The organism is Pseudomonas sp. URIL14HWK12:I12, assembly GCF_003097135.1.
Classification (GTDB): Bacteria; Pseudomonadota; Gammaproteobacteria; order Pseudomonadales; family Pseudomonadaceae; genus Aquipseudomonas.
The window spans coordinates 563,407-621,077 of the sequence record NZ_QEQL01000002.1 but is presented as its reverse complement, the minus strand read 5'-3'; the positions used below and the strand labels follow the sequence as shown (position 1 = coordinate 621,077).

The 57,671-nt window shown below is 58.0% G+C and carries 44 protein-coding genes (2 of these 44 only partly in view); 12 read left to right on the top strand and 32 right to left on the bottom strand.

Annotated elements, in window-relative coordinates; genetic code table 11:
• From F474_RS09810 to F474_RS09745, 14 genes are all read right to left on the bottom strand, one after another.
• Nucleotides 1-125: the beginning of a formyltransferase family protein gene (locus F474_RS09810; RefSeq protein WP_097085335.1), read on the bottom strand. It extends 1,045 nt beyond the left edge of the window; only the first 125 of its 1,170 coding nucleotides appear in the window; it begins with the start codon at nucleotides 123-125; its stop codon lies beyond the left edge, outside the window.
• Nucleotides 126-206: 81 nt separating this feature from the next.
• Nucleotides 207-2,201, bottom strand: coding sequence for a nucleoside-diphosphate sugar epimerase/dehydratase (locus F474_RS09805; RefSeq protein WP_097085336.1), 1,995 nt, complete (start codon nucleotides 2,199-2,201; stop codon nucleotides 207-209).
• Between the two features lie 111 nt (nucleotides 2,202-2,312).
• Entirely contained in the window at nucleotides 2,313-3,449 is a 1,137-nt protein-coding gene (locus F474_RS09800) for a glycosyltransferase family 4 protein (RefSeq protein WP_097085337.1), read from the bottom strand.
• Entirely contained in the window at nucleotides 3,425-5,365 is a 1,941-nt protein-coding gene (gene asnB / locus F474_RS09795) for an asparagine synthase (glutamine-hydrolyzing) (protein ID WP_097085338.1), read from the bottom strand. The genes F474_RS09800 and asnB overlap by 25 nt, the downstream gene beginning before the upstream one ends.
• A gap of 2 nt (nucleotides 5,366-5,367) precedes the next feature.
• Nucleotides 5,368-6,519, bottom strand: a complete 1,152-nt coding sequence (locus F474_RS09790; RefSeq protein WP_097085339.1) for a glycosyltransferase — start codon at nucleotides 6,517-6,519, stop codon at nucleotides 5,368-5,370.
• On the bottom strand, nucleotides 6,519-7,580 hold the full coding sequence (locus F474_RS09785; protein WP_097085340.1) for a glycosyltransferase: 1,062 nt from the start codon (nucleotides 7,578-7,580) through the stop codon (nucleotides 6,519-6,521). Before F474_RS09785 ends, F474_RS09790 begins: the two co-directional genes overlap by 1 nt.
• Before the next feature lie 4 nt (nucleotides 7,581-7,584).
• Nucleotides 7,585-8,850, bottom strand: coding sequence for an O-antigen translocase (locus tag F474_RS09780; RefSeq protein WP_097085341.1), 1,266 nt, complete (start codon nucleotides 8,848-8,850; stop codon nucleotides 7,585-7,587).
• Nucleotides 8,851-8,926: 76 nt separating this feature from the next.
• Nucleotides 8,927-9,970: an NAD-dependent epimerase/dehydratase family protein gene (locus F474_RS09775; RefSeq protein WP_097085342.1), complete on the bottom strand. Its 1,044-nt coding sequence runs from the start codon at nucleotides 9,968-9,970 to the stop codon at nucleotides 8,927-8,929.
• An 11-nt stretch (nucleotides 9,971-9,981) separates the two neighbouring features.
• On the bottom strand, nucleotides 9,982-11,259 hold the full coding sequence (tviB, locus tag F474_RS09770; protein WP_097085343.1) for a Vi polysaccharide biosynthesis UDP-N-acetylglucosamine C-6 dehydrogenase TviB: 1,278 nt from the start codon (nucleotides 11,257-11,259) through the stop codon (nucleotides 9,982-9,984).
• Nucleotides 11,260-11,415: 156 nt separating this feature from the next.
• Nucleotides 11,416-12,426 carry a glycosyltransferase family 4 protein gene (locus F474_RS09765; RefSeq protein ID WP_097085600.1) on the bottom strand — a complete coding sequence of 337 codons (1,011 nt, stop codon included), beginning with the start codon at nucleotides 12,424-12,426 and terminating at the stop codon, nucleotides 11,416-11,418.
• 8 nt (nucleotides 12,427-12,434) lie between these two features.
• Complete coding sequence (locus tag F474_RS09760; protein WP_097085344.1) at nucleotides 12,435-13,391, bottom strand: SDR family oxidoreductase; 957 nt, start codon at nucleotides 13,389-13,391, stop codon at nucleotides 12,435-12,437.
• 38 nt (nucleotides 13,392-13,429) lie between these two features.
• Nucleotides 13,430-14,545, bottom strand: a complete 1,116-nt coding sequence (locus tag F474_RS09755) for a DegT/DnrJ/EryC1/StrS aminotransferase family protein (RefSeq protein ID WP_097085345.1) — start codon at nucleotides 14,543-14,545, stop codon at nucleotides 13,430-13,432.
• A gap of 369 nt (nucleotides 14,546-14,914) precedes the next feature.
• Nucleotides 14,915-17,320, bottom strand: a complete 2,406-nt coding sequence (locus F474_RS09750) for a lysylphosphatidylglycerol synthase transmembrane domain-containing protein (RefSeq protein ID WP_165830292.1) — start codon at nucleotides 17,318-17,320, stop codon at nucleotides 14,915-14,917.
• Between the two features lie 738 nt (nucleotides 17,321-18,058).
• Complete coding sequence (locus tag F474_RS09745) at nucleotides 18,059-19,453, bottom strand: MBL fold metallo-hydrolase RNA specificity domain-containing protein (RefSeq protein WP_097085347.1); 1,395 nt, start codon at nucleotides 19,451-19,453, stop codon at nucleotides 18,059-18,061.
• A gap of 180 nt (nucleotides 19,454-19,633) precedes the next feature.
• Here F474_RS09745 and F474_RS22925 point away from each other — a divergent pair, with 180 nt between their 5' ends.
• Entirely contained in the window at nucleotides 19,634-19,918 is a 285-nt protein-coding gene (locus F474_RS22925; protein ID WP_097085348.1) for a hypothetical protein, read from the top strand.
• A 4-nt stretch (nucleotides 19,919-19,922) separates the two neighbouring features.
• Here F474_RS22925 and F474_RS09735 read toward each other — a convergent pair whose 3' ends face one another.
• A complete protein-coding gene (locus F474_RS09735; protein ID WP_097085349.1) occupies nucleotides 19,923-20,249 on the bottom strand; it encodes a LapA family protein in 327 nt (108 codons plus the stop codon).
• Nucleotides 20,224-20,520: an integration host factor subunit beta gene (gene ihfB / locus F474_RS09730; RefSeq protein WP_097085350.1), complete on the bottom strand. Its 297-nt coding sequence runs from the start codon at nucleotides 20,518-20,520 to the stop codon at nucleotides 20,224-20,226. Before ihfB ends, F474_RS09735 begins: the two co-directional genes overlap by 26 nt.
• 255 nt (nucleotides 20,521-20,775) lie before the next feature.
• Here ihfB and F474_RS09725 point away from each other — a divergent pair, with 255 nt between their 5' ends.
• The 10 genes from F474_RS09725 to F474_RS09680 all read left to right on the top strand — a co-directional run bounded on the left by F474_RS09725 (nucleotide 20,776) and on the right by F474_RS09680 (nucleotide 30,508).
• Nucleotides 20,776-22,344 carry a glycosyltransferase family 61 protein gene (locus F474_RS09725; RefSeq protein WP_097085351.1) on the top strand — a complete coding sequence of 523 codons (1,569 nt, stop codon included), beginning with the start codon at nucleotides 20,776-20,778 and terminating at the stop codon, nucleotides 22,342-22,344.
• Between the two features lie 83 nt (nucleotides 22,345-22,427).
• Complete coding sequence (locus tag F474_RS09720; protein ID WP_097085352.1) at nucleotides 22,428-23,360, top strand: phytanoyl-CoA dioxygenase family protein; 933 nt, start codon at nucleotides 22,428-22,430, stop codon at nucleotides 23,358-23,360.
• Nucleotides 23,361-23,396: 36 nt separating this feature from the next.
• Nucleotides 23,397-23,819 carry an FdtA/QdtA family cupin domain-containing protein gene (locus F474_RS09715; protein ID WP_097085601.1) on the top strand — a complete coding sequence of 141 codons (423 nt, stop codon included), beginning with the start codon at nucleotides 23,397-23,399 and terminating at the stop codon, nucleotides 23,817-23,819.
• 46 nt (nucleotides 23,820-23,865) lie between these two features.
• Nucleotides 23,866-24,930, top strand: coding sequence for a CDP-glycerol glycerophosphotransferase family protein (locus F474_RS22920; RefSeq protein WP_097085353.1), 1,065 nt, complete (start codon nucleotides 23,866-23,868; stop codon nucleotides 24,928-24,930).
• Nucleotides 24,931-24,934: 4 nt separating this feature from the next.
• Nucleotides 24,935-25,462 carry an adenylyl-sulfate kinase gene (locus F474_RS09705; RefSeq protein WP_097085354.1) on the top strand — a complete coding sequence of 176 codons (528 nt, stop codon included), beginning with the start codon at nucleotides 24,935-24,937 and terminating at the stop codon, nucleotides 25,460-25,462.
• Nucleotides 25,453-26,016 (top strand): hypothetical protein, encoded by a 564-nt coding sequence (locus tag F474_RS09700; RefSeq protein WP_097085355.1) that lies wholly within the window; start codon nucleotides 25,453-25,455, stop codon nucleotides 26,014-26,016. The genes F474_RS09705 and F474_RS09700 overlap by 10 nt, the downstream gene beginning before the upstream one ends.
• Complete coding sequence (locus F474_RS09695; RefSeq protein WP_097085356.1) at nucleotides 26,013-26,750, top strand: formyltransferase family protein; 738 nt, start codon at nucleotides 26,013-26,015, stop codon at nucleotides 26,748-26,750. The genes F474_RS09700 and F474_RS09695 overlap by 4 nt, the downstream gene beginning before the upstream one ends.
• A complete protein-coding gene (locus tag F474_RS09690; protein WP_097085357.1) occupies nucleotides 26,743-29,112 on the top strand; it encodes a PEP-utilizing enzyme in 2,370 nt (789 codons plus the stop codon). Before F474_RS09695 ends, F474_RS09690 begins: the two co-directional genes overlap by 8 nt.
• Nucleotides 29,113-29,117: 5 nt before the next feature.
• Nucleotides 29,118-29,747 (top strand): gamma-glutamyl-gamma-aminobutyrate hydrolase family protein, encoded by a 630-nt coding sequence (locus F474_RS09685; RefSeq protein WP_097085358.1) that lies wholly within the window; start codon nucleotides 29,118-29,120, stop codon nucleotides 29,745-29,747.
• Nucleotides 29,748-29,752: 5 nt separating this feature from the next.
• Complete coding sequence (locus F474_RS09680; RefSeq protein ID WP_097085359.1) at nucleotides 29,753-30,508, top strand: phosphocholine cytidylyltransferase family protein; 756 nt, start codon at nucleotides 29,753-29,755, stop codon at nucleotides 30,506-30,508.
• Between the two features lie 63 nt (nucleotides 30,509-30,571).
• On the opposite strand, the gene rpsA is transcribed toward F474_RS09680, so the two are convergent.
• The 9 genes from rpsA to dnaX all read right to left on the bottom strand — a co-directional run bounded on the left by rpsA (nucleotide 30,572) and on the right by dnaX (nucleotide 43,561).
• On the bottom strand, nucleotides 30,572-32,254 hold the full coding sequence (gene rpsA / locus F474_RS09675; RefSeq protein WP_097085360.1) for a 30S ribosomal protein S1: 1,683 nt from the start codon (nucleotides 32,252-32,254) through the stop codon (nucleotides 30,572-30,574).
• Nucleotides 32,255-32,391: 137 nt separating this feature from the next.
• A complete protein-coding gene (gene cmk, locus F474_RS09670; protein WP_097085361.1) occupies nucleotides 32,392-33,078 on the bottom strand; it encodes a (d)CMP kinase in 687 nt (228 codons plus the stop codon).
• On the bottom strand, nucleotides 33,075-35,309 hold the full coding sequence (locus tag F474_RS09665) for a bifunctional prephenate dehydrogenase/3-phosphoshikimate 1-carboxyvinyltransferase (RefSeq protein ID WP_097085362.1): 2,235 nt from the start codon (nucleotides 35,307-35,309) through the stop codon (nucleotides 33,075-33,077). Before F474_RS09665 ends, cmk begins: the two co-directional genes overlap by 4 nt.
• Before the next feature lie 7 nt (nucleotides 35,310-35,316).
• Nucleotides 35,317-36,411: a prephenate dehydratase gene (gene pheA, locus F474_RS09660; RefSeq protein ID WP_097085363.1), complete on the bottom strand. Its 1,095-nt coding sequence runs from the start codon at nucleotides 36,409-36,411 to the stop codon at nucleotides 35,317-35,319.
• A complete protein-coding gene (gene serC / locus F474_RS09655) occupies nucleotides 36,411-37,493 on the bottom strand; it encodes a 3-phosphoserine/phosphohydroxythreonine transaminase (RefSeq protein ID WP_097085602.1) in 1,083 nt (360 codons plus the stop codon). The genes pheA and serC overlap by 1 nt, the downstream gene beginning before the upstream one ends.
• An 81-nt stretch (nucleotides 37,494-37,574) precedes the next feature.
• Nucleotides 37,575-40,223 carry a DNA gyrase subunit A gene (gene gyrA / locus F474_RS09650; protein ID WP_097085364.1) on the bottom strand — a complete coding sequence of 883 codons (2,649 nt, stop codon included), beginning with the start codon at nucleotides 40,221-40,223 and terminating at the stop codon, nucleotides 37,575-37,577.
• Nucleotides 40,224-40,475: 252 nt separating this feature from the next.
• Nucleotides 40,476-41,078: a recombination mediator RecR gene (gene recR / locus F474_RS09645; protein ID WP_097085365.1), complete on the bottom strand. Its 603-nt coding sequence runs from the start codon at nucleotides 41,076-41,078 to the stop codon at nucleotides 40,476-40,478.
• A gap of 86 nt (nucleotides 41,079-41,164) precedes the next feature.
• Nucleotides 41,165-41,491, bottom strand: a complete 327-nt coding sequence (locus tag F474_RS09640; protein WP_097085366.1) for a YbaB/EbfC family nucleoid-associated protein — start codon at nucleotides 41,489-41,491, stop codon at nucleotides 41,165-41,167.
• A 27-nt stretch (nucleotides 41,492-41,518) separates the two neighbouring features.
• Nucleotides 41,519-43,561 carry a DNA polymerase III subunit gamma/tau gene (dnaX, locus tag F474_RS09635; protein WP_097085367.1) on the bottom strand — a complete coding sequence of 681 codons (2,043 nt, stop codon included), beginning with the start codon at nucleotides 43,559-43,561 and terminating at the stop codon, nucleotides 41,519-41,521.
• 144 nt (nucleotides 43,562-43,705) lie between these two features.
• Here dnaX and F474_RS09630 point away from each other — a divergent pair, with 144 nt between their 5' ends.
• A complete protein-coding gene (locus F474_RS09630; protein WP_097085368.1) occupies nucleotides 43,706-44,188 on the top strand; it encodes an N-acetylmuramoyl-L-alanine amidase in 483 nt (160 codons plus the stop codon).
• A gap of 3 nt (nucleotides 44,189-44,191) precedes the next feature.
• Here F474_RS09630 and F474_RS09625 read toward each other — a convergent pair whose 3' ends face one another.
• From F474_RS09625 to F474_RS09595, 7 genes are all read right to left on the bottom strand, one after another.
• The gene (locus tag F474_RS09625; RefSeq protein WP_097085369.1) at nucleotides 44,192-44,488 is read right to left on the bottom strand and encodes a hypothetical protein; all 297 of its coding nucleotides are present in this window, start codon (nucleotides 44,486-44,488) and stop codon (nucleotides 44,192-44,194) included.
• 45 nt (nucleotides 44,489-44,533) lie between these two features.
• On the bottom strand, nucleotides 44,534-44,884 hold the full coding sequence (locus F474_RS09620; RefSeq protein WP_097085370.1) for a hypothetical protein: 351 nt from the start codon (nucleotides 44,882-44,884) through the stop codon (nucleotides 44,534-44,536).
• Between the two features lie 189 nt (nucleotides 44,885-45,073).
• Complete coding sequence (locus F474_RS09615) at nucleotides 45,074-46,441, bottom strand: hypothetical protein (protein WP_116923936.1); 1,368 nt, start codon at nucleotides 46,439-46,441, stop codon at nucleotides 45,074-45,076.
• Nucleotides 46,442-46,552: 111 nt separating this feature from the next.
• Complete coding sequence (locus tag F474_RS09610) at nucleotides 46,553-48,763, bottom strand: autotransporter outer membrane beta-barrel domain-containing protein (protein ID WP_097085372.1); 2,211 nt, start codon at nucleotides 48,761-48,763, stop codon at nucleotides 46,553-46,555.
• An 89-nt stretch (nucleotides 48,764-48,852) separates the two neighbouring features.
• Complete coding sequence (locus F474_RS09605; protein ID WP_097085373.1) at nucleotides 48,853-53,298, bottom strand: hypothetical protein; 4,446 nt, start codon at nucleotides 53,296-53,298, stop codon at nucleotides 48,853-48,855.
• Nucleotides 53,288-55,729, bottom strand: coding sequence for a hypothetical protein (locus tag F474_RS22645; RefSeq protein ID WP_165830291.1), 2,442 nt, complete (start codon nucleotides 55,727-55,729; stop codon nucleotides 53,288-53,290). Before F474_RS22645 ends, F474_RS09605 begins: the two co-directional genes overlap by 11 nt.
• A gap of 21 nt (nucleotides 55,730-55,750) precedes the next feature.
• Nucleotides 55,751-57,671: the end of an RHS repeat protein gene (locus F474_RS09595; RefSeq protein ID WP_116562235.1), read on the bottom strand. 5,195 nt of this gene lie beyond the right edge of the window; only the last 1,921 of its 7,116 coding nucleotides appear in the window; the start codon falls outside the window, past its right edge — the gene reads right to left on this strand; the stop codon is at nucleotides 55,751-55,753.

Sequence of the window (57,671 nt, the reverse complement as noted above, 5' to 3'; positions counted from 1 at the left end):
TGCCAACCGTCCTGGCCGTCGTCGGTTACGTTACAAACGACCGCGAGTGCCTGGGTACCTGGGAGGCGAGCCAGGGTGTTGAGGGCGTGAACGGCGATGTTGTTTTTGCCTGCGATGACGATCATTTGTTTACCTTACTCAAAACGCGTGCCCCGTCGCCGGGCATTGCCTGTACATCGCCGGATACTTAACCGACAAGCCTGCATTCAGTTCGCGCCTCGCTTATGGAGGAATTTCAGATCCACGATCCCCCCTTGCGGCGTGTAACCATTGACTACCTCAGTCAATAGTGTACGTATGCCATCCATATCGCCCTCCGCCAGCATCGCCTCTATGCGGCTCAGCACAACCTTGAGCACGTCCCAGCCAAGATGTGTTTCCAGGGCCGTCATGATCATCGGGTGGGAGGTTTGCTCAACGTCGTCACCGATGAGCAATTCTTCGTAGAGTTTCTCCCCCGGCCGCAGCCCGGAGTAGGCAATTTCGATATCGCCATCAGGATGCTCGGCGTCGCAGACTGTGAGACCCGCCAGATGTATCATCTTGCGGGCCAGCTCCACGATTCGCACTGGCTCTCCCATGTCGAGCACGAAGACATCGCCGCCCCTGCCCATTGACCCTGCCTGGATAACGAGCTGCGCTGCCTCCGGGATCGTCATGAAATAACGTGTGATCTCCGGATGCGTCACCGTTACGGGGCCGCCGGCCTTGATCTGCTGGGTGAACAGTGGAATGACCGAGCCAGAGGACCCCAACACATTGCCAAACCGCACCATGGTGAACTGAGTGCGATTGACCTGAGAAACATTCTCACCTTCACCGTACAGCACGGGGGCGGGCTCCTGGCTTAACGCCTGGAGCACCAGCTCAGCCAAGCGTTTGGTGCTGCCCATGACATTGGTTGGGCGCACCGCCTTGTCAGTGGAGATCAGCACAAAATGCTCGACGCCCGAACGCAGTGCCGCCTGGGCGGCGCGCAAGGTGCCGAAGACGTTGTTGTAAAACCCCTCACCGACATTGTGCTCGACAATCGGCACGTGCTTATAGGCTGCCGCGTGGTATACCGTTTGCACCTGCCAAGTGGTCATCAGCTCGCCCAGCAGCGCCGCATCGCGCACCGACCCCAGAATCGGGATGATCTCGCAGGCCTGCCTGAGGCAGACCGAGGCCGCCTCAAGCTCGGCATTCACTGAGTAGAGGTTGAACTCACTGTGCTCAAACAGAATCAACCGCGCAGGGCCGATGGCCAGGATCTGCCGGCAGAGTTCCGACCCGATTGAGCCACCCGCCCCTGTTACCATGACTGTCTTGCCCACCACGCAGCGGGCGAGTAGCTCCGGCTGTGCAGGTACGGCATCACGACCCAGCAGGTCCGCGATCTCTACCTCACGAATATCGTCCACATTGAACCGGCCATTGGCCAAATCCGAATAGGCCGGAATAGTGCGCACATGAACGGGGTGGGTTTCAAGCAGGCCAAGTATCTCGCGCCGGCGGCTGCGGGAAACCGACGGCAGTGCCAGCAGAATCTCCGTGGCGCCGGTCGTCTGGATCATCGAAGCAATCTTGCGCGGCGCGTAAACGGGCAAACCGGATATTACCCGGCTCGTGATCTGGGGATCGTCGTCGATGAAGGCTACCGGGCGGATGCAGCGGCTCATGCGCAGCGCGGCCACTAGTTGATTCCCTGCCGACCCCGCCCCATAGATTGCAACCCTGGGGGCTGAATCAGCCTTCGCACCAAAAGGCAGCAAGCCAGGCACGGCAAACCAACCACCCAGTAGATATTGGCGCATCGCAAGACGCAGCCCGCCAATCATTACAAGGCTCAACCACCAATAATTGAAGATAATCGAGCGGGGCACTACGTAGGCGCGGTTCCCGTACCAGAACAGGACGACGCCCAATATCAACGTAGCCAACGTAACCGCCTTGAAAATGGTCACCAGCGCATCGTTTCCGAAATAACGCAGAACCGCACGGTACATGCCCATCTTGACGAATACAGGGACCGATACCAATGGAGCTGCAAGAAACAGCGGCCAATGGGCGATCAAGGGGCCGAATAGGTCATCCACCCCAAGGCGAACCAAAAACGAAAGCCACAGCGCAGCGCTTAGCAATATTGAGTCCAGCACCACCTGAACCAGCCGTTTTTGCCTGCGTGGTAACGCCAGCAACCATGCCTTGAACGATTCCATCAGTTACGCCGAATCCTGGCGCCTCCTTTTTCAATAAACAGCATGCTCGCTGGCCGCGTTTGAATGAACGCCAGCATAACACCATAGCCACAAGTGCTGGCAGCCACGCCCTCAGCGCCCCTCGTAGAGGGCCATGTGCATTCTCGCCACTTCCCGCACATCGAACGCTTGTTCGGCCAATGCACGGCCGGCAGCGCCCATATGCACCACGGTAACTGGGTCATCTAGCAGCTTTCGTATACCCTGAGCCAATGCCCCAGCGTTGCGAACTTCCACGAGCAGCCCGCTTTGCCCTGGTTCGATCGCATCGCGACAACCTGGCACATCCGTGGTGACAACCGCTCGACCGCACGCGGCCGCCTCGATCAGGCATTTGGGGAGCCCTTCTCGATAGGAAGGCAGTACCACGATATGCGCCTGCGAGAACACCTCAGCCATATCGCTGCGCGCGCCCCACCAATCAATAACACCCGCCTCAGACCATTTCTGAAGCTGATCGGACGTGAGGCTGGTGGGATTACCCTCATCGACGCCCCCAACCAATACAAAGCGAGCGCCACGATAGCCCTGAAGCGCCCGGGCGGCTTCGACGTACTCAAGCACACCTTTGTCTTTGAGCATGCGCGCCGCCATCACGACCAGCGCCGGGCCTTCAGGTAGTGGGCTGGGCAGCCAGGCTGCCAGGTCGACACCCGACCCGCGGATACGAACGGCCTGACTTGGATGGATGCCCGCATGCTGCTCTAAAAGGGTTTGGTCGTCTTCGTTTTGAAAGATCACCTTCACGTTGCCACGCCGCAACGCCAGCCGATACAGCAGCGCGACCAAACAACGGCGCACCGCGGCTTTAGGCCCAGTGGCCATGAATACAAACCCCAGGCCTGATATCGCAGCGATGACCCTCTCTATTCCAGCCAAACGTGCTGCCAGACCACCAAGCAATACCGGCTTGATGGTTACCAAATGCACAGCTGTGGGTTTGAGCATGCGCATGAGCCTAAACATCGCCCAGCAAGACTTGAACGCTTGCAGAGGGCTGGCGCTACGCCGATCCAGCGCCAAGGGATGCACAACGATGCCGTGGCGCTCCAGTTCATTAAGCCTGTCAGTGACAGCACAGGCCAAATGAACCTCGAAGCCTGCCTGTTGGGCCGCAAGTGCCAACGGCAATCGATGAGAGATAAAAAACCAGTCGACGTTAACGATGAACAGTAATTTTTTCATCAGACGGGGTTCTTCTCCAGCCATGCCTGGAACATCAGAACGTCCCAAAGGTGGTAGGCCCAATTGCGAGTGCCGCTGAGATGTTCAGCCCATTTGCGGCGGATTTGTTGCGGGTGAAAATATCCTTCTTTCACAAGGCGTTGCTCGTCCAGAAGCGCTTCTGCCCAATCGCGCAACTCACCTCGAAGCCATGCTGCCAACGGAACCCCGAAACCCATCTTGGGTCGGTCCATCAGCGCCTTCGGTACGTGTTTGTAGAGAACCTGCCGCAGGACCCATTTGCCCTGCCCATCGCGCAACTTGTACTCCAGCGGTAACTTCCAAGCGAATTCCACCACACGGTGGTCAAGAAACGGTACACGGGTCTCCAACGAAACAGCCATTGCCGCTCTGTCTACTTTGGTAAGAATGTCATCCGGCAAGTAGCTAAGCATGTCAAGCGCCATCATCCGCTCAACCCCCTCAACAGATAATTTTCTCGCCGGATCAGTTAATACCGTAGGCGGCTCTGCAGCCCCTATGACCACTGATGCAGGATCATCCCAGTGCGAAACTAGCCGACGATATAAATCATCCTCATTGCTGCATCCCAGTACGTCCGCCCCTTTGTGGAGCTTGTCTCCAAATGCAGCCAGGCGGCCACCCATAAAACGCGAAAACGGTTGGGCCACCGCATCCCAACCAGCGGGTGGAACGGAACGTATCGCCCCAGCCAGCGCTTGGCGCGCGAATGTCGGCAACGTGCTGATTTTTCTCCACATGGACGAAGTCAAGGTATAACGGTTGTAGCCCGCAAATAGCTCATCACCGGCATCCCCAGAAAGCGCTACCGTTACACGCTGCTTGGCCATTTGAGCGACCAGATAAGTTGGAATCTGAGAGGAGTCTGCAAACGGCTCATCATAGATGTGTGGCAGTAGAGGGATAACATCCAACGCCTGCTCTGCGCTAACATACAACTCGGTGTGGTCAGTGCCTAGATGATGGGCTATGACCTTAGCGTGTTCGGCTTCGTTATAGCCAGGTTCATTGAAACCTATAGAAAATGTACGAACGGGTCGAGAGGATTGAGCTTGCATCAACGCGACGACGGTTGATGAGTCTATCCCACCCGATAGAAAAGCCCCCAGCGGTACATCCGCAACCATTTGCTGGCGAATGGAACCGCTAAGAAGCGATTCAAGTTCGTCCACAGCCTGGGTCGCAGAACCTGCGAAAGCTGATGCTTTACCAACCTTGACAGCCTCACTCCCTGACCAGTAGCGATGTATGGTAGGTATGTGGCTTGAAGTCGTGAGAGTAAGCAAACAACCGGGCTCGAGTTTATGAATACCCTCGAAGATACTATAAGGGGCAGGAACACAATTGTGCCGCATGTACAGTGCCAGTGCATTGCGATCGATAACTGCACGAAAGGCCGGGTGCGCCCGCAATGCGCCGAGCTCAGAGCCGAAGATAAAATCGTGACCTTGCCACCCGTAATACAGGGGCTTTTCGCCCAGGCGATCGCGCCCTAATACGAGCTCGCGCTTTTCGCTATCCCAAAGCGCAAATCCGAACATGCCTTGGGTTTTCTGCAGTGTAGCCTCAACCCCCCAACGCTCAAAACATGCCAGAAGCGTTTCGGTATCGGAGTGCCCGTTCCAAGGGGTCGATTGCTCTTCGGATAATTCCTCACGAAGCTGTTGGTGATTATAGATTTCACCGTTGTATACGAATGCAAAACGATTTGAGGGGGACCGCATCGGCTGGTGGCCGGCATCTGAGGTGTCTACTATAGATAAACGCCTGTGCGACAGCCCTATGCCGGCCGACAAGTCTAGCCATACACCGCCGCTGTCTGGCCCTCGATGCCGGATAGCATTGGCCATCGAGGTTACGCTACTTTCCAGATCCGCTACATTTGCAGATCGTGTAAATACGCCCGCGACTCCACACATCGTTAAATCTCGTTAGTCAATGAATTATAATGACGCTCATACTCACGCACGGTGGAAGCCAAGCTGAAGTGTTCTTCAATGCGAGTACGTGCACGACGCCCGATTTCTGCACGCTCAGCAGGGGTTCGATTCACCAACACCTCAATGGCCTCCGCAAGCGCCTTGGCATTTTCAGGCGGAACCACCAAACCCGTATCAGCGACCAGTAGCGCAGCGTCCCCTACGTCTGTAGTGACACAGGGTAGCCCTGATGCCATTGCCTCACCGAGTACATTGGGAAAACCCTCACTTCGGGACGAAAGGCAAAAAATATCCAATGTCGATAGGCATTCCGGCATGTCGTTGCGCTCACCCATGAAACGAAAACGATTTAAAAACTCAGGTGTAGGAAACCATGCGCGTACCCTGTCGTTTTCAATTTCAAGATCTCGGCCAACAAAAACCGCATGCAGTGAAGGGAAATGAGGCATTAATTCAAGCAAGGCAGATATCAGATTTTTAAAGTCTTTAGCATCATTCAACCGACCCACAGCACCGACAACGGTAGCCGTTTCCGAAAGCCCCCAATCGTTACGCAGTTGAGTGCGAGCATTGGATGAAAGCCGATACCGATCTATGTCAAAACCATTGGGTACAACATGCATACGAGAAGCAGAATAACCTAATTTGATATGGGAACGTCTTGACACGTCTGCGGCGCAGATAATCCTGTCCGGCAATACAGCCGATAGCCGGGCGCAGTGTCGGGCTATCGCCAGCGTGAAGGGGGCATTACCTACAGCGGGATCGGTAGTTCGAACGCCCCAGATAACCTTAGCGCTCGTCCCAACCTTTGCCGCCAACCCGGCAAGTAGATCCGAGTGATACATCCAACTCTGTACGATTGAAGGGCGGTGCGCCCTTATTTTTCGCACCAGACGGATGAATACCATAGGCAAATCCCACATGCCTCTTAAACCAAGATAACACACTTCAATACCAGCATGCTCTAGTTCCTTACCCACCACACCTTCAACACCGAGCACAAGTACACGGTGGGTGTATCGTTTCGGATCAGAATTGAGCACCAAACGCTTCAACATCAATTCGGCACCGCCAATGTCCAAATCAATGATAACGTGTGTGATACTGAGTGGAGCGCATAACTTTTGCATTAACGGCGCCACACGTCAAGATAACGCTGTGAAATCTTCAAATGATCATGATGGCGTTCTACAAAGGCCCGTGATTCGGCGCCAAACTGAGAGATCAAATGGCGATTTTCTATGAAAAATTCAATTTTCCTTACAATATCGTCAGCTGACGGGGTGATATTTATAACTGGCGACTCTTCCACGCCCATTGCGTGAAGTGACTCAGGCTCCGATCCGCCCAGCACAACTTTACCCAGTGCCATTGCGTATATTCCATTAACGCCCAAAGAGTAACAGGTGGTCTGGTCAATAACGATGTTTGCACGCCCCATCACTTCAAGATACTGGGCAATGGGCATGTGACCGTCAATGATCAGCTCAAGGTCATTTGGGTATTTTTTTTCTAGTATTTTGAAGGCTGCCTCTACATGGTGGGTACCCTTGAAACCATAGCGATTCAAACCATGAAAAACCACCAGCTTTCTGCCAACTTTATTCTCTTTATACTCAATAGAGTTGACCTTCATAGGTATGGGGATCACCTGTTCAAGGTTCTCCACCCCCCTCTGCGTAATGGCATAATCCACCATGATCGGAATCACGCCTTTAGCTCGATTGACTAACCACCTATTGAACTCCAGGCTCTTATCAGATTGAAGATAATAGCTATCTTTTTTCAGGTCGTATTTTAGAAAATCGGCAAAGGGCGTGTATCGAAGGGTGTCTGCACCGTAGCGCCAATAGAACGCATCTTCTCCCGCTGCCGAGAGATAGAGGGACTCATTGCTCCCAATAATAGATTCGAAAAAAAATTTATTAGGAAAATACTTGTGGTAAAAATAAAAGGGATTTATCAGCTGCACTACATCATAGCCCTGCAGCTCCTTCAGTTTAAGCAAGGGGTATACCTTGCGTTTCAACTTCGCGGAAAGACCGCCTCCGCCACCAAGGTCGATATCGCGCGGCACATTTTTCCAGCCATCACCATGGGAGGCCAATTGAACGTGACAACCTAGCTCACGAAGACCGAACTGCAAATTTCTGTATAGATAACTAAACTCCCCGAGCAATAAAACTTTCACACTATCACCCTTCCAAGGCTGTCGAAAAGAGACGTTTACGCCATAAAAAAAACGAGATCATTAAAAAATATACACAATAGGCCAACGCGTAGCCGATGACAGCTCCGACAAGGCCATACATGTTCAAAAACAGGATGGAAAATAAATAAAAAGACGTAGACACAGCGACTTCGGAGACTATGAAAAACTTCCAGAATGCCCTTGCCTGAAGCAGATAGCCTAATATAAAACCCGAAACTTTAACTACATCACCAAATAGCTGCCACGCGAATAAGTCTCGTACAGATTGAAACCCTCCCGAGAAAAGCAACGCTATGATAAAGTCCCTAAAAAAAAATATACCGATCGCGCCAATCACGCAAATAGGCACTATGTACTTGAAGCCCATCACTAGCTCGGCACGCAACATCGAAGTGCTGCCAAGTTCCGAGAAGCGAGGTAAAAAATAGACGGCAAGCGTGGTTGTTGCCAGAAGGAGATAGGCTGAGCTCAGTCGCCACATCGCCTCCCAATTGCCAGCGGCCTCCCACCCGAGAGAGTTTCCAATGTAACTCCGCACTGCAAACTGACTAAGCGGTAAGCACAGGGCTGAAACTAAGCCCATAGCGGCGAATTTACCTAAGTTTCTCAGCATTGCTCTGTTTGGCCTGCCCCAAAATAGATAGCTGCCAAACCATGGTCGACGACGAACCAACCAGACACTAAAGAGAAAAGAAACAGCTTGGTAAGTCGCTAGCGCGATCAACGCACCTCGCAAATGAAAAAAAACCACTAGCAGAACTACCATCAGTACCGAAAAAACACTCCCGCCGATATTAGCTGTAACATAGAGGCCGATGTCCTTCCGGCCATTTAAAATCGCCAAGATAAAGAAATTCAAAGCAGAAAATACGATCGAGACCGATAACCAAACACAAACATCCGCGTACGCGGCGTTGCCAAAAAATAAGATGGCCGCTTTATCTTTCAATAGAAAAAAGGAGACTGATACGACCAGAGACAACAAAATTGTCAGCATGCCTGCTGTTTGCCAGAGACTTCTCTGCTTCGCTGGCTCGGCGTGATACTGCGCGGTATATTTCGTTACTCCTGGCCCCGCCGCCAATGTACAAAAATTATTGATGATCTGTACGGCATTCTGAAATTGGCCTATTGCAGCATAGCCAGCCGGCCCCAAATAAACAGCTAGCACTTTATTTATGCCCAACATAGCGAGCATTTTTACCGAAACTGCGAGCGCATTCAGAAAGCTCGTACGCAATAGCTTCATCTAGACCAACGTATCAAAGGTAAAGCGGCATTTCCGGCCAATTGCGGACCCGTTGAGCTCTATTACTACATCCATATTATCGTACTACGAAGTCTACATACCAAGGCATCGCGTTTGCTATGCCGCGGTCAATCGAATACGCCGGTTCATAGCCAAGTAATCTTTGTGCCTTGGTAATATCCGCCTGAGAATGACGCACATCGCCAGCTCGAAAATCCCTGTATACCGGCTCAGCTGAAGTTTCAATTCCCGATTTCTCAAGCGCGTTTTTTATGAATCTATATAGCTCGTTTAATGTTGTTCGGCCGCTGACGGCGATATTGTAAACCTGATTCGTTGCTTCCGCACTTGTAGACATGGCTGCTAGCAAATTGGCTTGCACCGCATTGTCAACAAAACAAAAGTCTCTGCTGGTTTCCCCATCGCCATTGATAAATACCTCCCTTCCCTGGATCATGGCCGCTGTCCATTTAGGTATGACGGCGGCATAGGCACCATCAGGGTCCTGTCGCTTACCAAAAACATTAAAGTACCGCAACCCTATGGTTTTAAACCCGTACGTACGCGCGAAAACATCAGCATACAACTCGTTCACATACTTCGTTACCGCATATGGACTTAATGGCTTTCCGATGACGTCCTCAACTTTTGGCAGTCCAGGATGGTCACCGTAGGTGCTGCTGCTGGCTGCATAGGTGAAGCTAGCAACCTCTGCATCCCGCGCAGCAACCAGCATGTTCAGAAAGCCAGTCACATTCGCTGCGTTGGTGGTGATCGGATCGGCGATGCTGCGGGGTACGCTGCCTAGCGCGGCTTGATGCAGCACATGATTAACCGCACTCTCCCCCTGCCATAACATTGCACGTTGACAGTCTTCCAGCAGACGAATATCACCTTGGTGAAAATCGAAGCGCGCCCATTGATCCGTTCGCACCATCGACTGAACTTCGTCGAGATTACGTTGATGACCCGTCGAGAAGTTATCTAACCCCACTACGTATTGGTCGAGCTTAAGAAGCGTTTCAAGGAGGTTGCTACCTATAAAGCCAGCCACTCCTGTCACCAACCAGACTCGGGGAGTGCTGGCCAAGTTTTCAAGTATCGAACTGTACGCATTCATGGCATGCACCTTTATAGTCGGCCGTCTGCTGTGCCCAGGGGAAAAAGCCCTTTAACATCGAACAGCACCGCCCCTTTCTCTCCCATGGCCCGGACACCCTCTGCTCCGAGTTTTAGGAAATCACTGTGACCAACAGCAAGAATAATGGCCGCATATTCCGCACCTGCCGGCATATTGGGAAGGCAGCGCAACCCATATTCCTCAAAGGCCTCATTGGTATCTACCCAGGGGTCGAAGACATCTACACTGCAATGGTATTCCTGCAGCGCATTGATAACATCTACAACTTTAGTATTTCGTAAATCTGGGCAATCTTCTTTAAAGGTAAGACCAAGTACCAATATCTTACTACCTAGTACAGGCTTGCCATTACGTAACATCAACTTTACAGTTCGATCCGCTACATGACGTGCCATACTGTCGTTAATTCGACGCCCTGCAAGGATCACCTCCGGATGGTAGCCGACTTCCTGTGCCTTATGGGTAAGGTAGTACGGGTCGACGCCAATGCAATGCCCTCCCACCAGCCCCGGGCGAAATGGTAGAAAGTTCCATTTTGTGCCTGCCGCCAGCAGCACCTCTTGGGTATCGATCCCCAAAGAGTGAAAGATAACGCTCAGCTCATTCATCAGTGCAATGTTGAGGTCACGCTGTGTGTTCTCGATCACCTTGGCAGCTTCTGCGACTTTAATGCTGCTGGCCAAATGAGTGCCGGCGGTTATGATTTGCGCATACAGCGCATCCACTGCAATGCCCACCTCTGGCGTGCTGCCGCTGGTTACCTTCTTTATATTGGGCAAGCGGTGCAGTTTGTCACCAGGGTTGATACGCTCCGGGCTGTATCCACAGAAAAAATCCTGGTTGAATACAAGGCCACTGACCCGCTCAAGGACAGGCACGCATACCTCTTCAGTAGCCCCGGGGTAAACCGTGGACTCGTAGATGACCACATCGCCCTGCTTGAGCACCTTGCCGACTGTCTCACTGGCTTTGATAAGCGGTGTAAGGTCGGGGCGCTTGGCACCGTCAACCGGCGTTGGTACGGTGACGATATAAACTTGCGCCTTGCGAAGATCTTCGACATCGCAGCTGTAGGCAAGATGCACAGCAGCCTGGAGCTCCTCTGGGGCGCACTCCAATGTATGGTCGTGTGCCTGGCGGAGCTGGTCAATACGCGATGGCTGGATATCAAAGCCGATGACCGTACGCCGCTTGCCGAACTCGACGGCAAGGGGCAGGCCGACGTATCCAAGACCAATGACGGCTATTGTCTTGTTTCCAAAATCCATTGCGATGCAGATTCCTGTCAATTCGTTCGAGCGAGCAGTATTGCGCTCGTCAGGCGGGTCAAAGGGCGGATTTTCCCACACAGGTAACATGCAAGAAAGCTTTTTTGCCGCAGCCTTCGCCCGGTTCTTTGCCGTGCAACCTTCACGGTAGGTGGTTCAATCCGAAGGGTTACCGGCCTTGAAGCCAATCGCCAGAGCAATCAAGGGCACATAAGCCACGAACAGCCCGACAATGCCACTTAACCAGCCTTGGACGATGGCGGCAGCCAGCGGGGCCAACCACCCCAGGTTTATCAATATGACTACGCTTGTTACTCGGGCATGGCTTGTACAGCGGCGGGCAGCGTGTTGGTAGGCGTGACTGCGATGGGCCTCGTACACTTTTTCGCCCCGTGCCAGGCGCACCAATAATGTGAGGGTCGCATCTACAATAAACACCCCCAGCACGGTAAGCCAGGCCCAGAAATACGACTGCGCTACGCTACCGGACCAGACTGCGATCAGCGCCAGCATTGCTCCGAGAAAGCCGCTGCCGGCATCCCCCATGAAAATACGCGCCACGGGGAAGTTCCAGAGCAAGAACCCAAGCGCGCTGGCGGCTACGAGATACGCGACCCATGCCAGGGTTAGATCCCCGTGAAGTGTCGCCAAGGTACCCACTACGAGGCCAGCACAAACGGCCTGCCCACCTGCGATACCATTTATGCCATCCATAAAATTGTAGAGGTTCAACATCCAGACGCCGAATAGTAAACCCAGCCCCCATAACAACCATTGCGCCTGTAGATGGATAGGCCCAAGATCAAGCGTTGGCAGCTGACCAATACTGTATAGGCCCAAAGCAATTGCACTAAAGTGCGCCATTAGGCGCCAGCGCGCAGGGATATGCCCGTGGTCATCCAGAAACCCGGTAACCGCAACCAGGACCCCTGCACCGATAAGGCCCACGCCTGGCAGTGCCAAGCTGGTAAATGCGACTTTGCACGCCAGCAATGCCCCCAATAGCGCGGCAACGATCGCCACGCCGCCGCCTCGCGGCGTAGGCAACGTGTGAGAGCTGCGCGCATTGGGGATATCCACCAAATGGCGCGCGAGTGCGTAGCGACGCAACGCACCGGTCAATAAGAAACTGACCGCAAAGGTGACGCACAATATAATCATCAACATCGCCCACATCACTTCTTGAACCCTGCAACCGTGCGCACCAGCGCGAGCTCCATTGACACGGGCGGCACCCACCCAAGCAGCGCTTTGTTTGAACTGATATCTACTTGAAGGCTGCCAAGCAGCCGACTGGCCACAGCGCCCTTGCCTGCTACCTGTGCCAATGCCATCAGCCAGCGGCCCGGTATGGGCAGCAGCCAAGCATGGCGCCCCAGAGCGGTACCCAGTGACCGCACAAGAGTAAAGGTAGAGACGTCATTGCCATCACTGGCGAAAAACACCTCACCGGCGGCCGCAGGATGCTTAAGTACACAATCGATCAAACTTACGAGATTCTCCAACGCAACCAGGCTACGCAAATTACGCGCCCCGCCCAGAGGCAGTGGCCAACCACGTGCGACTGCCTGAATTAAGCGGCGAAAATTGGCCTTTACCCCCGGGCCGTATATCAACGGCGGTCGAATAACCACCACGGCCATACCGGTTTGCCGTTCAATGTCACGCAGTCCCTCCTCGGCTTCCCATTTTGAAATCCCATAAGCGTCTACTGGGCAGGGAACCTCGTGAGGCACGAAAGGCGCACGGCCGTCGGTAGTTTCGCCGTTAACCTTGACCGAGCTGATGAAAACGAACCGTTTGACACCAAGCGCCGCACATTGCCTTGCCAAGGCCAATGTACCCTCGACGTTTACTTGCCGGAACGCGGCAAGCGGATCGATAGCCTGCTCATTCATCACATGCACGCGCGCCGCGGTATGCACTACGGAAGTCACATCCGTAAGGGCGGGTGCCCAGTCCGTGTCAACCCCAAGGTTTCCAACTTCAGTACAGTCGACGCCTTGAGCCAGTAATTGAGCACAGGGCTGGCGCACGGCGGCGCGTACTCGACCATGACGATGCAAATGATCAACTACTGCCCGACCTACGAAGCCAGTCGCCCCCGTCACTAGCGTTATTCCCTCAGCCATCGCACAACCGCCCCCACACCGTTGGCTTCGAATACCAGTCAGGCCCCATATGAGTTGCACGCATCGATCACCCGCTGAACGTCTTCATCGCTAAGCACCGGGCTGATTGGCAAACTGATCACCTGGTCATGGATTTGCTCGGTCACCGGCAAGCTCAAGTGAGCCAAGGCAGGGTAAGCTTTTTGCCGGTGGGGAGGGACAGGATAATGAATCAAGGTTTGTATGCCGCAGGTGGCCATGTGTTGCTGGAACCTATTACGGTCGCCCACCCGGATTACGAAAAGGTGCCAAACGTGGTCCAGGGCGTCGGAAGCTTGGGCTGATGAGGCTGGCAACGTTAGTGCAGGGTGCTGGATATCCTGAGCATATCGACCCGCGATTTCACGACGGCGTGAAGTCTGCGCATCGAGGTACTTCAGCTTTACACTTAACATCGCCGCTTGGATTTCATCCAGGCGGCTGTTGACGCCCTGAATATCATTCAGATACTTGACATGCGACCCATAGTTACGCAGCGCCTGCAATGTGCTTGCAAGCTGAGGATCGGACGTGGTAATCGCGCCAGCATCACCCAATGCGCCAAGATTTTTCCCCGGGTAAAAACTGAAGCCTGCGGCATCCCCCCAGGCACCCGCTCGTATACCGTTGCGCTGGGCGCCGTGGGCCTGCGCCGCATCTTCGAGCATTAGCAGGCCATACTTCTCGGCCAAGGCACTTAGCGCTTCGACATCAGCCAACTGCCCATATAAGTGAACGGCAAGGATGGCGCGCGTACGCTCGGTAATAGCTTGTTCAGTGTTTATCGGGCAGAGATTGTAGGAAGCAAGATCTGGCTCCACCAAAACCGGTATAAGTCGGTTTTCGGTAATCGCCAATATAGATGCAATGTAGGTATTGGCAGGCACGATGATTTCATCGCCCTCCCTAAGCTTACCCAAGTGCAACCACGCGCGTAGCGTAAGGACCAACGCGTCGAGACCATTGGCGACACCGATACAGTGACTGGTTTGGCTGTATTGAGCGAAGGCCTGTTCGAACTGTTGCAGTTTCTGGCCTTGGATGTACCACCCAGACTGAATGACCTCTGAAGCAGCAGCGGCCAGTTCATCTGCCATGGAGGCATTGATAGCTTTCAAATCCAGAAAAGGGACCACAACCGAAACTCCATACAAATAAGGGAAACCATGCCACACGATGCACGATGACGATGCGCTGGACGAACAGGCGAACCCGGGCTCGCCGCACGGCCGCGACACCCCAAGGGGGGGCGACAAGGCTATCACACCCCGCCCATAGTCTCAGCGATCTTCTCGTACTGTTCGCCTCACCTTCGCTAGTGCATCAACAAGCGCCTTCCATACAACGAAACGCGCTGCGTTAAGCCACTGACAAAAGCAAGCTGATCAGGCAACCCAAATCGCCTATTTGCCGGAGGGCTAAGCCGTACAGACCTCGCCGTGCACCGGCATCGTATCTACCTTGTCAGAGCCTCGAACGGCTACCGAAAAAGTACCTTCCACAGGTTATACCGTATCGCCTACCGGAACACTGGTTTTACCGAGACCGAGTCGGGGTGATTGACCAGATCTCACCGACCTCACACTCGAGAGACTTACAGCCAGTAGCGCGCCAATCAAAAACCAAAATAGTCGTTGATATAGCATTTCGTGAAACAGGCTCATGAGTGAGAAGGAGAGCATCAGCAGGATCAGCCCATTATTGCGGACCCGGCTAATTTTATTACGGAAAGCAAAGGTACATACACCGACGAAAGCCACCAGAAAAGCGATAGCCCCTAACAAGCCTACTTCAACCAGTAACCACAACAAAGTGTTATGCACGACGATTGGGAAACCAAACCACGCGGGGCTCTCTTTTATAAAATATCCCAAACCATGACCGACTACCGGAGCCTCCAACCACAGCTCAGTCGACTTTTTGATAAGTTGCCAGCGTAAGGCATCACTACTAGCCTCCGAGAATCCAGATGAAGGAATCGGATGAAGCGAACTTAGCGCTTCACTGCTGGTTGCCGGAGGGGTACCCGACTTTTCACGACTTTCTTGAGAAGATTCAGACCCAATTATCGGGTAAGGCAGGTTCAACACGTGATTGCGGGCTTGCGAACTCTCAAGCGCAGAAGCGGCGTGATCAACTTGCAACAGTTTGATCATGCTCAAGGCAGTGGGCACATACGCAATGGCAGCGCACAGCAATGCGCTGCCCACCGCTGCTGCCAGCACCGAGCGCCACGGCATGAGCCGCCGACCAACTACAAATAGCAACAGGCAAAATGCCACTGCAATACCCGTTCGTGAATACGTATAGTAAAGGCCGGCAAGCATCCATGCCAATGATAGCGTGAACAGGGTTTCACAGGAGATACGAGGAAAAGCTTTCAACCTTTTCCCCTTATACATCGGAAAGAATCCGACAAATACAGAACACACTGCCAAAATCTGGAAGGCCAACGCATTCCGATTACCCGAATAACCTTCAACTGATGAATTGTACCCTTTCCATTGGATGATGTGCTCCAGGTGAAGCGACCGCAGGGCAATTTGCACGACCAGTATCGAGCAGAGTATGACGACCATGGTTTCCACAATGCGCCTTATGCCACGCACTCCGAAATAGGACGTACAAAGATAACCGGCAGCTAAGAAACCGAGCAGCACCGCCCAGCCGAAAAGCTTTCCAACGGCCCAGGCACTACTGCCAAAGCTGAACCAACCATGCAAAAAGCCCAGCCCCAACACCATTGACATTATCAGTAGAAAACCATTGAACAGCTTGATTCGCCAGTGTGGCAACGTGCGCATAAAAATGGCATTCAACCCCACCGCCGCCAGCGCAAGCACTGCAAAAGGGTCGGAAAGGTTGATGTTTATTACAGTATCGCCAACGGGCAGATGCACTTGGAACAATATCAACGTGGCTACACCGAAGCAGAGCAGCCACGCGGCTGCAGCTTCGACCCCACTAGGAGCCGGCACAACCAACTCATTTCTATCAAACACAGTTACGAGGTTATTTGCTGGCTTGCGCCACATCGCAAAAGGCGCCATCAGAAAAATCGCACTGATTGACAGCACCCCACAGAGGATCGAGGCCGCCAATGCTTTTTCAGAGTTCACGCCCCACAAGCCCAGCGCATATACCGAGACCACTTCACGGGGCCCCCACCCGCCGAAGCTTATCGGCAAACCGGCTACGAATGATACGATTGCCGCAGCAGAGAACAGCGCCATCCAACTTATACCCGGCGCGACAAAATGGAACAAAATGGCAAAACTACTCAACATCAGTGCCGAACTGACCAAGGTAATCAGAATGGCTTCGATAAGTTTGGAAAAGCTTTTCCCGGTAAACAGCTTTTTCAAGATGACAATTTCAAAACGACTTATTGAAACTACGAAGCTGAGCACGACAGCAAAAACGATAATCGGCACTATCTCGCCAACAGGAACAAGCGATATGTAATCAGCAGCCACTACGCCCAATAGATAGGTCGCCCCTATGCAGGCCAGGATTGCACTAACGCCCCCTACCAAAATACGCTCATAACCTGAGATAACCGCGTTCTCTACCGCCGTGATGCCTGCTGACTGTAAAACTGCCTGACGCCCAGCAACTTGGCCGAACAACGGAATGACCAGAAGGGAAGCAATATTGGCGATAATGCTAGCCCTGACGATAAGCCACCAAGGTAAATCAAACCCTAAGTGTGAAAGAATTCGCCAATAGCGATAAACCACGACCCACGCATTGATAATTAGCAGGCCCAGCACGATACCGCTTACGCCAAGAGGAAACTCTTTTAATTGTTCGGCTACCTGGCGGGCATCAAAGTGTCGAAGCAGCAGGAACATGGCAAGCAATGAAAAACAAAAAACCCCATATTTCTTCAAACGCCGAACGTTATTCATAGAACCAGCTTGACCTTTTATTTTAACCCTCGCAAGGCTCATTTCATCATGAACACTTATTCAGTGAAGGCTTATATATGTGCAATTTCGCAAAATGTATAACACAGCTTGACGACACCAGCAAGCCAGTTTTTTTTAAAAAGCGAATTGATGGCTAAAAGTATGTCAAAAATTATCGCCCAAACGGAAAATTCGGTTAACTGTGCCCAGACAGAAGGGATGCAACGCGCCTTCCCTTTTTATAGGTGCCGCGGTTGAAAATGTCATTATTTCGAAATCAACATATGAATATGATGGCGCGCGCTGAGTGGCAGATTGCAATAAGTGGGGCAGTGAGGCTCTAACAAAGCAATAAAACAGTCGTTTGCGTAAGAGCCGCGCCGCTTCGCGCGACTCGTCGCCTCCTAAGCCGCTTAAGCAACGGCCCTTTGACTTTATAAAGAATGCCGCTATCGATATAGGCGTGGCGGCTCTAAAACAAGCCTTATTAGGCGCTGACGCTTATCGTACCTGTTGAAATGCTGCACAAAGCGTTCCGACTGCACAGTGCCGGACACACGCAGCGGTATGTTTCAAACCAGGCCGTACAGTACAACCCAAATGCTCTCCGGCCACACAGATTCAGTACAAGTGCCATCTCGGTTCGTAACTGTTTTATCGTTCCCGCCCACCGGAGTGAGCGGCTCACCAATAGGCAAGCTCGTAACCTCAGCACCCGTTTACCACCCACTACGCACCTCAACACTCCACACTCACCTGATCGCCGAACACCTCGCGCAGGCGGCGCTGCAGCGCAGCTTTGGCGCCGGGCTCACCATGCACTAGCCTCACTTGCTTCAATGAGGGCCCGATCGCTTCAGCAAAGGCAACCAACCCTGCCTGATCGGCATGCGCCGAATACCCCTCGAGGCTGTGCAGCCGCGCGCGTAGCGTATAGGCCTCTCCGTCCAAATCAACTTTGACAAACCCTTCTGCGCCCTGCGCAGCTTTTAGCACGGCCCCAGGAGTGCCTCGGGCCTGATACCCTGTGAACAGCAGGTTATGACGCGGGTCGGGCAACATGCGCTTAAGGTAATTAACAATCCGCCCACCACTGCACATCCCGTTACCTGCAATAACGATGGCCGGGCGTACTGTGCTGGCCAGATAGTTGACGACATGCACATGCTGCTCATGGTTGTCGATGGTCAGCAGTTGTGGGAAAGATAGCGCTTGGCCATCCGCCGCTTGGCTCGGCCAGTACGTATGTAGATTCCTATAAGCCTGAGTAATGCGGCTGGCCAGGGGCGAGTCTAGTATCACAGGCAGCTGAGGCCAGTTCAGCGGTTGCTGGCCGCAGCCAGGCTCGTAGCCCAGTCGCTTGTGCTCCAGTATCTGCGCCAACTCCAATAGCAGCTCCTGGGCGCGCCCAAGGCTGAACGCGGGAATCAATAATGTGCCCTGGTCAGACAAGGCCTGATCGATCACCTTCTCCAGCTGGGCCACGCGGCCTGCCGGGCTTGTGTGCAACCGGTCTCCATAGGTGCTTTCAAGCACCAGCGTGTGAGCGGGGCCCGGTGGCGTGAGGGGCCATGACAGGGGGGAATTGCCGGCCCCCAAGTCACCCGAAAATACTACCCGCCAACTAGTATCGGTCGCGCCATCGCTCAATTCGCACTCAACCCATGCTGAACCCAGTAGATGCCCGGCACGCTCCAGTTTCAACCGCACCAATCCTCTTTGACCGTTGCGTACCTCGTGGTACTCGCCGAAACGCAACGGCACGATCCGCTCACTCAGCAACGCGAGAAACCGCTTCATTCTTTGCGGATCGCTACCATATTCAAGCTTCCACGCATCCTCCAGCATCAGCGGCAGCAGCACTGCCGAGGGCTCACTGCATAGGATAGGCCCGCTGAACCCTTCCGCGAGCAACTGAGGTATGCGGCCAATATGATCGAGGTGGACGTGGGTGACGACCAAAGCCGCCACCTGCCGAGCATCAAAACCTAAAGCATTATCGCTGGGTTGCTCAACGCCTTGATATGCACCGCAGTCGATCAACAGGCTGCGCCCCTCAGCCAGATGAAGCTGATGGCAGGAGCCGGTGACGCCCAGGTGCCCACCGTGGTGGGTAATACGAGGATGTTGCATAGCCAATACACTCTAATGCGGGGGGCGCTATTGGGGCGCAATTCCCTCATAGGTTCTATCGGCAAGACTCTGAAACCTCTGCGTTGCAGTCATCGTCGTCTTTCTGCTGTCGTAAAGCGGTAGCTTCACAATGCTGGCATAACGCCCCAGGGTCCATCGCAGGTTACAAGAAGGTATTGAATGAAACACGTTTGGCTCATGTTGTGCCTGACCACGGTCGCTGGATGTGCGGCCACTTCCGAAACAACTGTCCACCGCGGCCACAAAGGTGTGCACATCAGCTGTTCGGGCCTCAGCTCGTCTTGGGACCGCTGCTATACAAGCGCCGCCGTTGCCTGTGGTAATGCAGGGTATCGAGTGATTGCGCGTTCCAGCCAGCATGGCGAGGACGAAGACAGCGGCCTTCTGGGTTTCAACCCCGCAGGCCTGACAACCCGGACGATGGTGGTGATGTGTACGCAGTGATGGGTCAGGCAGGCGGCGCCTGAACCGCCCGCTGAGCCAAGGCAGCGCGCCGTACCCTGCGGCGCCCGCGCGCGGCAATGAGCCAGCCGATCACAGGGCCCACGACCATGCCCAGAAGAAACGCCAGGATGACGACGACAGAAACCGGCCATTGAGGCGTCGAAAAGCCTAGGAAAGATACTTCGACACTTTGCTGATTCTCGAGCACGAACAGCAAGCATGCAGCAGCGGCTAGCAGGCCGAGGGTAATGCCCAAAAGGCGCTTGAAATGATTCACATAAGTCTCCTCTCTGACTGTTGCCGCCTCAGACAGGGCTTTCGCCTTCTTCATTGACGCGATCGCGCAATTCCTTACCCGGCTTGAAATGCGGCACGAACTTGCCATCGAGTGTTACGGCCTGGCCGGTTTTCGGGTTACGCCCCACACGAGGCGACCGGTAGTGCAAAGAGAAACTGCCAAAGCCACGAATTTCGATGCGTTCGCCCGTTGCCAGCGACTGAGACATCTGCTCGAGCATGGTCTTGATAGCCAGCTCCACGTCCTTTGAGGAGAGTAGACCCTGGTGGGTAACGATACGTTCGATCAGTTCCGACTTCGTCATGGTTTTCCCTTCTTTATCAAGAAGCTAGGCACCGCCAGAAAGGTTGTAGCACGGTGATCGCTTTTTGAACAGCCCGGGATTGACTTTTTGCCGGATCCGCGTAACCGATACGGCTAGCGCTGGGTTGGGGCCGGGCTTGAATTTCATCGCAAGGCTAAAAAATACCCAGCTCGGCCGGGATTGACACTTTCGGGAACCACCGCACACTAGCAACAGAGCCGGCGTGGGGTCGGTGGGTTGGGGCTAGGGTGAAACATGCTGGGTGGGTTTCCAAAAAAAGACCGAATTCTTGTTTTCGGCGCGGGCTCGGGGGGGGCAAACTTCTACAAGCGCAACCGCAGCCGTTACCAGGTACTGGGTTTCATCGACAATAACCAGGCGCGCCAGCAAGAGACGCTATTCGGCAAGCCTATTCACGGGCCTCACCAACTGGCAACGTTGGGCTACGACAAGATCATCATCGCCAGCGACTACTTTCGCGAAATCCATCCGCAATTGATTTCATTGGGTATCCCGGAGAAATCCATCGAGATATTCAACGCCCAGGTGCAGCCGGAGTTCAACCTCAGGCAGCGCTTGATGAGCACGTTGTGGCACCAGGCCAACGAGCTCATCTGCCGGGCCGAAGGGCCGCTGTCAGCCTTGGTGTTCTGGTTCACCTATAAAGGCTGGCAGCGCTCTGCGCAGCCGATCAAGCGGCGCAAGCTGCAATGGCTGGATCAGACATCGGAGTTTCACGCCCACACCTTCAGGGGCGCGCTCGAGACGACCGTCCAGGGCCCGACGTTGGTCGGCCAGCCCCCGATCCCTACACCCGTAACGCTTCCGGCGGTGGAGCTTCACCGCTTCGTCGACGGGCGCGTTGGCACTGTGTCGCGCTCGGTAGAGCTGCGTGATGGGCGAGTCATCGTAGAGCGCGTGACCACAACCACTCCCCGCAATGCAGACTACAGCGTGGCGCACCTGCACTACCATGGCGAAACCCTCGCGCTGGTGCGTAGCAGTGAGCCGGAACTGCTTGAAAAGGGCGTGCTGATCAACGGCTGCAGCGAGACCAACTATTACCATTGGGTGCTGGAAATTCTTTCGCAGCTGCAGTTCATCGCCGAGCTGCCAGCGCACTACGATGACTACCCGATATTGATTTCCAGGCACTGCGAGAAAATCCCTTCGATCAAAGCACTGTTCGACACCCTGGACATCGGCCGGCCGGTCGTCTTTCTGGATACCCTCTCGCGCTACGAAGTCCGTGATCTGCTGCTGATCACTGCCCCCAACAACATGATTCCCAACTTCAAGAACAGCGTCAGCAATACCACAGCCAGCAATTTCGCCCGGCCCGAGTCGGTGGCGTACCTGCGTGAGCGAGGCTTGTCGCTGCTCGGGCCAGGTACCCGCGCGCCAACACCCCGGCGCGTTTTCCTTGCCCGCAAGGGCTTTCTACGACGCTACAACCAGGACGAAGTCATAGCCTTGCTACAGGAGGCAGGCTTCGTGCCGGTGTACCTTGAAGACCTCGACTTCACGGAGCAGATCGCCACCCTCGCCCATGCCGAAATGATCGCAGGCCCCACAGGCGCGGCCTGGACCAATCTGCTGTTCGCAGCCCCCGGTGCCAAGGCACTCTGCTGGATGGCCGAGGAGTACGGGCAATTGTCGTGCTTTTCGAACCTGGCCAGCATGGTGGGCGTAGATATGGAGTTCATCACCTTCCCCACCGGCGCGCAGGACTCGCGCGAGCTTTACTACAAGAGCTACCAATTGGATATCACGCACGTGCGCGCCTGGCTTCACCGCCATGTCGGCATCGAAGGCAATGCCTGAAGCCGAATGCACTGGCGGCTAATCCTCACCCCGCATCGGCCGATATCCATCACAGCACCCCCTACAACCGAGGCTGGCCTCTCATGCAAAGCTGCATCAACAACCTGATCGAGCACGGCGCCCATCTGTTCGGCGAGATCCTCGAACCCGAACCGGTAAAGGCGCTGTACCGTGACATGGTTGCAGCCCGCGCCTTCGATGCCAGCCTGTTCATGAGCGAAGCGGAGTATCTGGCTCAAGAGAACCACTTCAACGCCAACCCCACCCCGGCCTTCAACTTCCTCAATGCGTTCGAAGATCAACTACGCTTCATCGAACAGGACCCGCGCCTCCAAACACCCTTGCAGGAGCTGCTTGGTGAAGACTACGACATCATCATCAAAAAGGCGGTGTGCGGCGTGCCCGACGCTTGGCTACCTGGCTGGGTGCGTGAACGTATTCGCGATGTGAATGTGGCGAACCTCGGGCCCTATATAAAAAAGCCGTTTCGCGATATCACTTACTTTCGCGGCATCGACTTTCACCAGGACATCATCGATTGGCCCCAGGGCCGTGTCGAACAAGACCCGTCGACCTTCCTGACGCTCTATGTGTACCTGCATGAGGTCGGTGAGCACGATTCGCCCTTGCACCTGATACCAGGCTCGCACCGATTTGGCGCAACATTGTTCCCGCACCGACTGGAAGCCGTCGGGCATGGCCGCTGGCGCTATACCGATGACCACGGCAACCAAATGCAGTGCGAAGATCAAAAGCTACTGGGCGGGCCGGGTTATGTCGGACTGTGGCATAACTGCACACTACACGGCACGCGCCCTGTAACGCATGAGTCTGAGCAGTTCAGGCTATCACTCCGCTATCTGTTGGGGCGATCAAAAAATCATCGAGGCACGAGCGCCATTGATGGCGTAAATCGTACGCTGCGAGGTCAGCTTGAACCGCAGGTTACACGGCGCGACCTTAACGATAAGGGTATTGCCCGTATTCGCGGTAATATCATCAATTCCGAAAAATGACGCCCAGTATCGCGTATAGATGAGAGAGTGCCCACCTTGAAAATCCAGTTCCTTCAACTACAAGCTCATGGCGATGAGCGTGGCTCCCTGATAGCACTGGAGGAAGAAAAGAACATTCCATTCACCATCAAACGGGTTTATTACCTTTTTGATACCGGCGAAGGGGTACGGCGTGGGTTCCATGCACACAGGTCACTTAAGCAGGTTGCAATCGCCGTCCGTGGTTCCTGCCGTTTCTTGCTTGACGACGGCAAGGAAAAAATCGACATCCGCCTTGATCACCCCCAGCAGGGGTTATTGATAGAGTCGTTTGTATGGAGAGAAATGTACGACTTCTCACCAGACTGCGTGCTGATGGTCCTTGCAGACAATCTTTATGATGAGTCCGATTATGTGCGGGACTACGCTACCTTCTTGCAGATAGCTGAGCAGGGACAGCCCATCGGCAGTAGCCGATGAGTGCTCACCCGCCCCTCTCTGACTCACCAGCCGGAGACCTCCAAGGATGACGAGCCCTCTCTACGCCCCCATCGGCTTCTTCCTCCACGCCGCCGAGCTGTTCAACCATTACCAACCCGTGTGGCGGCTGCTCGGTGCCGATGCGTTCGATATCATCCTGCACGGCACCGACCACGAGCGGCTCGAAACCCTGACCCTGGCTACCGAAGCCGGCTACCGCTGCGTTGAAAGCGAAACGGTCATCGAAGCGGGCCACACCTACGACATCGTGGTCTCCAACCTCAGCATGTTCGACCACCTTGACCAGCCCATCATTCACGTTCTGGGCCACCGCCGCGTGCGCTTCATGTACGCGTTGGGCAAGGCAAAGCACAATTTCGCCGACTGGAACCGCCATTACGACCTGATCCTGTGCTTTGGCCCCTGGCAGGCCGAGCGCATGAAACAGTGCAGTGATGCAGTGACCTTCCAGATGGGCTACCCGCGCTACGACGCCTATTTCCGCCAGCCAGAGTTGCTCGGCAGCTGCCCCCCGGGCCTGGAAGGCGTGCTGGCCCCTGAAAAAAAGACCGTGCTATGGCTCCCAACGTGGATGGAATTGTCCTCGGTAACCCGTTTTGCCGATGCCATGGCAGCGCTGTGTGATGACTATAACGTCATCGTCAAGACGCACCCCCTCTCCCACGAAGCCGAGCCGCAGGTACTGGAAGTGCTTGGCCAGTATCCCTTTACGGCAGTGATCACGACCGTCTACGACAACCTTGCATTGTTTCGCTGCGCAGACTTCGTGGTCGGCGACTACGGCGGCACGCCCTTCGGCGCGCTGTACCTGGACAAGCCCCTGCTATTGCTGAACGTACCCGCTGCGGCGGAGGATGCGTTGACCGGTGATAGTTCTCCGGATGTGCTGCTGCGCCACGATATCGTCAACCTTGACGAAGACTGCCGTTGGGCATTGCCAACGCTGCTCGCCGACGATGCCCTGTGGGCTGAGCAGGCTGGCATCAGGCAACGGCTGCGGCACAAGTACTTCGTCAACAGCTACGGGTTTTCAGCAGAAATGGCAGCAATGGCGTTGTGCAATCTCGAAACCCTGCTCCAACAAGGATAGCGCCATGGTGATCTGGTTGGTGGGCCTCTCCGGGGCGGGTAAAACCACCTTGGGCCGTGCGCTGTATGCCAGCCTCAAGGCCGAGCGCCCGCAAACGGTGTTCGTCGACGGTGACGAGATCCGCGCCCTGTTTCGCCACGACCAGCGAGCCGATGCCTACACCCTGGCAGGCCGCCGTGTGAATGCCGAGCGGATCCAGGCGCTGTGCGGCTGGCTAGACGGCCAAGGGATCGACGTGGTGTGCTGCATCCTGTCGGTATTCGAGGATGTCAGTGAGCAGAACCGCGAGCGTTTCTCGGCCTATCGCGAGGTGTTCGTCGACGTGCCGTTAGCCACTCTCATCGACCGAGACGACAAACAGCTCTACCAAAGCGCCCTGCGCGGCGAACGGGCGCACGTGGTGGGGGTAGACATCCCTTACAGCCCGCCGCCGTCCCCGGACCTCACGCTGCACAACAGCCAGCTCGCCGAAGACATTCCTGGCTACGTTGCGCAGATGCGCGCCATGATCGGACCCTCACCATGCCTGTGACCTACCGCTACACCGAGGGGGACCTGCTTGAAACCCCCCAGCACTACCGCTACGCCGCGTACGAAGGCCAAGCGTTCGTTGCCGCCTGGAAAGCCGCACGCCGGCAAGCCTGTAACGCCTTGCCGGCGCCCGAGGCGATGCCCCTGCCCGAAACGGGCCAGGCCGACGCACAAGACACCGAAGCGTTGCTCATGCAGCTTTGCCGAGGCCTTCGGTGCATGCCGCTGGGCGAGGTGCCGGGGGCGCAATACTGGCTACCGCGGTTGGTCAAGAAGTTCGAGGTCAGCAAACGCCTGTACAGCGGCTACACACTCGAAGCGCCCCACGCTGCATTGCCGGGCAGCGGCTATCGTGCGCTCGCCCCTTACCTGCTGCTGGCCGAGGCGATGATCCACGCTTGGCGAGCCGAAAAGGCCGCCTGGTACCTCAGCGCCCTGCTCAAGCTCAATGACACCTTGATTTCCCAGCTCCCGCGCATGGCCGCCCCCTATGGAGCGCACTTAGCCTGGCTGCTTGAGAGCGAACAACAACTGATCGCGCAGGTCGCCCCATGACGCCACCTCGGCTGTTACTGCTATGCGCCCACACCGCCCGCTCGGTAGCTTACCTGCAAGCCCTGGCCGCCGCCGGCCTGGTTCCCGATCACATCATCGCCTATGGCCAAGCGGCGCCGCCGCCGCATGTCACGCGGCACGCGCAGCATCACGAGAATTGCGGGTTGGTTCTGCCGCAACTCGATGAAAGCCTGATTGGCTGCCTGGAGCGCCTGGGCTGGGCTTACGAGCGTTGCAGCAGCGATATTCTGGACAGCACCGAGCTGCTGGGCTGCATCGAGCGCGGCAAAGCCGACCTGATCGTCTATTCCGGCCAGGGTGGCCAATTGGTGCCCCCTGCCCTGCTGCAGCGCTGCCCCGTGCTGCATGTTCACTCAGGCTGGCTACCCGATTACCGCGGCAGCACGACGCTCTATTACCAGATCCTCGAGCAGCGCCAATGCGCTGCCAGCGCGTTGTTGCTCAATGAAACTATCGACACAGGCCCGGTGGTGGCCCGCAAGCACTACCCGTTGCCCGCGGCCGGAATGGACGTGGACTACCTCTACGACAACGCCATCCGGGCCGACCTGCTGGTCGAGGTGCTGCTACGCTGGCGTGCAAACCCTGCCTCCCTGGCGCCGCTGGCCGACCCTTCGTTCGCCGAAGAGCAGCCGCCCTACTACATCATTCACCCGTTGCTCAAGCACCTGGCCCTGCTCACCATCGACCAGCAGGAGCCGGCCTGTGAGTGACACCCTGATCGCCTTTGGCACCAAGGCCGAAACCCTCGAACGCCTGCGCCCGTGGCTCAAGCGGTCGATAATTCTTCCCCAGCTCGCCTTCAGCACCACCCAGTGGCGCGAGTCACCCGCGCCGCTGCTGGCTAGCGCCGCCCACCTCGCGGGGGATGGCGCACTCATCGTGCGCAGCAGTGCCAGGGGCGAGGACGGCGCGGCCCAGTCGATGGCCGGCGCTTTCAGTAGCTGCCTGAACGTACCGACCCGCGAATTGCCGTCAGCCATCGAGCAAGTCATCGAGTCCTTCGCCGAGCACCCCGGCGAAGGCCATCAGGTGCTGATCCAGCCGATGCTCTCGGGCATTCAGATGAGCGGCGTGGTCATGACGCACGATCTGGAGCACGGCGCACCCTACTACGTGCTCAATTACGATGACGAAAGCGGCAAGACCGACACCATCACTGGCGGCACAGGCATCCACAAGACCGTACTGATTTACCGCGACGCACCGGCCCAGCAGGTGCACTCGCCCCGCGTACGCGCAGTGCTCGATGCCTGCCGCGAGCTTGAGCCGTTATGCGGTGGTGTGCCACTGGATATCGAGTTCGCGGTAGATCACCAGCAACAGGTCTATGTGCTGCAAGTGCGCCGGATCACCCTGAGCAATACTTGGCACCCGGTGACCGAACGCCGGGTGGCGCGCCAGCTGGAACACGTGCGCAGGTTTCTGGCCGAACGCCTGGCGCCCCAGCCGGAGCTTCACGGGCACGCTACCGTGCTCGGCGTGATGCCCGACTGGAACCCGGCTGAAATCATTGGCACCACGCCACGACCCCTCGCGGCGTCGCTGTATAGGTTTTTGGTAACTGACAGCACGTGGCGCGAAGCTCGCGCTGCGATGGGCTACCAGGCGCCGCCAAGGCAGCGTCTGATGGTCACCCTTGGGCACCACCCCTACATTGATGTGCGTTGCAGCTTCAACTCGTTCCTGCCGGCCGGCCTGGCGCCGCAGGTATCGCAGGCGCTCGTCGACGCCTGGCTGGCGCGGCTGAAGGAGAACCCTGAATTTCACGACAAGGTGGAGTTCGATATCGTCCCCACCTGCCTGGACTTCACCTTCGACCAAGACTTCCAGGCGCGTTACCCGCAAGTGCTGGATGCAGGGCAGTTTGAAAGTTACCGCGCAGCCCTCGATGCCCTGACACGCAATGCAGTCATGGCACAGCACGGCCCCGGCTCCTTACCAGGGGCACTGGCGCAGGTGCGTGAGCGCGAACGCTTGCAAAGCGCCTCGAGCGGTGCTGCGAACCTGAGCAACATCGAGCGGCTGCTGCAGGCCTGCCGGGCTCACGGTACCTACCCCTTCGCGGTATTGGCTCGCCATGCATTCATCGCCGAGGCACTGATGCGCTCGGCCTGCCGGCGCGGTGCACTGGCTCTCGAGCGCCTGCAGGCGTGGAAGCAGTCTATCGAAACGGTAACCACCGAACTGGCCCGGCATTACGCTGAAGTCTGCAATGGCCAGGCCTCCTCTGACCGCTTCTTGCAGCGCTTTGGCCACCTGCGCCCCGGCACCTATGAAATCACCTCGCTGCGTTATGACGAACGCCATGATCTGTTCGCTGCACAGCCCGTAGCGCCTCTTGAGGAGGCACCCCGCCCAGCGGCCTTCGCCCTGAGCGATGGAGAAACACTGGCGCTGCAAGCCTTGCTTGACGAGCACGGCTGGCCCTTGCCACCGGCCACGCTGCTGGCCTACGCCAGCCAGGCCATTCAGGCCCGTGAATACGCCAAGCTGATCTTCACACGTGATTTGTCCGACGCCCTGAAAGCGCTGGTGAACTGGGGCGGTGAGGTGGGGTTGGCGCGCGAAGATCTCTCGTTCCTCAACATCAACGAAATGCTCGACATGCTGAGCGTTCCGCTGATGGACGACATCGACCGGATGCTGCTGGCCCGCGCGACACAGGCGCGCAACAGTTACGAGAACGGGCTTGTGCTCAAGCTAGGGCATCTGATCGGTAGCCTGGACGATTTGGTGGTCGTGCCGCTGCACCGCAGCTTGCCCAATTACGTAACGCAGAAACACGTCGAGGCCCCTGCGGTGCAATTGCAGCAGAACTCCTCAGCCACTCTGCCACTGCAAGGCATGATCGTCTGCATCGAGAACGCCGACCCCGGCTACGACTGGGTATTCACCCGCGGCATCGCCGGGTTGGTGACCCAATATGGGGGCGCCAATTCCCACATGGCCATTCGCTGCGCCGAGTTCGGCATTCCTGCGGCCATTGGCTGCGGCGAGCAGCTGTTCAATCGCCTGGTGCGCAGCCGGCGCATTGCCCTGGACTGCCAAAACCGCACGCTTCAGCCGGTGTGATCCCTATGAAAAAAATCGGTGTCACTTTGCGTCATTGCTCCCCCACCGGTTACCACGAGCCACGAGATGGCATCGCACGGGATTGGTACCGGTTCTTTTCTGCGCTTGGGCTGGGGAATCGCTGGGTGCTATTGCCCAACCTGCAAGCCGACACCCCTGCCTATGCGCAGGCGCAGGGGGTAGACGCCTTGATCTTCAGCGGTGGTGATGATGTGGGCTGTGACCCGGTGCGCGATACCAGTGAGCGGGCATTGCTGGCCCATGCCATTGGCGCTCATTGGCCCGTACTGGGTGTTTGCCGGGGCCTGCAGTTGATTCACCAGCACTTCGGCGGGCAATGGGTGCCGGCCCCCACGCATATTCATGTTGCACAACGTCACGGCATAACCCTGCTCAATGCCGAGCAGCCTCTGCCGTGGGCCTGCGATCGCGAGCCACGCACCGTCAACTCCTACCACGGCAACCGACTGCTGGCCCCCACCGCTGCGCTTCGCCCCTGGGCCAGCGACGAGCAGGGCCATTGTGAAGCAGTGGTGCATGCGCATCTCAAGATAGCCGGTGTCATGTGGCACCCGGAACGCGAACCCACCCCCAGCGAGCATGACCTGCACTTGTGCCGCTGGCTTTTCGAGTAAACCTCATGCAAGCGATCATCCTTGCCGCCGGTCGTGGCTCACGGCTGGGCAATCTCACGGCCGAGCAACCCAAACCGCTGACCGTACTCGCCGGCAAGCCCCTGCTCGAATGGCAGCTGGCCGCGCTGGCTCAAGCGGGTATCGCTCCGATACATCTGGTCAGCGGCTATTGTGCCGAAGCACTTGAGCCCTATGGTGAAAGCCGGCTACACAACTCCAGGTGGGCGAGCAGCAACATGGTCCGTAGCCTGCTCAGGGCTGATACCCAGCTGGCAAGCGCGCCGGCGTTGGTGTGTTATGGAGACATCGTCTACCGGCCGGCGATCATCGAGCGCCTGGCGGCTTGCCCGGCGGCCATTGCGATCGCTTACGACAAACAATGGCTGGCCTTGTGGTCGCAACGCTTTGAGAACCCACTTAGCGATGCCGAGACCTTCAACCAGGCCGATGGGCGCTTGATAACCATCGGCGAGAGGGCGCGCGACCTTGGAGAAGTTCAGGGCCAATACATGGGCCTATTGAAGTTTAGCCCCGAGGGCTGGGCCCAGGTGCAGGCCTTGGTGGGCGAGCTGAGCCCTGAGCAGGTCGACAAGCTGGACATGACCAGCCTGCTTCGCGCCCTGTTGAGCCGCGGTGTGGCCATCGCAGCGGTCGAAGTTTCTGGAGGCTGGGTAGAGGTCGACAACCCGTCTGACATCGAGCTCTATGAGCGCCTGTTAGATAGCAAAGGCTGGGGCCACGATTGGCGGCCACTGCGATGACCGCAGGCATAAAAAAAGGGGCAGCCTAAGCTGCCCCCTTTTCTTGCTCAGTAAAACCCGAACTTAGTTCTGGTTTTCCATCTGAGCGCGGATCAGATCACCGATGGTGGTCGGGCCAGCGCTTTCGCTCTCGGCCTTGCTACGCAGGGTCTGAATCGCTTCTTTCTCGTCTTCGACGTCTTTCGACTTGATCGACAGGCTGATCACGCGCGACTTACGGTCAACGCTGATGATCTTGGCCTCGACTTCGTCGCCTTCCTTCAGCACGTTACGAGCGTCTTCAACGCGGTCACGGCTGATTTCGGAAGCTTTCAGAGTCGCTTCGATGTCGTCGGCCAGGGTGATAACAGCGCCCTTGGCATCGACTTCTTTCACGGTGCCACGAACGATGGCGCCTTTGTCGTTCAGCGAGACGAAGTTGGAGAACGGATCGTCTTCCAGCTGCTTCACGCCCAGCGAGATACGCTCACGCTCTGGGTCAACCGACAGGATGACGGTTTCCAGCTCGTCGCCCTTCTTGAAGCGACGTACGGCTTCTTCGCCGGACTCGTTCCAGGAAATGTCGGACAGGTGAACCAGACCGTCGATGCCGCCTTCCAGGCCGATGAAGATACCGAAATCGGTGATCGACTTGATGGTGCCGGAGATCTTGTCGCCCTTGTTGAACTGGCTCGAGAAGTCTTCCCATGGGTTGGACTTGCACTGCTTGATACCCAGGGAGATACGACGGCGCTCTTCGTCGATGTCCAGAACCATGACTTCCACTTCGTCGCCAACCTGAACGACTTTCGACGGGTGGATGTTCTTGTTGGTCCAGTCCATTTCGGAAACGTGCACCAGGCCTTCCACGCCTTCTTCCAGCTCTGCGAAGCAGCCGTAGTCGGTGAGGTTGGTAACGCGTGCGTGAACACGAGTGCCTTCCGGGTAGCGTGCCTTGATAGCAACCCATGGGTCTTCGCCCAGTTGCTTCAGGCCCAGCGATACGCGGTTGCGCTCGCGGTCGTACTTCAGGACCTTGACATCGATCTCGTCACCAACGTTGACGATTTCCGACGGATGCTTGATGCGCTTCCAAGCCATGTCGGTGATGTGCAGCAGGCCATCCACACCGCCCAGATCGACGAATGCGCCGTAGTCGGTGAGGTTCTTGACGATACCTTTGACCTGTTGGCCTTCCTGCAGCGATTCCAGCAGCGCTTCGCGCTCTGCGCTGTTCTCGGCTTCCAGCACGGAGCGGCGGGAAACGACAACATTGTTGCGCTTCTGGTCGAGCTTGATGACCTTGAACTCGAGCTCTTTGCCTTCCAGGTGGGTGGTGTCGCGCACTGGGCGCACGTCGACCAGCGAACCCGGCAGGAACGCACGGATGCCGTTGACGTCGACGGTGAAACCACCTTTGACCTTGCCGTTGATGACGCCCTTGACCACTTCCTCGGCAGCGAAGGCTGCTTCCAGGACGATCCAGCACTCGGCGCGCTTGGCTTTTTCGCGGGACAGCTTGGTTTCGCCAAAGCCATCTTCGACAGCGTCCAGCGCTACGTGAACTTCGTCACCGACCTTGATGGTCAGCTCGCCAGCTTCGTTGAAGAATTGCTCGAGCGGGATCACACCCTCGGATTTCAGGCCGGCGTGAACGGTCACCCAGTCGCCGTCGATGTCGACGACGGTACCGGAGATGATGGCGCCAGGCTGAAGGTTGAGGTTCTTCAGGCTTTCTTCAAACAGTTCTGCAAAGCTTTCGCTCATTTTTAATCCTGTAGTTGGGCCCAGTCACTGCCCATTCGCCACACTCCAGCCAGCGTGGGTTTCGTTCAGATAAAAGAAAGCCTACGAGGGGTAGCAGCCTAAAGCCGCCACGACTGGCCCCCGCGGGCTGTCTTGCGTCATGCGAGGCCGCGTAGCTCGGCCTCGCTCATGATTCGTTCAAGCACCTGCTCGATGGACAACTCGGTCGAATCGAGTTGTATGGCGTCGGCGGCAGGCTTGAGCGGCGCGACCGAACGCTGGGTGTCACGCTCATCGCGCGCACGGATCTCATCGAGAAGACTCGCGAGATTAACATCATCGCCCTTGGCCTTCAACTGCAAGTAGCGCCGGCGGGCACGCTCCTCAGCGCTTGCCGTCAGGAAAATCTTCAACGGGGCGTCCGGGAACACCACCGTGCCCATGTCTCGCCCGTCAGCGACCAGGCCCGGCGCTTCCTGAAAGGCGCGCTGGCGCTTCAAAAGCGCCTCACGTACCGCTGGCAACGCGGCGACGATCGAGGCGCCCGCCCCGACCTTCTCATTTCGGATCAGCCGAGCGACCTCCTCGCCCTCGAGCACGATGCGCTCGGGCTGGCCGGCACTGGCAGCGATGAACTGCACATCCAGATGCTCAGCCAGCAGCACAAGAGAAGCCTCGTTGGTCAGGTCCACGCTGTGGTTGCCGGCATTGAAAGCCAGTAGCCGGTACAAGGCGCCGGAGTCGAGCAGCCTGAACCCGAGCTTCTCGGCCAGCTTGCCCGCCACGGTGCCCTTGCCTGAGCCACTGGGCCCGTCGATGGTGATGACCGGTGCATGAAAGTTCACAGCAATCCCTCTTGTGCCACGTGCAGGCCAGCCTGTTCACACAGGCCGGTGAAATTCGGAAAATAAGTTTCGACAGTTTCGCAGCCCTTGACCCTTACAGGCCCACTCGCACGTGCTGCCGCGATGCAGAGCGCCATGGCCACGCGATGATCGCCGCAGGCATCGACCTCCCCTGCCTGGATCGTGCCGCCTTTGACCATGAACGTACCTGGCCCGGATTCGCACTGGATGCCCAGTGCGGATAAGCCCGCCGCCATCGCGCCCAGGCGGTCGGTATCGCGGGCCTGCACGGCCTGAGCTCCACGCAGGTAGGTAGTGCCTTCAGCGCAGGCCGCGGCTACCAACAATGCAGGGATCTCGTCGATCGCATTGGGCACCAGATGCTCGGGGATCTCCACCCCCTTCAGCGGTGCGGCGCGCACATGCAGGTCGGCGACCGGCTCGTTGCCGAAGCAGCGCTCGTTCACGCACTGAATGTCGGCCCCCATCAGTCGCAGGGTTTCGATTACAGCAGTGCGAGTGGGGTTGACCCCGACTGCCGGCAGCAGCAGCTCGGAACCGGGGGTAATGCTGGCTGCCACCAACAGAAAGGCAGCGGAGGACAAGTCGCCGGGAACCTTCACTTGCGCGGCGGCCAGCTCACGCCCAGGCTCGATTGCACAGACTCCGGGCGCTTGATGCACTGGATAGCCGAACGTGCCCAGCATGCGTTCGGTATGGTCGCGGGTTGGCACCGCTTCGCGCACCTGGGTGGGCCCGCTGGCATAAAGCCCTGCAAGGAGCACGGCCGACTTCACCTGGGCACTGGGCACTGGCATGTCGAAGTCGATGCCCTGCAACGGGCAGGCGCCGCGCAATCTCAGCGGGGGGCGCTGTTGATCAGCCAGCATCACGCCGGCCCCCATTCGTTGCAGCGGTGCTGCCACGCGGGCCATCGAGCGCCGGCTCAGTGCCGGGTTGCCCGTTAGCTCGGTGGCAAAGCTCTGCCCGGCCAGCAACCCCGCCAGCAGGCGCATCGAAGTCCCTGAGCTTCCCAGGTAAAACGCGCCGGGCGCAGCACGCAGCCCATGCAGGCCTACCCCGTGGACCACCACACGACCTTGCTGAGGCCCTTCGATGACAACCCCCATGTCACGCAGTGCCTGCAGGGTTGCCAGGGTGTCTTCGCCTTCGAGCAAGCCTTCGACTACGCTGGAGCCCTGGGCGATCGAGCCCAGCAGGATGGCGCGATGGGAAATGGACTTGTCGCCGGGCACCTGAACTTCGCCGTGCAATGCCCCACTCGGTCGGATCACATAATCGACCATACGGGTTCCGCTAGGCGGCTCCACGTAGGCACGGCGCGCCAGGATCTTGCCGAAATGTTCACGTGCGGCCTGCGCACGGGTGAACACACCCAGCAGCTGGCGGCCATCACCTTCAGCCACGGCCTGGCGCAAGTGTTCGAGATCGTCGCGAAAAATATCCAGCTGGCGCAGCACCGCGTCGCGGTTGGCCAGGAAGATATCGTGCCACATCCGCGGGTCGCTGCCTGCGATGCGCGTGAAGTCCCGAAACCCCCCGGCGGCATAGCGGAAGATTTCCAGGTTTTCGTGGCGCCGGGCCAACGAATCGACCAGGTTGAAGGCCAGAAGGTGCGGCAAGTGGCTGGTGGCGGCCAGCACTTCGTCGTGGCGCTCGATCGACATGTGCTCAACGTCCGCGCCCAGCGCGCGCCATAGGCGGTCGACCACCGCGACGGCGCTTTCGTCGGTTTCAGGCAGCGGTGTAAGGATCACCTTGTGGCGATTGAACAGCGAGGCGTTGGCCGCCTCTACACCGCTTTTTTCGGACCCCGCGATAGGATGGCCCGGCACGAAGCGTGACAGGCGCTTGCGCCCGAATACCTCGCAGGCGGCGCGGGCAACATTCCCCTTGGCGCTGCCGACGTCGGTAATGATGGCCTCACCCAGGTCAAGCCGGGCAAGGGCCGCCAGCACGTTCTCCATACCGATGATCGGCACCGCCAGCTGGATGACATCGGCACCCTCGCACGCTACGGCCAGCTCAGCCTCGCAACGGTCGACCACACCCAGCTCCACGGCCTTTTCGCGCGAGGGCGCATGCAGATCGACCCCAACAACTTCACGGCACAAGCCACTCTGCCGCACGCCCTTGGCAAAAGAGCCGCCTATCAGCCCCAGGCCCACCACAACCAGCCGGCCCAGTACAGGCATTGGCATGCTGCTCATAGCGACGTCAGAGCACAGCCTTGGGATAAGACCCCAAGACTTTCACCGCGACCGCATCGTCGCTGATTTCCTCAAGCACCCCTTTGATCAGCGGGTCGTGCAGGTGGCCGACGAAATCGATGAAGAACACGTAGGTCCATTTGCCGCTGCGGGAGGGGCGGGTCTCGATGCGGGTCAGGTCCACGCCATTGCGGTGGAAGGGCATCAGCAGGTCGTGCAGTGCGCCTGGCTTGTTACGCATCGATACGATGATGGAAGTCTTGTCATCCCCGGTTGGCGGCACCGCCTGGCTGCCGATGATAAGGAAGCGGGTGGAGTTGTCTGGGCGGTCCTCGATCTTCTCGGCCAGGCGCTGAAGGCCGTAAAGGCTGGCAGCCATGTCGCCGGCGATCGCAGCACTGTTCCATTCACCCTTGACCCGCCGTGCGGCCTCTGCGTTGCTCGACACAGCGACGCGCTCGACATTGGGGTAATGCGCATCCAGCCATTTGCGGCATTGGGCCAGGCTCTGGGCATGGGAATAGATGCGGGTGATGGCGTCGGTCTTGGTGTTCTCGCCCACCAACAGGTGATGGTGAATGCGCAACTCCACCTCGCCGCAGATGACAATGTCATGCTCCAGGAAGCTGTCGAGGGTGTGGTTGACGGCCCCTTCGGTGGAGTTCTCCACCGGCACCACCCCAAAATTCACCGCGCCGGCCACCACCTCGCGCACCACCTCGTCGATGGCAGCCATTGGCTTGCTGATCACTGCATGGCCGAAGTGCTTCATGGTAGCGGCCTGGGTGAAGGTCCCCTCAGGGCCCAGGTAGGCAACTTTCAGCGGGTTTTCCAAGGCCAGGCACGACGACATGATTTCGCGAAACAGCCGCGCCATTTCTTCATCGGGCAGGGGGCCACGGTTGCGCTCCATCACGCGCTTGAGCACTTGAGCCTCGCGCTCGGGGCGATAGAACACCGGCTGCTCGCCTTCAGCGAGCGAGGCCGTCTTTACACGGGCTACCTCTTCAGCACACCTTGCGCGGTCGCTGATCAGCTCGATGATCTTCTCGTCCAGGCTGTCGATTCGCAGCCTCAGTGCCTGAAGCTCCTGTTCAACCATCAGCCATGCTCCTTCTCGAATTCGGCCATGTAGGCGACCAGTGCTTCGATGGCCTCCATGCCCAGGGCGTTGTAGATCGAGGCGCGCATGCCGCCTACGCTGCGGTGGCCCTTCAGGTTGAGCAGCCGGCGCGCTTCGGCACCGGCCAGGAAGGCCTTGTCGAGGCGTTCGTCAGCCAGGCGGAACGGCACGTTCATCCACGACCGGTCGGCGACATCAATGGGGTTGGTATAGAAGCTGCTGGCATCGATGAAGCCGTAGAGGCGATCTTTCTTGGCCCGGTTACGTCGCTCCATCTCCAGCACCCCACCCTGCTCCTTGAGCCATTCGAAGACCAGGCCCGAGAGGTACCAGGAATAGCTGGCAGGGGTGTTGTACATCGAGCCGTTTTCGGCAGCGACGGCATAGTTGAGCATGGTGGGGCACAGCGGGTGCGCCTTGCCCAGCAGGTCTTCGCGGATGATCACCACCACCAGCCCGCTGGGCCCGATATTCTTTTGCGCGCCCGCGTAGATCATGCCGAACTTCGACACATCCAGGGGGCGGGAAAGGATGTCCGAAGACATGTCTACTACCAGCGGTGCATCGGTTTCAGGCACCCACTGGAATTCAAGGCCGCCAATGGTTTCGTTGCTGGCGTAGTGCACATAAGCCGCACCTGGGGTGAGGTGCCACTCGGCCTGCTTGGGAATGGCGGTGAACTCACTCGCCTTGCCGCTGGCCGCCAGGTTGACGCTGCCATAGCGGCGCGCCTCTTCGATGGCTTTTTTCGACCAGATGCCGGTTTCGATGTAGTCGGCGGTTGCGCCGGCCGGCAGCAGGTTCAAAGGGATCTGGGCAAACTGCTGGCTCGCCCCACCCTGCAGGAACAGCACTTTGTAACCGGAGGGCACCGATAGCAAGTCACGCAGGTCCTGCTCGGCCTTTTCGGCGATGGCCACGTATTCGTCGCTGCGGTGGCTCATTTCCATCACGGAAAGGCCCATGCCGCGCCAGTCGAGCATCTCTGCCTGGGCGCGCTGAAGTACGGCTTCGGGAAGCGCGGCAGGGCCTGCGCAGAAGTTGAAGGCTCGGTTGCTCACATCCACTCTCGCTCTGAAAAAACGCGAATACACATGCCAAATGCTGGCAGCCTCGGGTCAGCGAGGCTGCCAGCCGATGATTTACTCCGGTTGCTCGCCATCGGTGCCCAGGCCCGGCTCCTCGCCGGCGACGTCCGCCTCGGCGATGAAGCCGTCATCACCCTCCAGCGCCTGCCCTTCGATAGCCGCAAGCTCTTCCTCGGAAGGCTCCTGCACACGCTCCAGGCCCACCAGCTTCTCGTCGCTGGCCAGCTTGATCAGGGTGACACCCTGAGTATTGCGGCCCAGGCTGGAGACTTCGCCTACGCGGGTACGCACCAACGTGCCCTGGTCGGAAATCAGCATGATCTCCTCACCTTCAAGCACCTGCACGGCGCCCACCAACCGGCCGTTACGGTCATTGCTGACCATGGCGATCACACCCTGGCCGCCGCGGTTGTACTGCGGGAACTCGGTGATGGCGGTGCGCTTGCCGTAGCCGCGCTCGGAGGCGGTGAGGATCTGGCTGCCCTCTTCGGGGATGATCATGGAGATCAACTTCTGCCCTTCGGCCAGGCGCATGCCCCGCACACCGCGCGCCGTACGGCCCATCGGGCGAACGTCAGTTTCGTTGAAGCGGGTGACCTTGCCGCCGTCGGAGAACAGCATCACTTCACGCGAGCCATCGGTGATGGACGCGCTGATCAGCACATCGCCTTCGTCGAGTTCCAGTGCGATCAGGCCGACGCTGCGCTGCCGGCTGAACTGCTCGAGCGGGGTCTTCTTCACGGTACCGCCTGCGGTGGCCATGAAGATGAAATGGCCTTCGGTGTAGTCGTTCACCGGCAGCATGGTGGTGATGTACTCGCCCTCGGTCAGCGGCAGAAGGTTCACCAGCGGCCGGCCGCGTGCAGCGCGCGACGCCTCGGGGATCTCGTAAGTCTTGAGCCAGTACACCTTGCCCTTGCTGGAGAACAGCAGCAACGTGGTGTGGCTGTTGGCGACCAGCAGGTGAGAGATGTAGTCCTCGTCCTTGACGCCGGTGGCCGACTTGCCCTTGCCTCCGCGGCGCTGGGCCTGGTAGGTCGCCAGGGGTTGGGTCTTGGCATAGCCGCCATGGGAAATGGTAACTACCCGGTCTTCCTCGGGGATCATGTCGCCCAGGGTCAGGTCGAGGCGCGCGTCGATGATTTCGGTTCGCCGTACGTCACCGTACTCGGAGCGAATGGCTTCGAGCTCTTCGCGGATCACTTCCATCAGCCGCTGTTCGCTGCTGAGGATGCGGATCAGCTCGCCGATCTGATTGAGGATCTCCTGATACTCGGCCAGCAGCTTCTCGTGCTCAAGGCCCGTCAGCCGGTGCAGGCGCAGGTCGAGGATCGCCTGGGCCTGTTCTGGTGACAGGTAATACTTGCCGTCACGCAGGCCGTATTGCGGGTCGAGGTTTTCGGGGCGGCACGAGTCGGCACCGGCGCGTTCGACCATCACTTCCACGGCGCTGGATTCCCACGGCGTGCTGATCAGGGCCTCCTTGGCCTCGGACGGCGTGGGCGATGCCTTGATCAAGGCAATGACCGGGTCGATGTTCGACAGTGCGACGGCCTGGCCTTCAAGGATGTGCCCACGCTCGCGCGCCTTGCGCAGCTCGAACACGGTACGGCGGGTAACCACTTCGCGGCGGTGGCGCACGAAAGCTTCGAGCAGGTCCTTGAGGTTCAGCAAGCGCGGGCGGCCGTCGATCAGTGCGACGATATTGATGCCGAATACGCTCTGCAGCTGGGTTTGCGCATAGAGGTTATTGAGCACGACCTCCGGCACTTCACCACGGCGCAGCTCGATGACCACGCGCATGCCGTCCTTGTCGGACTCGTCGCGCAGTTCGGTGATGCCTTCGATCTTCTTCTCTTTGACCAGCTCGGCGATCTTCTCGATCAGCCGGGCCTTGTTGAGCTGGTACGGCAGCTCGGTAATGACCAGTTGCTGGCGGCCGCCCTTGTCGATGTCTTCGACCGTGGAGCGTGCGCGCATGTAGATCCGGCCGCGGCCTGTGCGGTAAGCCTCGATGATGCCCTGGCGGCCGTTGATCAGGCCGGCGGTAGGGAAGTCGGGGCCGGGGATGTGCTGCATCAACTCATCGATCGACACCTCTGGGTTGTCGATCAGCGCCAGGCAGCCGTCGATGACCTCGCCCAGGTTATGCGGCGGAATGTTGGTAGCCATGCCCACGGCGATACCACTGGAGCCGTTGACCAGCAGGTTCGGGACCTTGGTCGGCAGCACGGCAGGGATCTGCTCGGTGCCGTCATAGTTGGGCACCCAGTCGACCGTTTCCTTGTGCAGGTCGGCGAGCAGCTCGTGGGCCAGCTTGGTCATGCGCACTTCGGTGTAACGCATGGCGGCGGCGTTGTCGCCGTCGACCGAACCAAAGTTACCCTGGCCGTCAACCAACAGGTAGCGCAGCGAGAACGGCTGGGCCATGCGCACGATGGTGTCGTATACCGCAGTATCACCGTGAGGGTGATATTTACCGATGACGTCACCGACCACGCGGGCCGATTTCTTGTAGGGCTTGTTCCAGTCGTTGCCCAGCTCACTCATCGCATACAGCACGCGACGGTGTACCGGCTTCAAGCCATCGCGCGCATCGGGCAGTGCACGCCCGACGATCACGCTCATCGCATAGTCAAGATAGGACTGCCGCAGCTCGTCTTCGATATTGACCGGCAGGATTTCTTTGGCCAGTTCGCCCATGAGAAGCCTGATTCCTTTTTTCGGTGAAACCACGACGCAGTTTCGGATCAAGATCGCGCGCAAGGCCACGCAATTGGCCCTACTGTAAATCGGCGGATCTTACCACAAAGCCCGCCAGCGACCTATCCCCTTCGCCCGCTGGCAGCCCATGGCAAGCAGCGCTGCGTGCATTGTGCGGCTTCAGGGAGGCTCAGACGCCCTGCAGGGCGCGAAAAATCGGCTGGCTGGCGGTTGGCCAGGGGGATGGGGGCACTAGAGCGCCATGGGTTTGCGGCCGGCGAACGAATGCGCCAGCGTGCCGCCATCGACCAGCTCGAGCTCACCCCCCAGCGGTACGCCGTGAGCAATGCGCGAAACGGTCAGGCCCTTCTGCATCAACATCTGGGCGATGTAGTGGGCAGTAGCCTCGCCCTCGACAGTGGGGTTGGTGGCCAGGATCACCTCTTCGAAGGTGCCCTGCTCCTCGACCCGCGCCATCAGTTGCGGGATGCCGATGGCCTCAGGGCCCAGGCCGTCGAGAGGCGACAGGTGCCCTTTGAGCACGAAATAACGCCCGCGGTAGCCGGTCTGGTCTACGGCAAACACATCCATGGGCCCCTGCACCACGCACAGCAACGTATCGTCGCGGCGTGGGTCGGCGCACTGCGGGCACAGCTCCTGCTCGGTGAGCGTACGGCAACGCTGGCAATGCCCTACCCCATCCATGGCGCTAGCCAAAGCCTGGGCCAGGCGCGCACCGCCGGACCGGTCACGTTCCAGCAGCTGCAGCGCCATGCGCTGGGCAGACTTCTGGCCAACGCCTGGCAGCACTCGCAAGGCGTCGATCAACTGGCGAATCAGTGGGCTGAAGCTCATCGATGAACCTTTTTCAAATCGAAAACTGCAAGCTGCAAGCTATCGCCAGCCAGCTTGCAGCAGGAAGCTTTCTGCTAAGGACGGTCTCAGAAAGGCATCTTGAAGCCCGGGGGCAATTGCATGCCGGCGGTCATGCCACCCATTTTTTCCTGGCTGCTCTGCTCGATCTTGCGTACGGCGTCGTTGACCGCTGCGGCGATCAGATCTTCGAGCACGTCTTTGTCTTCCTGCATCAGGCTGTCGTCCAGGCTGACGCGCTTGACGTCATGACGGCCGGTCATCACCACACTCACCAGGCCTGCGCCGGACTGGCCGGTCACCTCGGCGTTAGCCAGCTCTTCCTGCATCTTGGCCATTTTTTCCTGCATTTGCTGAGCCTGCTTCATCAGGCCGGCCATGCCACCTTTCATCATGGTAATCACCTCGGGTCGTTGGGCCGATCACTGCGCCGGAGCAGCAGCGTCGACAGGTTCAATGGTGTCGGCGCGCACGCTGGCACCGAACTTCTGGATCATTTGCTGAATCAGTGGGTCTTGCTGGATCGAGCGCTCGGCATCGTGCTGGCGCTCGTGCCGCCGCCGCGCTGCGGCCTGCGCAGGAGTTTCCTGCTCCGGGCGTTGCAGCGTGATATCGATTGTGATCGCCCGCCCCAGGTGCTGGTTCAGCGCTTCGTTCAGGCGGCGCTGCTGGGTGGCATTGAATAACGCGCCCTGGGCTGGGTCCAGGTGCAACTCCCAATGGTCGCCGTGCATGGCGACCAGGCTGCAGTTGGCAGCGATGCTGCCGGTCAGGCCTGACACGGGCAACTGCGGGAACAACTCCAGCCATTGCAGCGCCAGCCCGGTGGCAGGTGCCACGGCCTCAAGCGCCGGCTCGGCCACAGTGGGCGCCTCGGCGGCATGGCTGGCCAGTTCGTCCAGGTAGGCATAGCTGGCGGGCTCGGCGTCGAAGGCGCCGTCATAGTAATCGTCGTCGGGCGGCGGCACGTCATCTTGAGGCATACCGGCTGGCCCGTAGCCAATGCCCTGTTCATCGTCGTCATCGTCATCCGCGGGCAAATCTGGCGCGGGCGGCACCACACTGGCAGGCACTGGGGCGGGCATGGCCGGCAACTCCGGCCGCTCGGCTTGAGTGTCCAGCAAGGGTGATTCGCCAGGCCCGGGCAATTCGATGGTCGAGGCTGCCGGCGGGTCATTCCAGGGCAGGTCATGTTCGGCTATCGCAGTTGCGCGCTCGGGTTTGGGCGCACGCACCGGTTCAGGGGATGCCTCGGCAACAGGCTCGGGCGGCCGCTCGGCAGCCTGGGGCCCGGGCATGGGGGCCACCAGCACCGGGGGCTCAGCCGTGGCCGGGCTGGCCCCCACTGTCTTTAGCGCCCGAGGTGGTGCATCGGCCGCTCCGGCCGGGCGGAAGGCCAACATACGCAGCAGTACCATCTCGAAACCGCTGCGCGGCTCTGGCGCCAGTGGCAGGTCACGCCGGCCTACCAAGCCCATCTGGTAATAGAACTGCACGTCTTCGGCCGGCAGCGCGGCGGCCAGCGCCAGTACCTTTTCGCGGTCGCCGTGGCCGTTATCCACTGCCTCGGGCAAGGCCTGGGCGATGGCGACGCGGTGCAATACGTTGAGCATCTCGGCGAGCACACCCGCCCAATCGGGGCCCTGCTCAGCCAAATGGCCGATGGCCTGCAACAGCGCCCGCGCATCCCCCTCAAGCAAGGCCTGCAGCACATCGAATACCTGGCCGTGATCGAGCGTTCCGAGCATCGCGCGCACGTCTGCAGCCAACACCTTGCCCTCGCCAAAGGCGATGGCTTGGTCGGTCAGGCTCATCGCATCGCGCATGGAGCCCTCGGCAGCGCGACCCAGCAGCCACAGCGCGTCGGCCTCGAAGGGAACTTGCTCTTGAGTGAGCACATGCGTCAAGTGCTCCACTACCCGCTCCGGGGGCATGTTCTTCAGCGAAAATTGCAGGCAACGCGAGAGAATCGTTGCCGGCAGTTTCTGTGGGTCTGTGGTTGCCAGGATGAACTTGACGTAGGGCGGCGGCTCTTCAAGGGTTTTTAGCAGTGCGTTGAAGGAGTGCGTGGACAGCATGTGCACTTCGTCGATCAGGTACACCTTGAAGCGCCCGCGGCTGGGGGCGTATTGCACGTTGTCGAGCAACTCGCGGGTGTCCTCGACCTTTGTGCGGCTCGCGGCGTCGATCTCGATCAGGTCGACGAAACGGCCTTCATCGATTTCGCGGCATACCGAACACTGGCCGCAGGGCGTCGAAGTGATACCTGTTTCGCAGTTCAGGCATTTGGCGATGATGCGCGCGATGGTGGTCTTGCCTACGCCGCGGGTGCCCGTGAACAGGTAGGCGTGGTGCAAGCGCTGGTTGTCCAGCGCGTTGACCAGTGCCTTGAGCACATGCGCCTGGCCGACCATCTCACGGAAGGAGCGCGGGCGCCATTTGCGTGCGAGAACCTGATAACTCATCGAACCTGCCACACCGGAAACAAAGACCGCACATCCTAGCGCAGCGAGGGGGTAAAAGCACCCACGCCGGCAGTAGTTCCCCCTGCCCAGAGACGGGCCGATGCCTTGTGATGCGCTCACTCAAACAACGGCAAGGAGCCGGCCATGACCAACAACACACTCACCAAACGCAAACGCACCAGCCTGCTGGTCGTGCACTGTTCCGCCACGCGGCGCGACCAGGACATCGGCGCCCTGCAGATCACCCAGTGGCACCAGCAAAGGGGCTGGGCCACCATCGGCTATCACTACGTCATACGCCGAAACGGCACCCTGGAAACGGGACGCGATGAGGCCTGCGTCGGCGCGCACGTTGCCGGGCACAATGCCGAGTCGATAGGTATCTGCCTGGTGGGGGGTGTCGATATGCTGGGCAAGCCGGAAAATAACTTCACTGCGGCCCAGTTCGAAACCTTGCACGGGCTGCTGGGTGAGCTGCGCAGCCGTTACCCCGCCACACGCATCGTCGGCCACCGAGACCTTTCGCCGGACCGCAACGGCGACAACCACGTCACCCCCAACGAATGGCTCAAGGCATGCCCCTCGTTCGATGTCGGGGCATGGTTGATGCTCAACCCGCCCCGCTGATGGTCATTCCACCTTGCGCAGGCGCACGGTGTAGTGCGCCTGTATGCCCGCCATTTCAGGCTGAAAGTGGGTATTGGTAATGTCGTAGTGCTCCACCCGCCCTTCAGCGGTGTGATGCTCCAGGCGATCACCGGCACCCGCATTGAGCGTGACTTCCCAGATCAGGGCTTTGTTCGGCGCCAACTGGGTGCCGAACGGCCCGAAGCGCGTACCATCGATGCGAACGATATAGACAGTGTCCGGCGAAGGGCTGGGCGAGTGTTCCACGTGCAGGTACTCCAGAACGGTTTCAGGCTTCACGATAAAAGCGTGAAATATGAAGCAGTCCTGGCGTAAATGCCAGCTTCACCTGGCCAGATAGTACTGCTGGCAGTCGTTCACATATTGTTCCTGTACCACCGCCGAGCTTGACGCCGAGCCGGTGCGGTAGATGCTATCGGCGATGGCTTGCGTCATGCGCGGCATCCACGCCCGGCTGTAGTGGAACGAGTCGAGCGATACCATGAAGTCCTTGCGTGACACACCAGCCAGAAGCTTTTCCTGGGCAAGACCCGCCATGCTCTTGCCCCATTGGCAGCGCGCGGTAATGCCCTCTTCAAGGCCTTTGATGGCGCCCAGCTGCGCAGCCTGGCACAGCGGTGCAGTCAGCAATCCGGCAAGCAGAAGGCTACGGATCAGTAAGTTGCCTAACAACATCATTAACCTCCCTGGTTATTGCACGTCACACAGACCACTGTACCTCGGAAAAGTGGCAAATCATTTAGCCATCAACTATCGGATGATCAGCGGCAGAAAAGTCGCGATCAGAACCCAAAAATACTCATGGAATTGGCGTCAAAAAGGGCGCGCCCTAGTTGAGGGCGCGCGGAGTCAACACGTTGGCGCTCAGCGCCGTAATGTCGCTTGCAGCTTCTTGAATGTAGGTGTGGCCGCCCACTGCCCACTGCCGTTGAAGCTCAGATAGGCGTCTACCTGAAACACCTCATTGATGCGTAGCGACTGCAAGGCTTGGGCGGGTATGTGCAAGCAGGGGTCATCGTCAAAGCCAACGCCGTACACGCACTGCTCTTGCGTCACCACCCAACCTTCGGCGAAGGTATGGTTGACCGGCTGCAAATTGGCGCTCACACCCGATACGACGAATTTCAACGTTTGCCCCGGTTGCATCAGGCTCCACGGCGCCAGCTTAACGACCGCTCCGCGATCCAGCGCAGCACGTAACGACAAGGCGCCGGCCTCCACCAGGTCGCACTGGACCGAGCGATTGATCAGGCTCGCGGCTTGCGTCAGTCTCAATTGCCCAGGGGCTGCGTGATATTCCCGAAACTGCACGTCGATTACCCGGTAGGACAACGCGACCTGATTATCGAGAAACGGAGCAACCGAGTCGGGTGGAACCACCCAGGTTTCACCGGCCTGGCCAAACGGTTGCTCTCTGAACCCCGGCTGCCCAGCTTCGCCCCAGCGGATCACCCCTCGATCCCCAGGTTTGAGCACGGCATTGTCAGGGACCTTAAGCGTAACGCCTTGGTTGAATGCGCTAAGGGCTGTGAGGCTCTGGCTCATGCCGGCCCCTGAAGCATTGAGCACTGAAAGCGCTGGCAGTACCCTTGGCACAGGCAAGGGCCGGCTGTCGAGCTCGGCAACACCAGACCAGACCTCATTGCCGGCATAGTCTTTGAGCACGAACTGGGCATAACGCGTACCTTCCCCTGCATCGCGCAGCAGCTGCCCGCTGAAGCTCACCTTGCCCGGGGGCACCAGGTCCGCGACCCGGGCTTGCCCGGCCTGTCGCCCGGCCGAGGGAGTACTGTCCCAATACCAAACCACCTCGTCCCCTGGGGAGGGCGTGCGGTAGGCGGGCAAACGCGCCATGAGCACATCACCATTGGCCTGCAGATAATCGTCGGTCACTGAAGCGACATCGAATATCAGCACCCTGCCTGCGCTGGTGAAAGCCGGTGGGAACAAATCGACCGTTATCTGCCTGGAGGTCGAATGTACGGTGTCCCCAGCCGCGATCCTCACGCTGTAGGTGACATCGAAAGTGCCATGTTTCAAGCGAATGTCAGGTGGGATCAAAAACACCAGATCCCTGTCAGGATCCAGCGGTGCAGTGAACGTTTTCGTATCGGCCAGAATGCCGTGCCAGTAAACCTCTACCAGGGCAGGGTTGAATGGGCTCGGGTTGCTCACCTCCCAAATCGGGACAACCACCCGAAGGGGCTCGTCGATCAGATGCTGAGGCAACACCCCAGGGTCACCTCCGGGGAGGTCTGCAAGTGCCTCGGGGACACTCGGAGGTTCTAGCAGCCAAGTCGTGCGGGCCATCTGCATCGCTGATCCCTCATTTATAAGATTCCGTCACCAGGCATAGCGCACAGCGGCATTGACGCCCCACGGCTGGTTGATCCGCTCACCATGGGCATAATCCAGATCGGCATTGAGCGACAGGCGAGCCCCAAGGCTGACCGCTACGCCCGTGCCAAGCTCAATACGGGAACCGGAATGGTCGTTGTTGAAAGACACGCCGTTGACGTCAACCTCGGCCCCCCGCGCAAACTCATGAGCCAGGGCGGTGCGCACATAAGGTTGTACGCTGCGCCCTTGGGCGAGCGCGTAGGTACGGCCAACCGTTGCGCCCACCTTGCCAACCAACGAACGCTGCCGCTCACCATCGGCCTGCAGGCCATTGTCGAGTTCAAAACTGCGGCCTTGCACCACCAGCCCCGCCAACTGCCCATAGGGCTCGACGAACCAGCCATCGGGCAGGCGAATATGACGGCCGGCTTCCACCGTCAGGCCAACGCCGAGGTTGTCAAAAGTACCCTTTGCCCGGGTTCCATCGCTCATTGCCACATCGGCGCTATTGCGAAAACGGTTCAGTTTTGCCGTGGTGTCAAGGTAATAGCCGCTGTCTGCATCCAGCCAAGTGGCGTAGGCGCCCACGTAATAGCTTTTGACCTCGGCCTGGGTACCGCGCTGCAGATCCAGATTCGAGACACTGGTGCCTACCATCGCCCCTGCCAACCATTGCCCGTCACCCCATGGCAATGGCGTATCTGCCCCCAACGAAAAGCCCCGTTGCGTCTGCCGGTAACCAACACCCTCAGAAGTGTCGACATTGAATTTATTGCCGTAAGCACGCACCCAGCCACCCGCTGCGCCTGGGTTGTATCGCAGCTCGCCCATGCGGCCACGCAGGGATGTCACCTCGCCGTGCCACACAGTGCTGGCAGTGTTGTACAGCGCCAATGCCGAGGCCGCCCCAGGGCTGATGGTGGCCTGAGAGCCGTTGAGGTACCAGGTTTTACCATCATCGGTCGCCAGCCCGTAGGACCACGCCCCGAGGTCAACCTGCCCGTTGAGCAGAGAAAACTGTGCGCCACCATCGCTGGTGCGTGCCACGTCGATCCGTTCAAACGATGCGTTTTGCCCGCTACTGGCCACGTTCAATCGATAACTGCCGCTGGAGCTGCCCGTGACGTCGACGAAGTCGGTTTGCCCCGTACCTAGATCGGTACGCAAGTCGAACTGGCCCGTACCGCTGAGATGATTGACGGTGAGCTGATGGTAACCGGCACCCTCCCCCAGCTTGACGATCCCATCGCTCAACGTGAGGTTTTCCTGGCGAGTGTCTTGTGTGAGTGTCCAAACCGCTGCATTGGCAATGCTGACGTCGTCGACGTTTTCCAGGCGGCCTTTGAACTGCGCACCGTCGGTCATCGATAACGAGGCGTTGGCACCTGGCTCTGCCAACACATTGCCCGTCAAGCTTGAGCCTTGCCCAAGGTTGAGGGCCAAGGTGCTGGTACTGTCTACCGCCATATCCCCCACCAATGCCGAACCCAGCACAGTGACACCCGCTCGGGCCTGATTATCGACCTTGATCAACAACCCGTCTTTGCCGAAAAGCTCGGTCCCGTTGCGGATAACGATGTCGATATCAGCCCCGTCGTGCCCCGCTCCCAAGTAACCTACCCGAATGGCAGCGCCATCCATGCCGGTCACTTTGCTGTTATCGAGCAACAGCTCGTTTCGCCCAATGAGGGGGTCGCTTTTGAAGGCGGTAATCCCCGACTCCTGGCCTGAGATATCGCTGTTCCTAACCACGGCAGTGGCCTCATTGAGCAGCAGCCCGAAGAGCGTATCGCCATGCACTGTGGATTGATCGATCACAATGGCGCCCTTGCCTACAGCAACGCCAATGGCGCCGCCGATCAGGTTACTGTTGGCGATCTGAGCGTTACTTCCAATCAGGTTCAGGGCGGTGTTCGTACCGTCTACATCCACGCCGTCCAGCGAAACGCTGGATCCAGCGGCGGTATCTATACCCGCGCCCCCGGAAACCGACCCACCGGATAAAACGAGGTGGCCGATGTCCAAATCCACAGACTCAAGGCTCGCACCGTCGCCAATGAGTGTTGCACCGTTGCTGACCACATATCGGTCATACACGCTGGTGCCGTCTAATTCGGTATCAGTCGTCACCGGAATGTCTGCCCATGCCACACCATTGGCCGTTGTCAGGAACAATGCCAATGGCGTGATCTGAAATATATTGAACCGCCTCATCGCAATACCTCTTTGCAATTTACATTTTGTGTAAATATATATGAGGCATACAATAGGAACGTCCTTGTTCCTTGTAACTAAGAAAACTCCTAAATAGGATCTTTAGGGCACATGGCTGGAGTAGAAATGCCCCGGACCATTGCGTCACAAGGCCCGCCAGCAGTGTAAAAACTCGTTATCACATCGTCTGTGGGGGCAGACTTCAACTGGCGGCCGCCGCTTTCAACGCTGTACCACGCTTTGATCATTCCATCAGCAATATCTGGCTGGTAGTTGAAGATCGCTGTGCAGTATGGGTCATAGGGCACCAGCCAGTCGAAGCCGTTGAGGTCTTCCTCCGTGAGCGTACGATCCTCCGTGAAGACACCGTTATCCTCTTCGGGTATATCAACAACTAGCGAATAGTCTGGAACACCATTGGCACTCTGCCAATACAGCGAAATAATATCACCAGGGCGTTGTGAATACGGTGGTTGAGACAAGTCAGGGACAGCGACCCGCACGTACCACCGGAACGTGGTGGGGTCCTGATAGCGGCTCCTGCAGAACAACCGCCGATAGGTTATGTCGCCGAATTCGAAGTTCTCGGCGTCAGGGAAGCTCAAGCTCAGCGCAACGAATGGCAAGGCGCTCACATCGACCAACTGAGTGCCCGAGTATTGCAGGTTACCCTCGGACAGGCCTAACGGCAGTGCGGTGTAGTAAATCTCGACGTCGCTGCCACCAGCAAAAGGGCTGATCAACGGCCAGCCCAACCCAATGGTCAGTGTACCGGCGGCTATGTCTGCCGCTGTCAGGATCGCTCGGTGGAACTCCAATCCTGCCCAGTAGAACACCAACTCATCTCCTACTGCAGGGTCGTTGTAAAGATCGAGATAGACGATTGCATCCTGTCCCGCATCCGACGCTTCGAGCACATTGTCGAAGCCACTTGGGCCGCGCACATCTACCAAGTTGTAGAGCGGGTTGACCGGGTCCGGCAAATTGGGGTTTTCCGGCCCCGCAGTGCGCAAATCCAGGGTGAAAGTGCCTATCGGGGAGCTAGCCGATTTCCAGCCCAGCCGCTGTACCACATAGCTTATTTCCACCTGCATGGCTGTATCGCTATCGGCCCACACATCGACCAACAAGCTGGCAGGAATACTGATCGAAGCAAAATAGCCGCCAATACCGTCGGAAAGGGTTACCGGTTCCAACGCCCTCCCGGCTACGCTCAGAATCGCTTGGTCGCCTGGCTGCCAGCTGGTGTATTGCTCGAACGTAGCCACCACGCCCTGCCGCAGTACCAAAAGATCGACGCTGGGGTTGGCTACCGGAACCTCAGGGGTCAACAACCCCTGCGGTAATGGCTTCCACAAAAAGGTCAGGCGCGCGCTTCTCGACTCGGGAGAGGCGTTACCTGCCTTATCATAAAGCACATAGGTCAGATTCCAGTGGCCGTCGGCATTGGCCACAAGTTTGTCCCCGTCGAGCAAATACGTGGTGTCGTCATCATTCGTGCGGAAACGATCAAGAGGCACTTTGGCCGGAGCCATGTCGGTCGCCGGCAGCGGGCTTTCCTCAAGATAAAGTTCGCAGATATCGCCCGGGGAAAAACCGTCATATGACGGAATCACCAAGCTGAGCTTGCCTGAGTTATTGTCCAGGTAATCTTGGGTGACCACGAACGTTTTAGGTACTGGGCTCTGGGGCGCTTGATTCAAACTGGGCGGCTGCGTGTCGATACGCAACGTAACAGGCGGGGAGAGGGCCGGTTCGGTTCCGGCTATTGTGACCTTCGCCCAGACCCGATAGATGCCGTCTGGTTTCATGAGGCTGGGCGGTACAACGATCGTCTGCGTCCTACCAGCCGCGGGCTTTCGTTCGACATACCCCCACAGCTCCTCAGTTGCGCCCATGGAGGCGTAAAGCTCTATCAGAACATCACCAAAGCCACCGACAGCCCACTCCACCACCACATCGAGACCAGAGGCAGACCATTGGTCGACAAGCAGTGTGTCATCCTCGAACGGGGCATCGTCTTCGTTCTGTGCGAAGTACCGTGGGTCGATGGACGCCGATACCGATGCATTCGGGGCAACAGGGTCATCTCGGGTGGAAGGCGGCAAGCCTGCCGGCAACGAGGGTTTTGCGACGTGCCATGGCTCAGATGCCTGACTTGCCATGTGTAAGGAAAGGGGCAATGGCAATAACAGATAACCCGAAAGCTCAAAGCCGCTTTGCAGTTCCACCGCTTCGACCACAATAAACGGAGCCTCGCCGTCTCCCTCCCCACTCACCCGGCTTCCTTCAAGGCGGCCGTCACCTGCCAGCTTGGTCCAACGGACCAGGTCCAGTTCAGTACCGTTAGGCGCATAGGCCGCCAGTGTTGCACCGCCCCCACCGTCGAAAGACTTGACGCGGACTTCCAGCTCGTCGCCTTTGAGCACAAGAACGTAGCCCTTGGCTGTGACGTTTCCGGCCGTTACCGGAATCTCCTCGATCAGCCACTTACCGTCGAACGCATCGGCAGCAGGTGGAATGTATTGCATCTCGTTATTCAGGAACCACTCGCCCACTGCTGCTTCGGGCTTTTCGAGCCGCCCTTTCAAACCGGTAGTATCCCACCGCCACCCCGCCAATCCCCCCGCACGAATGAAGTATCGGTTCGTTGACCGGGCATAGGCCAGTTGGACGACGGGTGATAACGCTACCGCCCTGGAAAACACGGTGATCAACGCATAGGAGGTCTTCCCATTGGCAGCGGCGGTGACGCGAATTTGCATGTCTGCCCCACCGAGAAACCCCGGGGCGGTGTATACACCGTCCGGCGTGATTTCGCCAATATCGCCCTGATAATCGCCCAGTGCGTTAACACCCCAGTTAACATCGACTGCCGAACCGGCATCGAACCTGATTTGCCCGCCAACGGGTACAACGGTTTCTAACGGCGAAATAAGAAATTCGTCTGCAGGATCCTGCCCTCCTGCGTGGCCATAAATCACTAAGTCCTGCAGTAATCGGGCGTCGGTCGGATTGAGGGCAGTGTTCTCGCCGAAGCGGATATTATCCAGTGGTGCATCTCTTAATTGGCCCAGCGAATTTGAAATACATGCAGTGTAAATGCTTTTAATTTCCTCGAATGCAGCAGCTAGAACTCCCATCAACCAAGGTTTTTGCCGATCCTGCTCGCTCACTTGCCATTCCAAGCTCGAATCGCCGGCAGAAACAACGAGGCAACCATCTTCTACTGCCACCTGGTAGGTCCAGGAACCGTTGAAGGTGACGGCAGGCTGGAATTGACGGACGTCATTGTTGTTACTGACTTCGACCCACCATCCACCTGTATCCACATGCTGCCAGCGAACGAGAATGGCATGCTGATCAGGGTCGTACACAACCGTGAAGTTGCCAGCCTCATACCCGCTGGCACTGGGCGCATAGGAAAGCGGTGCATTGACCGTGAACCCGGTAAAGCCTTCAGGTGAAGCGCTAAGGCTTCGATGCATCACGAAATCAGCATATGCCCCCGCTGGATAACTGGCCACCCACCCGCCACCGGGCCGCTTCAATACTGTCGGGGAAAATGCCATTCCCGGCGTCACCTGCGCGTAATCGCCGGACAACGGCTCGCTCAGTCCCCGAATAGCCAGTTTCCCCACGACCAAGCCAGCGTTTAGCACCTCAATGGCAACACCCTGCTCGCCGCTGCGCCCCAATGGATATGTCCAGAAGCCGTCCGCAATGTCCTGCGCAGTAGGAAGGCGGCCAGGCATATCACCCTCCATACCAATAAAGCCGACCACGGCGCCGTGCCCATTGCCTTCCAACGAGGGCTGGGTAATCGCCTCGAGTGCAAGCGGGCGCAGGTCGGAGCTTCCTGTTGCAAGCACACTCAGGAGTGCTAAGTTGCGCTGGTCCTCAGTGAACTGCCCCAGTTGATCGACCAACCACCCCCCTATCGCTTCACGTGTAGCCAAAGGGCCAGGGGTCTGAAGTACCCCGTTGGTCGATGCTCCTAAATTAAGCGAAAGCTGATTGCCCGAGGCTGTGGCTTTACTGGTGCCCAATACTGTGTCGGCTTCAAGCAGATCAGCGTTCAACGGTGAAACGTGGCTGATCGCAGTAACGCGTGGCGTTTGCCCCTGTACGTTGTAGTGAAGGCAAGTCCCCTGAATCAGCGGCATCTTGAGTTGCATACGTGGCTGGTCAAACCCACTGCGCTCGATGTAAAGCTGAGGTGCTCCAAATCGATAGCCTAATAAATCCGCGCGAAATTCGCTGGATATCTGTACCGAGCCCCTTAGCGGAGGGAGGCTTTTTTCCGTTCGCTGGCGTGCCAGGTAGGCCCGGGCGAGAATGGAGTTCACCGTAACGGTATCAAAAGCCGTAAACCCTCCCCACTCCAAAGTGCGACTCGCTGCGTCGAACCACTCCGTTAACTCTTCGGGAATAGGCTGTTGCGTTTCCAGAAGCCACGCCCCAAGCTTTTCCATCAGTTCCCGCCGTGCCAGCTTCGAAGCCACAGATTGACCAAACGTGTTGTTAGAGATCATGGGAGCGCCCTCCAGGGGTATGAACAAAAGTCGGCATTTTTAGCGGTTCCCCCATCAGGGCCGCTCGGCTAGCCGTGTTATCCAGGACCGACAGAGGCAAAGGCAGTAGTAAAACGCCGTAAAAAACGCCAATAGACGGAATGTCGGTTAACGCCATAACGATGATGTAAGGTTTATCAGGCGCAACGCCGCTGGACACGATATTGCCGTTTAGCGTTCCGCCACCCGCAGCCTTGAACAAAGGCACGTTGACTTCTCGCCCGGCCGCATCAAAAACGCTCAGTTCGGCACTTTCATCAGGCAGGTAACGTTTGATCTTGAGGGTGTACAGCTCAGTCCCGTTCAACACGAAAATGTCAGCACTGGAAGTTTTATTTTCCGAGCGTATGCGAACAGTATCGACTAAATAGTTCCCGCCCACTTCTGCTGTGCCGGGGGGTATATACTGCATTTCACCTTCTTCGAAATGCTCACCAGGCTCGGGTACGGGTGCCACCAACTGACCTTTGAGCGCAGCCGTGTCCCAGGACCATGCCGCAGTGCTCCCCCCCCGTATAAAGTACCGGGCCAGCGAACCTGCCGTCACAAGTTGAACTGCCGGTGAAATCTGAAGCGCAGCTGCAGAAACCGTGATCAAGGCATAGGTGACATAGTCACCAGAGCGCGCCGAAATGCGAACCCTCGCATATGCCCCGGAAATCGCTCCTGCCGAGTGATACAGCCCTTGCTCATCAACATAGCCAACATCGGACGCGCTGCCTTCTATCAAACTGGCACGCCACTCAACAGGCTTCTGCGCGGTTATCCTGAGCTGCAATTGGGTGCCTACATCAATCAGGGCCTCCTGGATATCGATAGTGAACGCGTAGTCTAGGTGCCCCGCCAGCACCACGTCATGGCTTTGATAGAACGCATCCAAGGTAATCGCTTGGCTACCTGAAAATAGTACATTCCTCCTTACGATAGTATTGATGTTTTCAGCCGCCGCTAAAAAACAGTGCGATATCACCTCCCTAATTTCATCAAATACAGCCTTCTGTGCCAGGCGCGATAACTCTGACGGGGGAACCTCAGGGGTCTTGGTAGACACCCAAGATGCCACCGGCCCGAATTCTACAGCTCCATCTTGCACTGACGGCATGCACGCGAATAACATCTCGAAGTCGTAACCAATCGCCACGCGCCCCTGGGTATCCAGCTTCTTGTAATCCATCACTACATACTTTGAGCTGCCCCACGCGCCGGGCTTGAAGCGCTCAAGCTGCCCGGTCTGGAGCATCCCCGTAATAGCCCAACTCAGAACACCGTAGACGTTGTTATATTCATCCTTCTCGTACAAGGGCACACTGAACTTACCCCAAAGGGTGTCCCAAGCGCTCCCTGGCTGGTGGCTCACAGCTCTATAATCAAAATGAAGAGATGAAGTGGTACTGAAGGAAACGCCTATGTGCTGGATGCCGGTGTAGTCCGTATAAGAGCGCTTGATCAACGTTCCTGGGTTGCTGGCTGCCACCGTCGAGTTTGGCCCTGTGATTTCACCAGAGAAGGTATTGCTCATAATAAGTCGTATGAGGGCCACCCGGTCGAAAATCCAGCAGGAGGAATAGCCGCCACGCCCGCCCAACAGGTACTTCCAATTGCCGCTTGTAACATCCCTGCGAGAGGGTAGCGTACCGGTTTGCCCGCCCTCCAGCGCCACAAATGCCAGCACGGCGCCTTCACCGTGATCGTCCGCCCCGCGTACACTGCGTGGGTTCTGAACCTGCGTCAGTAAGCGAATGTGCCGTGGCCGAAAAAGACTTAACTCCGTCTCCTTCAGTTCAGTGAGTATGTACTCTTTCAATGCCGGTGGGCGCTCACTGAGCCAATGGGCTGTCCATGCACCCACCGCCCGCCTCGCTTTACCCGTCAAACCGCAGTGCAAACGCGCTTTCGGTATATTTTCCGTAAAGGCGCCTGAACCAAGGTCCAACACAATCTGATTTCCGACAGAAGACGCCGACGCACTTCGAAGATTGACCGGCTGTTCCAATACATCAGTATTGATGGGCGAAAGATAAGATATGGATCTCAGCTTGCGCACGGCTCCGCTTGTGTTCCATTGCAAGCGCACCCCGCCAATCAGCCGCATCCTAAGCGTGGCAGTGGGGTCGCTCAAATCAACTTCATCAAAAGAGAGCCGCGGCAGGTCATAGCGTAACCCAACCAGTTCAGTAAGCTCCCCCTCCCCTGACTCTGGTACGCCGCTCATTGGAGGCAGATAAGACTGGGCGTCAAATCTCGCTATGTAATCCTGAAGCAGAATTTGATTGATTGACTTCCGATCTAACATCATGACCAAGTCCCACCCAAACGTTCGACTTGCTTCGTCGAACCACTGTTTGAGGTCTGGCTCCAAGTCTGCATTTTTTTGAATCAGCGATGCATTCATTTTATAAACCCTCGCGTGCATTTACTGAGGCGGCAACTCATTAGCGGCCTGACCCTGCTCCGCCACCAGGTGCTCACCGACTCTCACAATCCGCGTAGTGCCGTTGGGCCCCCGCAAGGTGTGCAACGTACCGTCCCTATAGAATCGCCCCTCACCCGCCAGCTCTCGGCTTTCCGAGCATGCGCTGATCACATCCTCCAGGTCGTATTCGTAGTGGACAGTGGGTTCGCCATCGATGCCCGTCACGCTACGCATATGCCCCCAGGCGTCGTAGTCGAAGGCACGGCCCCACTCATCGTTGAGCAGGTTGCCATCGGGGTCGAAGCTGAATGCCACCACCGGTGGGTAGCCCTCGCCCTCATTGACGATGCCGGTCAACTGGGCTGGATCTTGAGGATTATCGAACTGATACAGCGCAACGTTCATACCGTTTGCGATGTGGGGGGGGCGCTGGCTGTACAGCCAGTCACGCAGCCTGCCGCTGCGCCGTGCCTTACAAGCCCAATCCCGCGCCTCGTCGGTCCAAATGGTCAGTACCAGCTCATGGTTGTCGAGCGAGTCGCACACGAACACTTGGCCCGTCAAGGTATGGCCGTAAGGGTCTTGCGGGCACTCAGGGCCTTGGCAAGTGTATTCCTCCAGATGCCCGCGTGAGTCATAGCTGAACGTTTCATGGCGCAGCAGCACGCCGGCGCTCGCCAGTGTTTTGGTGACGATGCGATCCAACTCGTCGTAGGTTTGCTCAAGGGTTTCCTCATCGCCCGCGGAGAACTGGAACGTGCGTTTGATTTCGCGCCCCAGTGGGTCGTATTCGATCAGGGTGGCCAGCGCACTGCCTTGATGGTGATCCTGGGTCGCCACCTTGCACACACGGCCCAGGTCGTCGTAAGACAGCGTGCAGGTCATGCTCGAGCCGATAGTGCTCTGCACCAGGCGGCCGCCATGTTGCTGGTCGTACGCCAACCGCTCTGTCTGGCCATCCACATCGGTGTATTCAAGCAGACGCTGTTGAACGCTGTAGTCATACCCCATGCTCAGCCATTGCTGATCGTGGAGCCGCGCTTCGCTGCGCAGGCTGCCGTTGGTGTACCACTGCCGCTCCATCAACAGGGTGGCGCCACGTCTACACGCTAGAAGGCGGGCGTCCTGTGGGTCGTATTCGTAGAACTCTTGTTCACCCTCCTCGGCGCGGCCGTCGGTACCCACCCAGCGACGGATCGGCTGTTCTCCTAACCGTGGTTGGTATTCATAGCGAAGGAGATTCCCTTTGGGCGTAGTGACCGTGTCTGGCCGGCGCTCATCCCCTCGATATGCGAAGCTTCGTGGCCGGCCCCCTGTTACCGCTTCGATCATTCGGCCGACGCCGTCGAAGGTTTGTGTACCCAACAACTGTTCATCGCCCATCGGCGTGACCAACACGATGGAGATGGGCAGATCGTCGCTGGAGTGCGCGGCGTAAGTACGCAGGACCTGGGCGTCATCCGGCAACATGGTAAGGACGTTCCGGTCGAATACGTCGTAGCCGTAGCCGGTGGGGCGGCCCTCGGGGTCGATCTCGCGAACCTTTCTGCCCAGGCCATCGTAGAAGTAACGATAAACCGACGATTCAGACTCATCATCAATGCCGTATCGGCTGGTGCGCACCGGCTGTTCAAATGCGTTCAAGCACGTTTCTTGTACTGCGCTGCGGTGGCTCCCATCGCCGCTGGCCTGCCATTGGCGAGTGACGCTGACGATGTTCCGGGCAGGGTCGCCAATCGGGTCGGTTTCTTCGTAGCTCCATACTCCGTTGGCCCCAAGCGTGGCGTACCGCTCTCCCCAAGGCCCATAGGAGTAGAATTCGGGCATCAACACCTGGCTACGAGCAGGGCCGAAATCATCCCCCTCGGCGGCACTGACCAGTTGCCCAAGCTCGTCGTATGCGGCGCTGTAGGTCTGAAGT

Excerpts from the sequence above, each read along its gene's own strand:
- F474_RS09805 (WP_097085336.1), bottom strand. The coding sequence starts at position 2,201 with ATGGAATCGTTCAAGGCATGGTTGCTGGCGTTACCACGCAGGCAAAAA.
- F474_RS09800 (WP_097085337.1), bottom strand. The coding sequence starts at position 3,449 with ATGGCTGGAGAAGAACCCCGTCTGATGAAAAAATTACTGTTCATCGTT.
- asnB (WP_097085338.1), bottom strand. The coding sequence starts at position 5,365 with ATGTGTGGAGTCGCGGGCGTATTTACACGATCTGCAAATGTAGCGGAT.
- F474_RS09790 (WP_097085339.1), bottom strand. The coding sequence starts at position 6,519 with ATGCAAAAGTTATGCGCTCCACTCAGTATCACACACGTTATCATTGAT.
- F474_RS09780 (WP_097085341.1), bottom strand. The coding sequence starts at position 8,850 with ATGAAGCTATTGCGTACGAGCTTTCTGAATGCGCTCGCAGTTTCGGTA.
- F474_RS09775 (WP_097085342.1), bottom strand. The coding sequence starts at position 9,970 with ATGAATGCGTACAGTTCGATACTTGAAAACTTGGCCAGCACTCCCCGA.
- tviB (WP_097085343.1), bottom strand. The coding sequence starts at position 11,259 with ATGGATTTTGGAAACAAGACAATAGCCGTCATTGGTCTTGGATACGTC.
- F474_RS09765 (WP_097085600.1), bottom strand. The coding sequence starts at position 12,426 with ATGTTGATGATTATATTGTGCGTCACCTTTGCGGTCAGTTTCTTATTG.
- F474_RS09760 (WP_097085344.1), bottom strand. The coding sequence starts at position 13,391 with ATGGCTGAGGGAATAACGCTAGTGACGGGGGCGACTGGCTTCGTAGGT.
- F474_RS09750 (WP_165830292.1), bottom strand. The coding sequence starts at position 17,320 with ATGAATAACGTTCGGCGTTTGAAGAAATATGGGGTTTTTTGTTTTTCA.
- F474_RS09745 (WP_097085347.1), bottom strand. The coding sequence starts at position 19,453 with ATGCAACATCCTCGTATTACCCACCACGGTGGGCACCTGGGCGTCACC.
- F474_RS22925 (WP_097085348.1), top strand. The coding sequence starts at position 19,634 with ATGAAACACGTTTGGCTCATGTTGTGCCTGACCACGGTCGCTGGATGT.
- F474_RS09735 (WP_097085349.1), bottom strand. The coding sequence starts at position 20,249 with ATGAAGAAGGCGAAAGCCCTGTCTGAGGCGGCAACAGTCAGAGAGGAG.
- ihfB (WP_097085350.1), bottom strand. The coding sequence starts at position 20,520 with ATGACGAAGTCGGAACTGATCGAACGTATCGTTACCCACCAGGGTCTA.
- F474_RS09725 (WP_097085351.1), top strand. The coding sequence starts at position 20,776 with ATGCTGGGTGGGTTTCCAAAAAAAGACCGAATTCTTGTTTTCGGCGCG.
- F474_RS09720 (WP_097085352.1), top strand. The coding sequence starts at position 22,428 with ATGCAAAGCTGCATCAACAACCTGATCGAGCACGGCGCCCATCTGTTC.
- F474_RS22920 (WP_097085353.1), top strand. The coding sequence starts at position 23,866 with ATGACGAGCCCTCTCTACGCCCCCATCGGCTTCTTCCTCCACGCCGCC.
- F474_RS09705 (WP_097085354.1), top strand. The coding sequence starts at position 24,935 with ATGGTGATCTGGTTGGTGGGCCTCTCCGGGGCGGGTAAAACCACCTTG.
- F474_RS09700 (WP_097085355.1), top strand. The coding sequence starts at position 25,453 with ATGCCTGTGACCTACCGCTACACCGAGGGGGACCTGCTTGAAACCCCC.
- F474_RS09695 (WP_097085356.1), top strand. The coding sequence starts at position 26,013 with ATGACGCCACCTCGGCTGTTACTGCTATGCGCCCACACCGCCCGCTCG.
- F474_RS09685 (WP_097085358.1), top strand. The coding sequence starts at position 29,118 with ATGAAAAAAATCGGTGTCACTTTGCGTCATTGCTCCCCCACCGGTTAC.
- F474_RS09680 (WP_097085359.1), top strand. The coding sequence starts at position 29,753 with ATGCAAGCGATCATCCTTGCCGCCGGTCGTGGCTCACGGCTGGGCAAT.
- rpsA (WP_097085360.1), bottom strand. The coding sequence starts at position 32,254 with ATGAGCGAAAGCTTTGCAGAACTGTTTGAAGAAAGCCTGAAGAACCTC.
- F474_RS09665 (WP_097085362.1), bottom strand. The coding sequence starts at position 35,309 with ATGAGCAGCATGCCAATGCCTGTACTGGGCCGGCTGGTTGTGGTGGGC.
- pheA (WP_097085363.1), bottom strand. The coding sequence starts at position 36,411 with ATGGTTGAACAGGAGCTTCAGGCACTGAGGCTGCGAATCGACAGCCTG.
- gyrA (WP_097085364.1), bottom strand. The coding sequence starts at position 40,223 with ATGGGCGAACTGGCCAAAGAAATCCTGCCGGTCAATATCGAAGACGAG.
- recR (WP_097085365.1), bottom strand. The coding sequence starts at position 41,078 with ATGAGCTTCAGCCCACTGATTCGCCAGTTGATCGACGCCTTGCGAGTG.
- F474_RS09640 (WP_097085366.1), bottom strand. The coding sequence starts at position 41,491 with ATGATGAAAGGTGGCATGGCCGGCCTGATGAAGCAGGCTCAGCAAATG.
- dnaX (WP_097085367.1), bottom strand. The coding sequence starts at position 43,561 with ATGAGTTATCAGGTTCTCGCACGCAAATGGCGCCCGCGCTCCTTCCGT.
- F474_RS09630 (WP_097085368.1), top strand. The coding sequence starts at position 43,706 with ATGACCAACAACACACTCACCAAACGCAAACGCACCAGCCTGCTGGTC.
- F474_RS09620 (WP_097085370.1), bottom strand. The coding sequence starts at position 44,884 with ATGTTGTTAGGCAACTTACTGATCCGTAGCCTTCTGCTTGCCGGATTG.
- F474_RS09610 (WP_097085372.1), bottom strand. The coding sequence starts at position 48,763 with ATGAGGCGGTTCAATATATTTCAGATCACGCCATTGGCATTGTTCCTG.
- F474_RS09605 (WP_097085373.1), bottom strand. The coding sequence starts at position 53,298 with ATGATCTCTAACAACACGTTTGGTCAATCTGTGGCTTCGAAGCTGGCA.
- F474_RS22645 (WP_165830291.1), bottom strand. The coding sequence starts at position 55,729 with ATGAATGCATCGCTGATTCAAAAAAATGCAGACTTGGAGCCAGACCTC.